Source organism: uncultured Ruminococcus sp. (assembly GCF_934476685.1).
Lineage (GTDB): Bacteria > Bacillota > Clostridia > Oscillospirales > Ruminococcaceae > Hominimerdicola.
Genome location: NZ_CAKSNX010000002.1, coordinates 1 through 57,671, shown reverse-complemented (window position 1 = coordinate 57,671; position 57,671 = coordinate 1). Strand labels below are relative to the sequence as shown.

The 57,671-nt window shown below is 43.0% G+C and carries 49 protein-coding genes and 2 tRNA genes (1 of these 51 running past the window's edge); 18 read left to right on the top strand and 33 right to left on the bottom strand.

The window, feature by feature from the left end; translation table 11 throughout:
• The 7 genes from purN to purD form a co-directional block, all read left to right on the top strand.
• Nucleotides 1-617: the 3' portion of a phosphoribosylglycinamide formyltransferase gene (purN, locus tag Q0E19_RS02815; protein WP_294407174.1), read on the top strand. The gene continues 16 nt to the left of window position 1, outside the view; only the last 617 of its 633 coding nucleotides appear in the window; the start codon falls outside the window, past its left edge; the stop codon is at nt 615-617.
• Entirely contained in the window at nt 607-1,374 is a 768-nt protein-coding gene (locus tag Q0E19_RS02810) for a class I SAM-dependent methyltransferase (protein ID WP_294407172.1), read from the top strand. The genes purN and Q0E19_RS02810 overlap by 11 nt, the downstream gene beginning before the upstream one ends.
• Before the next feature lie 26 nt (nt 1,375-1,400).
• The gene (locus Q0E19_RS02805) at nt 1,401-2,117 is read left to right on the top strand and encodes an IMP cyclohydrolase (RefSeq protein WP_294407170.1); all 717 of its coding nucleotides are present in this window, start codon (nt 1,401-1,403) and stop codon (nt 2,115-2,117) included.
• Between the two features lie 58 nt (nt 2,118-2,175).
• The gene (locus Q0E19_RS02800; RefSeq protein WP_294407168.1) at nt 2,176-3,357 is read left to right on the top strand and encodes a phosphoribosylaminoimidazolecarboxamide formyltransferase; all 1,182 of its coding nucleotides are present in this window, start codon (nt 2,176-2,178) and stop codon (nt 3,355-3,357) included.
• Between the two features lie 6 nt (nt 3,358-3,363).
• A complete protein-coding gene (locus Q0E19_RS02795) occupies nt 3,364-3,573 on the top strand; it encodes a hypothetical protein (RefSeq protein WP_294407165.1) in 210 nt (69 codons plus the stop codon).
• 189 nt (nt 3,574-3,762) lie between these two features.
• Nucleotides 3,763-4,458: a hypothetical protein gene (locus tag Q0E19_RS02790; RefSeq protein ID WP_294407163.1), complete on the top strand. Its 696-nt coding sequence runs from the start codon at nt 3,763-3,765 to the stop codon at nt 4,456-4,458.
• A 67-nt stretch (nt 4,459-4,525) separates the two neighbouring features.
• Nucleotides 4,526-5,881 carry a phosphoribosylamine--glycine ligase gene (purD, locus tag Q0E19_RS02785; protein WP_294407161.1) on the top strand — a complete coding sequence of 452 codons (1,356 nt, stop codon included), beginning with the start codon at nt 4,526-4,528 and terminating at the stop codon, nt 5,879-5,881.
• A gap of 42 nt (nt 5,882-5,923) precedes the next feature.
• On the opposite strand, the gene Q0E19_RS02780 is transcribed toward purD, so the two are convergent.
• The 3 genes from Q0E19_RS02780 to Q0E19_RS02770 are packed head-to-tail and all read right to left on the bottom strand — an operon-like array spanning nt 5,924 to nt 7,414.
• On the bottom strand, nt 5,924-6,301 hold the full coding sequence (locus Q0E19_RS02780; RefSeq protein ID WP_294407158.1) for a sulfite exporter TauE/SafE family protein: 378 nt from the start codon (nt 6,299-6,301) through the stop codon (nt 5,924-5,926).
• A 2-nt stretch (nt 6,302-6,303) separates the two neighbouring features.
• Nucleotides 6,304-6,669 carry a sulfite exporter TauE/SafE family protein gene (locus tag Q0E19_RS02775; RefSeq protein ID WP_294407156.1) on the bottom strand — a complete coding sequence of 122 codons (366 nt, stop codon included), beginning with the start codon at nt 6,667-6,669 and terminating at the stop codon, nt 6,304-6,306.
• A 55-nt stretch (nt 6,670-6,724) separates the two neighbouring features.
• Nucleotides 6,725-7,414, bottom strand: a complete 690-nt coding sequence (locus Q0E19_RS02770) for a DUF6198 family protein (protein WP_294407155.1) — start codon at nt 7,412-7,414, stop codon at nt 6,725-6,727.
• A gap of 199 nt (nt 7,415-7,613) precedes the next feature.
• On the opposite strand from Q0E19_RS02770, the gene Q0E19_RS02765 reads away from it, so the two are divergent.
• Nucleotides 7,614-8,147, top strand: coding sequence for a DUF3877 family protein (locus tag Q0E19_RS02765; protein ID WP_294407153.1), 534 nt, complete (start codon nt 7,614-7,616; stop codon nt 8,145-8,147).
• 88 nt (nt 8,148-8,235) lie between these two features.
• Here the strand turns inward: Q0E19_RS02765 and Q0E19_RS02760 are convergent, their stop codons facing one another.
• Genes Q0E19_RS02760 through Q0E19_RS02745 form a run of 4 tightly spaced genes read right to left on the bottom strand, consistent with a single transcriptional unit; the run spans nt 8,236 to nt 12,138 of the window.
• On the bottom strand, nt 8,236-8,502 hold the full coding sequence (locus Q0E19_RS02760) for an HPr family phosphocarrier protein (RefSeq protein WP_294407151.1): 267 nt from the start codon (nt 8,500-8,502) through the stop codon (nt 8,236-8,238).
• 43 nt (nt 8,503-8,545) lie between these two features.
• Nucleotides 8,546-10,459: a fructose-specific PTS transporter subunit EIIC gene (locus Q0E19_RS02755; RefSeq protein ID WP_294407149.1), complete on the bottom strand. Its 1,914-nt coding sequence runs from the start codon at nt 10,457-10,459 to the stop codon at nt 8,546-8,548.
• A gap of 29 nt (nt 10,460-10,488) precedes the next feature.
• Nucleotides 10,489-11,391, bottom strand: a complete 903-nt coding sequence (gene pfkB, locus Q0E19_RS02750) for a 1-phosphofructokinase (RefSeq protein WP_294407147.1) — start codon at nt 11,389-11,391, stop codon at nt 10,489-10,491.
• Complete coding sequence (locus tag Q0E19_RS02745) at nt 11,392-12,138, bottom strand: DeoR/GlpR family DNA-binding transcription regulator (RefSeq protein ID WP_294407145.1); 747 nt, start codon at nt 12,136-12,138, stop codon at nt 11,392-11,394. It lies immediately after the preceding gene.
• A gap of 611 nt (nt 12,139-12,749) precedes the next feature.
• Here Q0E19_RS02745 and Q0E19_RS02740 point away from each other — a divergent pair.
• Nucleotides 12,750-13,835 (top strand): GGDEF domain-containing protein, encoded by a 1,086-nt coding sequence (locus Q0E19_RS02740; RefSeq protein WP_294407141.1) that lies wholly within the window; start codon nt 12,750-12,752, stop codon nt 13,833-13,835.
• Nucleotides 13,836-13,971: 136 nt separating this feature from the next.
• Here the strand turns inward: Q0E19_RS02740 and Q0E19_RS02735 are convergent, their stop codons facing one another.
• On the bottom strand, nt 13,972-16,245 hold the full coding sequence (locus Q0E19_RS02735; protein ID WP_294407139.1) for an LTA synthase family protein: 2,274 nt from the start codon (nt 16,243-16,245) through the stop codon (nt 13,972-13,974).
• 545 nt (nt 16,246-16,790) lie between these two features.
• Here Q0E19_RS02735 and Q0E19_RS02730 point away from each other — a divergent pair.
• The gene (locus Q0E19_RS02730; RefSeq protein ID WP_294407136.1) at nt 16,791-17,576 is read left to right on the top strand and encodes an HAD family hydrolase; all 786 of its coding nucleotides are present in this window, start codon (nt 16,791-16,793) and stop codon (nt 17,574-17,576) included.
• 38 nt (nt 17,577-17,614) lie between these two features.
• On the opposite strand, the gene Q0E19_RS02725 is transcribed toward Q0E19_RS02730, so the two are convergent.
• The 7 genes from Q0E19_RS02725 to nrdG all read right to left on the bottom strand — a co-directional run bounded on the left by Q0E19_RS02725 (nt 17,615) and on the right by nrdG (nt 23,698).
• Nucleotides 17,615-18,277 (bottom strand): GntR family transcriptional regulator, encoded by a 663-nt coding sequence (locus Q0E19_RS02725; RefSeq protein WP_294407132.1) that lies wholly within the window; start codon nt 18,275-18,277, stop codon nt 17,615-17,617.
• Between the two features lie 23 nt (nt 18,278-18,300).
• A complete protein-coding gene (locus tag Q0E19_RS02720; RefSeq protein WP_294407130.1) occupies nt 18,301-18,993 on the bottom strand; it encodes an LrgB family protein in 693 nt (230 codons plus the stop codon).
• On the bottom strand, nt 18,986-19,369 hold the full coding sequence (locus Q0E19_RS02715; protein ID WP_294407127.1) for a CidA/LrgA family protein: 384 nt from the start codon (nt 19,367-19,369) through the stop codon (nt 18,986-18,988). The genes Q0E19_RS02720 and Q0E19_RS02715 overlap by 8 nt, the downstream gene beginning before the upstream one ends.
• A gap of 215 nt (nt 19,370-19,584) precedes the next feature.
• Nucleotides 19,585-20,535, bottom strand: a complete 951-nt coding sequence (locus Q0E19_RS02710) for a GTP-binding protein (protein WP_294407124.1) — start codon at nt 20,533-20,535, stop codon at nt 19,585-19,587.
• 20 nt (nt 20,536-20,555) lie between these two features.
• Entirely contained in the window at nt 20,556-21,551 is a 996-nt protein-coding gene (locus Q0E19_RS02705; RefSeq protein WP_294407122.1) for an aldo/keto reductase, read from the bottom strand.
• A 78-nt stretch (nt 21,552-21,629) separates the two neighbouring features.
• The gene (locus Q0E19_RS02700) at nt 21,630-22,949 is read right to left on the bottom strand and encodes an aspartate kinase (protein WP_294407119.1); all 1,320 of its coding nucleotides are present in this window, start codon (nt 22,947-22,949) and stop codon (nt 21,630-21,632) included.
• A 209-nt stretch (nt 22,950-23,158) separates the two neighbouring features.
• Complete coding sequence (gene nrdG / locus Q0E19_RS02695; protein WP_294407117.1) at nt 23,159-23,698, bottom strand: anaerobic ribonucleoside-triphosphate reductase activating protein; 540 nt, start codon at nt 23,696-23,698, stop codon at nt 23,159-23,161.
• 298 nt (nt 23,699-23,996) lie between these two features.
• Here nrdG and nrdR point away from each other — a divergent pair, with 298 nt between their 5' ends.
• Nucleotides 23,997-24,437: a transcriptional regulator NrdR gene (gene nrdR / locus Q0E19_RS02690; RefSeq protein ID WP_294407114.1), complete on the top strand. Its 441-nt coding sequence runs from the start codon at nt 23,997-23,999 to the stop codon at nt 24,435-24,437.
• A gap of 61 nt (nt 24,438-24,498) precedes the next feature.
• Here the strand turns inward: nrdR and Q0E19_RS02685 are convergent, their stop codons facing one another.
• Together Q0E19_RS02685 and Q0E19_RS02680 are read right to left on the bottom strand one after the other, a co-directional pair.
• Nucleotides 24,499-25,782, bottom strand: a complete 1,284-nt coding sequence (locus tag Q0E19_RS02685; protein ID WP_294407110.1) for an SGNH/GDSL hydrolase family protein — start codon at nt 25,780-25,782, stop codon at nt 24,499-24,501.
• A 156-nt stretch (nt 25,783-25,938) separates the two neighbouring features.
• Nucleotides 25,939-26,586 carry a Crp/Fnr family transcriptional regulator gene (locus tag Q0E19_RS02680; RefSeq protein ID WP_294407106.1) on the bottom strand — a complete coding sequence of 216 codons (648 nt, stop codon included), beginning with the start codon at nt 26,584-26,586 and terminating at the stop codon, nt 25,939-25,941.
• A gap of 273 nt (nt 26,587-26,859) precedes the next feature.
• On the opposite strand from Q0E19_RS02680, the gene nrdD reads away from it, so the two are divergent.
• On the top strand, nt 26,860-29,031 hold the full coding sequence (nrdD, locus tag Q0E19_RS02675; RefSeq protein WP_294407103.1) for an anaerobic ribonucleoside-triphosphate reductase: 2,172 nt from the start codon (nt 26,860-26,862) through the stop codon (nt 29,029-29,031).
• Between the two features lie 99 nt (nt 29,032-29,130).
• Here the strand turns inward: nrdD and Q0E19_RS02670 are convergent, their stop codons facing one another.
• The 9 genes from Q0E19_RS02670 to Q0E19_RS02630 all read right to left on the bottom strand — a co-directional run bounded on the left by Q0E19_RS02670 (nt 29,131) and on the right by Q0E19_RS02630 (nt 42,268).
• Nucleotides 29,131-29,391, bottom strand: a complete 261-nt coding sequence (locus tag Q0E19_RS02670; protein WP_294407101.1) for a stage V sporulation protein S — start codon at nt 29,389-29,391, stop codon at nt 29,131-29,133.
• A gap of 91 nt (nt 29,392-29,482) precedes the next feature.
• Entirely contained in the window at nt 29,483-30,250 is a 768-nt protein-coding gene (locus Q0E19_RS02665; protein WP_294407098.1) for a TIGR00282 family metallophosphoesterase, read from the bottom strand.
• Nucleotides 30,251-30,318: 68 nt separating this feature from the next.
• Nucleotides 30,319-32,265 (bottom strand): ATP-dependent zinc metalloprotease FtsH, encoded by a 1,947-nt coding sequence (gene ftsH / locus Q0E19_RS02660; RefSeq protein ID WP_294407096.1) that lies wholly within the window; start codon nt 32,263-32,265, stop codon nt 30,319-30,321.
• A gap of 149 nt (nt 32,266-32,414) precedes the next feature.
• Nucleotides 32,415-33,770, bottom strand: coding sequence for a tRNA lysidine(34) synthetase TilS (gene tilS / locus Q0E19_RS02655; protein WP_294407093.1), 1,356 nt, complete (start codon nt 33,768-33,770; stop codon nt 32,415-32,417).
• Nucleotides 33,760-35,130 (bottom strand): replicative DNA helicase, encoded by a 1,371-nt coding sequence (gene dnaB, locus Q0E19_RS02650; RefSeq protein WP_294407091.1) that lies wholly within the window; start codon nt 35,128-35,130, stop codon nt 33,760-33,762. Before dnaB ends, tilS begins: the two co-directional genes overlap by 11 nt.
• Nucleotides 35,131-35,132: 2 nt before the next feature.
• On the bottom strand, nt 35,133-35,579 hold the full coding sequence (gene rplI, locus Q0E19_RS02645; protein WP_294407087.1) for a 50S ribosomal protein L9: 447 nt from the start codon (nt 35,577-35,579) through the stop codon (nt 35,133-35,135).
• Between the two features lie 17 nt (nt 35,580-35,596).
• Nucleotides 35,597-37,624: a DHH family phosphoesterase gene (locus Q0E19_RS02640; RefSeq protein ID WP_294407085.1), complete on the bottom strand. Its 2,028-nt coding sequence runs from the start codon at nt 37,622-37,624 to the stop codon at nt 35,597-35,599.
• A gap of 46 nt (nt 37,625-37,670) precedes the next feature.
• Nucleotides 37,671-39,560, bottom strand: a complete 1,890-nt coding sequence (locus Q0E19_RS02635) for a ribonuclease J (RefSeq protein WP_294407083.1) — start codon at nt 39,558-39,560, stop codon at nt 37,671-37,673.
• Nucleotides 39,561-39,967: 407 nt separating this feature from the next.
• A complete protein-coding gene (locus Q0E19_RS02630; protein ID WP_294407080.1) occupies nt 39,968-42,268 on the bottom strand; it encodes a sugar phosphate nucleotidyltransferase in 2,301 nt (766 codons plus the stop codon).
• 174 nt (nt 42,269-42,442) lie between these two features.
• On the opposite strand from Q0E19_RS02630, the gene Q0E19_RS02625 reads away from it, so the two are divergent.
• Nucleotides 42,443-44,800, top strand: a complete 2,358-nt coding sequence (locus Q0E19_RS02625; protein WP_294407078.1) for a UvrD-helicase domain-containing protein — start codon at nt 42,443-42,445, stop codon at nt 44,798-44,800.
• A gap of 75 nt (nt 44,801-44,875) precedes the next feature.
• Here the strand turns inward: Q0E19_RS02625 and Q0E19_RS02620 are convergent, their stop codons facing one another.
• The 3 genes from Q0E19_RS02620 to Q0E19_RS02610 all read right to left on the bottom strand — a co-directional run bounded on the left by Q0E19_RS02620 (nt 44,876) and on the right by Q0E19_RS02610 (nt 48,686).
• Nucleotides 44,876-45,844, bottom strand: a complete 969-nt coding sequence (locus Q0E19_RS02620) for a hypothetical protein (RefSeq protein WP_294407075.1) — start codon at nt 45,842-45,844, stop codon at nt 44,876-44,878.
• 8 nt (nt 45,845-45,852) lie between these two features.
• A complete protein-coding gene (locus tag Q0E19_RS02615; RefSeq protein ID WP_294407073.1) occupies nt 45,853-46,677 on the bottom strand; it encodes a putative RNA methyltransferase in 825 nt (274 codons plus the stop codon).
• A gap of 62 nt (nt 46,678-46,739) precedes the next feature.
• Nucleotides 46,740-48,686 carry a beta-galactosidase gene (locus Q0E19_RS02610; RefSeq protein ID WP_294407071.1) on the bottom strand — a complete coding sequence of 649 codons (1,947 nt, stop codon included), beginning with the start codon at nt 48,684-48,686 and terminating at the stop codon, nt 46,740-46,742.
• Nucleotides 48,687-49,019: 333 nt separating this feature from the next.
• On the opposite strand from Q0E19_RS02610, the gene Q0E19_RS02605 reads away from it, so the two are divergent.
• From Q0E19_RS02605 to Q0E19_RS02595, 3 genes are all read left to right on the top strand, one after another.
• Nucleotides 49,020-50,882, top strand: coding sequence for a GGDEF domain-containing protein (locus tag Q0E19_RS02605; RefSeq protein ID WP_294407067.1), 1,863 nt, complete (start codon nt 49,020-49,022; stop codon nt 50,880-50,882).
• 132 nt (nt 50,883-51,014) lie between these two features.
• Nucleotides 51,015-52,226 (top strand): cofactor-independent phosphoglycerate mutase, encoded by a 1,212-nt coding sequence (locus tag Q0E19_RS02600; protein ID WP_294407065.1) that lies wholly within the window; start codon nt 51,015-51,017, stop codon nt 52,224-52,226.
• Nucleotides 52,227-52,363: 137 nt separating this feature from the next.
• On the top strand, nt 52,364-53,173 hold the full coding sequence (locus tag Q0E19_RS02595; protein WP_294407063.1) for an HAD family hydrolase: 810 nt from the start codon (nt 52,364-52,366) through the stop codon (nt 53,171-53,173).
• Nucleotides 53,174-53,280: 107 nt separating this feature from the next.
• Here the strand turns inward: Q0E19_RS02595 and ilvC are convergent, their stop codons facing one another.
• The 4 genes from ilvC to mscL all read right to left on the bottom strand — a co-directional run bounded on the left by ilvC (nt 53,281) and on the right by mscL (nt 57,190).
• Nucleotides 53,281-54,306 (bottom strand): ketol-acid reductoisomerase, encoded by a 1,026-nt coding sequence (gene ilvC / locus Q0E19_RS02590; protein ID WP_294407061.1) that lies wholly within the window; start codon nt 54,304-54,306, stop codon nt 53,281-53,283.
• Nucleotides 54,307-54,376: 70 nt separating this feature from the next.
• Nucleotides 54,377-54,874, bottom strand: coding sequence for an acetolactate synthase small subunit (ilvN, locus tag Q0E19_RS02585; protein WP_294407059.1), 498 nt, complete (start codon nt 54,872-54,874; stop codon nt 54,377-54,379).
• Nucleotides 54,875-54,964: 90 nt separating this feature from the next.
• Nucleotides 54,965-56,602 carry a biosynthetic-type acetolactate synthase large subunit gene (gene ilvB, locus Q0E19_RS02580; protein WP_294407056.1) on the bottom strand — a complete coding sequence of 546 codons (1,638 nt, stop codon included), beginning with the start codon at nt 56,600-56,602 and terminating at the stop codon, nt 54,965-54,967.
• Between the two features lie 129 nt (nt 56,603-56,731).
• A complete protein-coding gene (gene mscL, locus Q0E19_RS02575; RefSeq protein WP_294407054.1) occupies nt 56,732-57,190 on the bottom strand; it encodes a large conductance mechanosensitive channel protein MscL in 459 nt (152 codons plus the stop codon).
• 289 nt (nt 57,191-57,479) lie between these two features.
• On the opposite strand from mscL, the gene Q0E19_RS02570 reads away from it, so the two are divergent.
• Nucleotides 57,480-57,555: transfer RNA gene (locus Q0E19_RS02570), tRNA-Gln, on the top strand.
• Nucleotides 57,556-57,595: 40 nt separating this feature from the next.
• Nucleotides 57,596-57,671 (top strand) — tRNA-Gln (locus Q0E19_RS02565).

Here is a 57,671-nt window from a genome sequence, read left to right as displayed (position 1 = left end):
TTCTTGTTTCGGGCGGCGGAACAAACCTGCAGGCGCTTATCGACGCTGAAAAAAGCGGTGCAATAAAAAACGGTAAGATAACCTGCGTAATATCCTCAAAGGAGGGCGCTTACGCTCTTGAAAGAGCTAAAAATGCAGGCATAGATACTGTTGTTATCCCAAGAAAGGAATATGCAGACAGCAAGGTTTACAGCGAGGCTATACTTGCCGAGCTGAAAAAGCAGGAAGCTGACCTTATCGTTCTGGCAGGATTTATGATAATCCTTGACGAATGTGTTACAAAGGCTTATCCTTACAGGATAATAAACGTTCACCCTGCCCTTATCCCATCATTCTGCGGCGAAGGCTTTTACGGACTTAAAGTCCACGAAAAGGCGCTTGAATACGGAGTAAAGGTATCAGGTGCGACTATACATTTTGTAAACGAAGAGGCTGACGCAGGCGCTATCATTCTTCAGGGCGCAGTTGACGTTGCAAATGATGAAACTCCTGAAACCCTTCAGAAGAAGATAATGGAGAACGTTGAATGGAAGCTGCTGCCAAAGGCTGTTTCACTTTTCTGCGAGGACAGGATAACGATAAAAGACGGCAAAGCTTACGTTGACTATGAAGACTGATACAACCAGCACAGAAAAATTTTCGTGCAAGGCGGATATTTATGCCAAATACCGCCCTGCATATCCGAAAAAGATAACTGAATATATCAGCACTTTTATTACCGATCCACGCTCAACTATCGCAGACATCGGAGCAGGCACGGGGATATTTACAAAGTGCCTTTGCTATCTCGGCTGCAATATCATATGCGTTGAACCCAATACGGATATGCTGATGAAAGCGGCTGAAAATCTGTGCAATTATGAAAAAGTCACATTTGTAAGATCACCTGCGGAAGATACTATGCTTGCCGAAAACAGCGTTGATCTTGTTACGGCGGCGCAGGCTTTTCACTGGTTCGACGCTGAAAAGTTCAGGGACGAATGCAGACGTATTCTAAAGCCGGACGGCAAAGTAATGCTGCTGTGGAACACTATTGAAAACGGCTCTGAGCTTGTTTCACAGATCAATGATATCAGCAGCAGATACTGCGAGGATTTCCGTACAAGAAAAGGTCTTAACACTCCGCTTAACAAAAGCAGCGAGGTGCTGAGAAACTTTTTTACAGAGTTTGATACCATGATATTCAGAAATGACCTGCGGTATGATATGCAGGGATTTATAGGCAACAGGCTTTCACGCTCATACTCCCCTAAAGAGTCTGACGAAAACTATGAGCCGTATGTAAAAGAGCTTAAAATGCTTTTTGATAAACACTCCGCAGACGGTAAGATAACCGTCCCCAATGTGACCGAATGTTACATTGGCAGCGTATAAAGTATATTACACAGGAGGACAAATATATGAAAACACTTGATATCTATGAAGAGCTTAAAAGCAACTCTTATCCGGGCAGAGGCATTGTTATAGGCAAGTCTGCTGACGGAAAAAGCGCAGTTACAGCTTATTTCATTATGGGCAGAAGCGTGAACTCAAGAAACAGAGTTTTCACAGAAACTGAGGACGGCATAAAGACCGAGGCTGCAGATCCGAGCAAGCTTTCAGATCCGCACCTTATCATATACTCCCCTGTCCGTGTCCTTGGCAACAAGACTATCGTTACAAACGGCGATCAGACCGACACTATCTACGAGCTTATGGACAAGCAGCAGACTTTTGAACAGTCACTCAGAACAAGAGAGTATGAGGACGACGCTCCTAACTACACCCCTAGAATTTCAGGTATCATGCACGTTGAGAACGGCAAGTACAACTACGCTATGAGCATACTGAAATCAGCTGACGGCAACCCTGACTGCTGCGAAAGATTTACTTTCACATATACTGATCCTCTCGACGGTGTTGGTCACTTTATCCACACATATATGGGCGACGGAAACCCTCTGCCAAGCTTTGAAGGCGAGCCTAAGAAGATCAGTGTTCCGAATGACATTGATGAGTTTACCGCTAAGCTCTGGGACGCTCTTAACGAGGATAATAAGGTATCACTGTTCGTAAGATACATTGATATCGCAAGCGGCAAGGCTGTTTCAAAGATCGTAAACAAGTACAGCAAGTGATCTCATAAGCTGAACAAATAATAAAAATCAAAAAATAATTTTTCACGGAGGAAATAATATGGCAAATGAAATGCTTTTAAAGTATGGCTGCAACCCTAATCAGAAGCCTTCAAGAGTGTTTATGGAGGAGGGCAAGGATCTTCCTATCGAAGTTCTCAACGGCAAGCCCGGTTACATAAATCTTCTGGACGCTTTCAACGGCTGGCAGCTAGTAAGAGAGCTTAAAAGAGCAACAGGTATGTGCGCTGCAACTTCTTTCAAGCACGTTTCACCTGCCGGAGCTGCTATCGGCAGACCGCTCACAGAAACAGAAGCTAAGATCTACTTCGTTGATGATCTCGGCGAGCTTTCGCCTATGGCTTGCGCTTATGCAAGAGCAAGAGGTGCAGACAGAATGTCCTCATACGGTGACTTCATCGCACTTTCAGACGAGTGTGACGCTTGCACAGCAAAGATGATACAGAGAGAGGTTTCCGACGGTATCATCGCACCTTCTTACACAGACGAAGCTCTTGAGATACTCAAGTCAAAGAGAAAAGGCACATACAACATCATAAAGATCGACGAGAACTATGTTCCTGCCGAGATCGAAAGAAAGCAGGTTTTCGGCGTTACTTTCGAGCAGGGCAGAAATGAACTCAAGATCGACAATGATATGCTTGCAAATATCGTAACAGACAACAAGGATATCCCTGACGACAAGAAGGAAGACCTCGTTATCGCTCTTATCACACTTAAGTACACACAGTCCAACTCAGTATGCTATGTAAAGAACGGACAGGCTATCGGTATCGGTGCTGGTCAGCAGTCAAGAATACACTGCACAAGACTTGCAGGAAACAAGGCTGATACATGGTGGCTCAGACAGCATCCAAAGGTTCTCGGACTCCAGTTCGTTGACAACATCAGACGTCCTGACAGAGATAACACTATCGACGTTTATATTTCAGATGAATATATGGACGTTCTTGCTGAGGGCGAATGGCAGAAGATGTTCAAGATAAAGCCTGAGGTCCTTACTGCTGAGGAAAAGAAGGAATGGATCGCTAAGAACACAGACGTTTGCCTCGGTTCAGACGCTTTCTTCCCATTCGGCGACAATATCGAAAGAGCTAAGAAGAGCGGCGTAGCATACATTGCAGAGCCGGGCGGATCTATCCGTGACGATCATGTTATCATGACCTGCAACAAGTACAACATCGCAATGGCATTCACAGGCATCAGACTTTTCCACCACTGATAACATATGAAAATAGCTGAATTTTATCCGCAGCTTGAAGATTTTCTTATGTCCCATAACGGAGTTGAACAAGATCTCAAAAAAGAGTGGGGCTGGAAAAGATTTATGGTGCGTGGAAAGATGTTCTGCGCATTCTGCGGCGAGGATTCGGACAACACGCTTATAACCGTAAAGTCCGAACCTGATTTTAATATGCATATCCGTGAGCTTTATTAAGGCGATATAATCGAGGGGTACTATATGAACAAGATACATTGGAACTCAGTTTACCCAGACAGAAATGTACCTTATGAAGTGATACAGGATATGTGCGAACGTGGTTACAATTTGATACTGCACTCATTTTCCAAAAAGGTGCAGGCAGAAATAATTGAACAAAATAATAAAAATTAAGGAGAAGAGAATATGAAAAAGTTACTTATTGCTGCTGTAACAGCATCACTCGTTATGTCACTTTCAGCTTGCGGAGGTTCAGCTGATTCAAGTTCAGCTGCTGAGGAAGCAACAACAACCACTACAACAACTGCCGCTGAAACAACAACTACTACTGAAGCTGAAACAGAAGCTCCTGTTGAGAGCGCAGCTGATGATGAAAAGGCTGCTGACAGCGACATCGAGGCTGACATATCTGAGGCTGAAACTGATATCTCATCTGATTTCAGCGCCGGAAAATACTTCACACTTGAAGCTGACGAAACAAAGTGGAAAGTATCAGAGGACGCTCTCGGCAACACTACTGCGATCTATCAGGGTACAGATATCGAAAATGCAGCAAACACCTGCTCTATCATTATAAACAGTGAAGAGGCTGACGATCTTCCTGACTACACACTGGCTGAGCTTTCACCTACTTTCGTTCAGGCTATGGGACTTGGCGACGCTTTCACAGTAACAAATGAAGAGGAAACAACTTTCAACGGCTATGAGGCTTACGTTGTAACAGGTACTTATACACAGTCATCAGTAAACTTTGATCTGAAGATCATCCTTGCTAAGAAGGACACAAAGCTCCTTATCGTTTGCCCTATGTCTTATGATGCCTGCACAGAGGCTATGCAGGATGAGTTCAGCGCTGTTCTTGACACTATCAAGATCGTATAAAAACTGCTGACAGCATATTTTCCGACTGTCCCACAGACGGTCATATGTACAACAAGGAGGTAATTTTATGAACATATTAGTAGTTGGCGGAGGCGGAAGAGAACACGCTATCGTTATGAAGCTGGCTGAGTCCCCTAAGGTAGACAAGCTTTACTGCACTCCGGGAAACGGCGGTATCTCACGCTATGCGGAATGCTTTGACGTTGCCGCAACAGATATCGAGGGCGTTGTTGCTCTTGCAAAAAAGCTCAAAGTCGATATGGTAGCAGTCGCTCCTGACGATCCGCTCGTACTCGGTATGGTAGACGCTTTGCAGGCTGAGGGATTCAAGACTTTCGGACCTAAGAAGAATGCCGCAATTATCGAAGGCTCTAAGGTATTCTCCAAGGAGCTTATGAAAAAATACAACATTCCAACAGCTAAATATGAGGTTTTCACAAACAGTGATGACGCTATCGCTTATGTAAAGAGCGAAAATACCTACCCTGCTGTAATCAAGGCTGACGGACTTGCTCTCGGAAAGGGAGTTATCCTTGCTGAAAACGAGGAGGAGGCTGTAAAGGCTATCCACTCAATGATCGACGATCACCAGTTCGGCGAAAGCAGCTCAACTATCGTAGTTGAGGAATTCCTTACAGGTCCTGAGGTTTCTGTACTCTCATTCACAGACGGAAAAACTATCGTTCCTATGATCTCTTCAATGGATCACAAGAGAGCGCTTGACGGCGACAAGGGACTTAACACAGGCGGAATGGGAACTGTTGCGCCAAACCCATATTACACAGAGGATATCGCAAAGGAATGTATGGAGAAGATCTTCCTGCCGACAATGAACGCTATGAATGCAGAGGGAAGAACTTTTGAGGGCTGTCTGTATTTCGGACTTATGCTCACACCAAACGGTCCTAAGGTAATTGAATACAACTGCCGTTTTGGCGACCCTGAAACACAGGTAGTTCTGCCTATGCTGGACGGAGATCTCTGCGAGATATTCGAGGCTATTTATGACCACAGACTTGCTGACGTAAACATTGGCTGGAAGTCTGGCTACTGCACTTGTGTAGTAATGGCAAGCGGCGGATACCCACTCAGCTATAAAAAGGGCATTGAAATGAACGGTATGGACGACAAGGGACAGGTAGACGGCGCATTCGTTTACCATGCAGGAACAAAGTATGCAGACGGAAAGTTCTACACAAACGGCGGACGTGTACTCGGTGTTACCTGCAATGCATACACTCTCCAAGGCGCACTCGACAAGTCCTACGAGGCTGTATCAAAAATATCCTTTGAGGGAGCGCATTTCAGAAAGGATATCGGTCAGAGAGCTTTAAAGGCTGTTCCATCCGACCCACTGGAGCTTGAATATAAAGAGGATATGGAAGATTACATTGAGGAAAACGGAGTTTATCTCAGACAGTGATCTTAAAATAAGCAACAAAGGCTGTGCAGAAAATGCACAGCCTTATTTTTTTGTCTGCTTTGACGCAGCTTTTGAAAACATTTCTTTTGCGCCTGCCAGTATAAGAAATACGGCAAATCCTTTGCGTAGCAATGACGGATCAAGCTTATTTGCCGCAAAGCTGAATACAAGCACAGAAAACGCTCCTGCAAGTATGACCGAAAAAGCCTTTTTCCATTCCACAAGGCCATTTCTGCTGTGAAGAACAAGGCTCAGAACTGCTATGGGGACAAAAAAAACAAGGTTTATGCCCTGAGCCTGAAGCTGAGGCATTCCCGCAAAGATAGTAAGATACATTATCAGCACCATTCCTCCACCTAACCCCATTGATGCAAACACACCTGTGAGGAATGATACTACGCATATTGTTACCCAGCTCATAACTATCTGAGTACAAGCAGTCTGATGCCTGCGGCTATCATGACTGCGCCGAATATTCTTTTCAGCAGCTTGTTTGATATCTTTTTCATAAAAAATGCCCCTGCTGCCGCCCCTGCAAGTCCGCAAGGCACAAACTTCCATGCGCTTTGAATATCAAGACTTCCAAAGGAAAAGTAAGTAACACTGCTTATAAGCGAAAGTGCGAGGGTAATGGCTATGGAGGTAGCATGAGCGCTTTTTTCTTCCATGCCGCCCGACTGCAGCATAGGCACAGCGATCATTCCGCCTCCTGAGCCGAATAACCCGTTTGCAGCCCCTGTGATAATGCCTGTTACGGCAGAATGAGCTGAACCTTTAAGTTTCTTCATAAAAATACCTCCTGCAAAATACCATTAGCAGTATTATTTGCAGAAGGCAGAGGATTTATGCGTTTGCGGTTATTGCATTTTCTATTGGAGTTTTAAGTCTTCCGCAGAAGAATTTTACTACAACTCCTGTCAGCAGAGCGGATATTACTGTACCCTCTCTTGTGCCGACAATAGAAAAATCAAAGAATATAAGCGAAAGTGCCACCGACATGATAACGCAGGCAACGTCAAAAGCTATTTTTACATTTCCGAAATTTTTATTGATAACGTCCGACACAGCTTTTACAAAAGCTTCTCCTGAGTTCATTATCACGTTGGCAATGACGGAAAGTGCTACGCCGAAGCCGAGTATCACTATGCCGATAAGTATCATTGCTATTCTGACGGGATATCTTGTCACCGGGATAAAAGACGTACACCACATTCCGAAATCGGTAAAGTAACCGAAAAGGAATGACAGCGGTATTTGCAGCAGTTGTATAAGCTTGAAATTCTTACGCAGCAAAAGTATCTGTCCCAGTATCAATACACAGTTCCAGATTATGAGCCAGCTGCCGAGCGTCAATGACGAAAACTTGCTGCTCATTACATTTGCGACCGATGAGATAGGCGACACACCAAGCTCTCCACGCTTTGTGAACGCCACTCCAAGTGCTGAAAAGAAAAGGCTTATTACCAGCAGGATATATCTTTTCAGTATCTCGTTTTTTGAGGTTCTTCCCTTGATGACCTCTGTTTCTTTCATTTTAATACATCTCCGTCTAAATAATATTACCTTTTAATTATATCACTCGAAAAAACAAAAATCAATTATTTTTCCAGTTCATTACATATATTTGTGTAATGTAAAAGGCATAATGTACTTGAAATTTTCATAAAATTGTGTTATTATACTATCATACTAAGTATATCAAATTAGTATTATTTAAAGGAGGCTTGCTGGAATGCAGTATAATATAAAAAAGCTTGAAGAAAATATCACGGATATCATAGCCGAATCACAGCTTAAACTTGGGTACACAGATAATGCGCTTTCGCTTTATTACACACCGCAGTCTATGGCGCTTATCGTAGGCGGTGAAAATGATATCGGAAAGATAACCTCAGCTGTGAACGGATATGTTACGGACTATCTCGGCAGACTTGAATGCATATTTGAAGATGACAGATATGTTGTGACAATACCCGCTGAGGGAGTTGAGTATGTACACAACAACGTTCAGCCAAGTGATTTTCTGAAAGAGTTTATCGGAGCAGTAAATGATGGCTGCTCAATGGAAAAAGCTATTGATATTTTCCGCAAACATTCACAAAGTGCAGTTATTGAAAAGGCAGAGGACGATGAATTTGATGTTCTCGCATATTTCAGCAACGAAAAGCCTGACAAATTTCTCTACTGTTTAGCTGACGATCTGGGCGGCATAACCTATCACCGTTTTACCCGTCAGGATTATGAAAGCATTTTCCACGCAGAATGATCATTTATTTAATATACGCACAAAAGCGGCAGTCCGTAACGAACTGCCGCTTTTGCATTTATAGGGGATCAAATTTTATTTTTACTTTTTACTCGCCGAAACCGTCCTCGAACATTCCTGCGATCTCATCAAGAACTGCCTGCTCGTCTGCGCCGTCACACACGATCTCTACCTCGCAGCCTTTCTTCATGCAGGCTGACATTATCTGCATAGGAGCTTTTGCCTTTACAGTTTTGCCGTTTGCGTTAAGTGTTACTTCGCAGTCAGGGTGTGCCTTTACTGCCTTTGCGAGAATACCTGCCGGACGCATATGAAGTCCCTGCTCGTTGATCACTGTTACTACCTTTGATACCATAATATATCTCTCCTTTTAAATAATTTAGTTTTATTTGATTGATTTATGCTTCCTTTGAAACCTTCTTCTTGAGCAATGCAAGAAGCAACATTCCGATAAATGAACCTATGGCAAGTGACAAAATGTAAAGCGGCCAGTTTCCTACTACTGCGAAAACGAATATTCCGCCGTGAGGAGCCATAAGTGTGCAGTTAAAAGCCATTGAAAGTCCGCCAGCTGTTGCCGCACCGATAAGGCAGGCAGGGATAACTCTGAGCGGATCGGCTGCTGCGTATGGGATAGCGCCCTCTGTAATAAAGCTGAGTCCCATGATGTAGTTTACAGGACCGTTCTTGCGCTCTTCCTCTGTCCATCTGGACTTGAAGAATGTTGTTGAAAGTGCAATAGCGATCGGAGGAACCATTCCGCCTATCATTACTGCCGCCATAACGTCGTAGCTACCCGATGCGATAGCAGCCGTTCCGAAAACATACGCTGCCTTGTTGAATGGTCCGCCCATATCAATGGACATCATACCGCCGAGGATACAGCCGAGGACTATCTTGCTGGAGCTTCCCATGCTTTCGAGGAAGTTTGAAAGTCCTGTATTTATCATACCCATGAACGGGTTTACAGCGCACATTATAACAGCTATTATGCCAAGACCCGCAAGAGGATATATCAGAACAGGCTTGATGCCGTTAAGTGCCTTTGGCATTCTGTCGCAGAGTTTTTCAACTGCCAACATAAGAAATCCGCCGACAAATCCTGCAAGGAGCGCACCGAGAAATCCTGACGGCACATCACCTGTAAGCTTTCCAAAGGTCGAACCTGTTGACGCAAGATATCCGCCGACCAGACCTACCAGAAATCCCGGTCTGTCTGCAATGGAAAGCCCGATATAACCTGCAAGCACAGGTATCATAAAGTTGAATGCATATCCGCCTATGGTCTTGAAGAATGCAGCCGCTGCGGTATAAGTACCAAATTTATCGTTCTGCGGAGCGCCTGCGATAGTGTCGATGAGGAACGCAAGGGCAATAAATATACCGCCTGCTACCGTGAACGGCAGCATATTGGAAACACCGTTCATAAGGTGCTTATACATCTTTCTGCCAAAGCTTTCGCCGTCTGAGCCGCTGTCGGAGGCTTTCTCACCCGAATGATGATAGATAGGTGCGTCGCCTGCCTCGATGCGGTTTATAAGCCCTTCCGAAATCTTTATTCCGTCAGATACCTTTGTGCGGATTACCTTTTTGCCGTCAAAGCGTGACATTTCAACTGTCTTGTCTGCGGCAACGATTATTCCGTCGCACTCTGCGATCTCTTCCTTGGTAAGAACATTCTTTGCTCCGCCCGAACCATTGGTTTCGACCTTTATAGTTATGCCCAGCTTTTTACCTGCCTTTTCAAGAGCCTCGGCAGCCATATAGGTATGAGCTATACCGGTCGGACAAGCCGTTACTGCAAGCACCTTGATACGCTCGTCAGACTTTACCCCTTCCTTTGGTTCATCAGGGAATTTCTCATTTTCCATATCGTCGATTATTTTGAGAAACTCATCTTTATCCTTTGCATTTATAAGCTTTTCTCTGAAATCCTCGTCCATAAGGATAGTCATAAGCCTTGAAAGCACCTCAAGGTGAACATCTCCGTTATTTGGAGCAGCTATCATAAACAGAAGATTTGACGGCTCATCGTCCATAGCCTCATAATCTACGCCGTTTGGAACTGTCATTGCTGCAAGGGACGGAGCTTTTACAGCTGTGCTTTTTGCATGAGGGATAGCTATACCCTCACCGACAGCGGTAGAACTCATTTTCTCTCTTGCAAGTATTCCCTTTTTATATTCCTCTCGGTCTGCGATATTTCCGCCCTTGACCTGAAGGTCAACAAGCATTTCTATCGCTTCGGCTTTATTTTTCGGAGCAGCATCAAGCTGAATACTGTCCTTTTTCAGTAAATCAACAATTCGCATAAATATCCCTCCGTCAGTAATTTTTATTTTTAGTTCAGCTGTTCAAGCAGTCTGAAAATATCATCTTTCTGAGCAAGTCCGTCTGAAAAGGCTGTTGCACCGCCTGTGGCTGTGCCAAGCTTGAGAGCATATTCATAGTCGCCCTGCTGACAGCCTGCAATAAATCCTGCTACCATTGAGTCGCCTGCGCCTACTGAATTTTTTACTGTTCCCTTGCATACACCGCAAACGTGAACTTCTCCGTCCTCATCGATAAGGACTGCTCCGTCACCTGCCATTGAGATAAGAACATTTACTGCACCCATTTCTTTGAGCTTTTTAGCGTACATCACTATCTCCTCAACAGTTGTGAGCGTTACACCGAACATTTCGCCAAGCTCATGATTATTCGGCTTGATAAGGAAAGGCTTGTATTTAAGCACATTCAGCAGAAGATCCTTTGTTGCGTCAACCACCGCTCTGATATTTCTTCCTGAAAGATATTCAAGTATCTTTTCGTAAATATCTGACGGCAGCGTATTTGGTATACTTCCTGCAAGCACCAGCGTATCTCCGTCCTTAAGCTCGTCAAGCTTTTTATAAAGCTCTGCGATAGCCTCTTCCGTTATCACAGGACCTTGTCCGTTAAGCTCTGTTTCCTGTGATGCTTTTATCTTTACATTAATTCTTGAAAAGCCGCTGTGGAGCTGAACGAAATCAGTTTCAACGCCTTTTTCCTTTACGCCGTCCTCTATTGCCTTGCCTGTAAAGCCTGCCACAAATCCAAGTGCCTTTGACTTAATCCCAAGCTCTGAAAGGACTATGGAAACGTTTATTCCCTTTCCGCCGAAATAAATTTCCTCAGATCTTGAACGGTTTACTCCGCCCACGTTCATATCGTCTGTATGAACAACGTAGTCTATTGCCGGATTGAATGTTACTGTATATACCATTTATAAAACCTCCTTGATATCTGCCTCTTTAAGATACTTTTTATCTGTCAGCCTGTCTGTGATTATCTTCGCTCTGCTGAGTTCAGCAAACCTTACCGAAGTGACCTTATCGAACTTTGAATGATCTGCCAGCACGAAAACCTCTTTGCTGCGGTTTATTACCGCTCCCTTTACGACCGCCTCATTGTTGTCTGGTGTTGTAAAGCCTGCATAAACAGATATGCCGTTCACTCCCATAAAGCACTTTGAAAAGTTGTACCGCTGGAGTGAAATAACGCACTCTGCGCCGATTATAGCCTCTGTCGTAGGCTTTATCTCCCCTGCCGGTATATAAACTCTGAACCCTCGCTGTGCAAGCTTTTTGGCATTTATAAAGCCGTTTGTCACAAAGGTCACATTCTTCGCCTGAATAAATTCGATCATCTTTTCGGTAGTTGTGCCTGCGTCGATATAAACGAAATCGCCGTCGCTTATAAGATTCGCCGCATACTGTGCAACAGCAGTTTTTTCATCAACGAACAAAGCTGACTTTTCCTCAACGTTATGTTCAAACCTCAGAAAATTCTCGTTGACCTCAATAGCACCACCGTGAACTTTCGTGATAAGTCCCCTCTCAGCCAGCTGGTTAAGATCCCTGCGGACAGTTGATTCAGATGCGTCCAATATGACGCACAGGTCGCTCAGCTTTACGCTGTGCTGCTGTTTTATGGTTTCAAGAATAATTGAATGTCGTTCTTCAGTAAGCATTTTAAAACCTCTCAGAATGTTTTATATGTTTTGTTCTGTCATTATAATAGCACACCTTTTCATAGAAATCAAGCATTTTCATTCATTTTCTTTCAAAACATTTCATTTTTAGTCATATGCATAATTTCAAGACATCATTTTTGTGCATAATAAACACAAATTCAAATTAATTTATATATACGTTTGTAGTCAAGCTGAACGTTTGTGATTTTTATGATTTATTCAGTTTGAAATCAGTCATAATCATTCTTGTATTCAATCACAATGCGTCACACGATAAAAGCAAACTGACCGTCACAATATTATATCATGACGTTTTTTGAAAGATTTGTTGAGCGTTTTTTCACCCGCAGAAAAATTACGAAATATAATATACTTATAAGATTATTATGCCCTTGATATAAGTTTAAAACTTTTGATATTTTAACATATTGTGCCGTGAACCTAAAAATTTTAACGAAATCATTCTTGTTACAAAAAACGTTTTCGATATTTGTGTAAAATATGCATTGAAAAAAAGACGGATTTAGTTTATAATTAGAAAAGATTATTACAGATATTATAAATTTGTTTATGTGGTGAAATTATATAATATTGAATAAGGTGTTGCCATGAAAAAAACTAAAAAGCTTGATTTTACTTTTTCAACTTTTGATAAGGTCACCGAAAAGACCGTATATCAGATCGGTATGATCGGCTGTCTGGCAGGTCACATTATTTATCTGATAATGTTCAAAATGCTGGGTGTCACACCCATGGTGAAATATAATTATTTCAGCGTTACTTTCTATGTTACTATGTATCTTCTTGTAACGAAGTTTAAGCGGCGCAATCCTATCATACTTATTTCAATGCTGGAATTTGTGATCCATTCCTGTATGTGCATATACTATATGGGCTGGAATTTAGGATTTGCGATGTTCATGCTTTTCATCGTGCCGATACCATTCTTTATGCCGATGAAACGCCTGTCCGTCCCTTATGCCATATCTGTGGTTGACATAGTTATTTTCGTTGTCATGAAGCTGTATATGTCCAACAAGGAAGGTATCTATCTTTTCGATAATATCAGAATAAATAATACAATTTATCTGCTGAATATGTTCTTTGGCTTTCTTATTATCACCTACGTTTCCTCGATCTATATGGTAAACAGGGAAACTACTCATTATAAGCTCAAAGCCAAAAACGAAAGCCTTCAGAAGCTTGCCTCTGTCGATCCCCTTACTCAGCTTTTCAACAGACGTGCAATGATGGATTTTCTGCGAATGATACAGTATGCAAGTACGCAAAATCAGAATTCCTATATCATCGGACTTGGAGATATCGACGATTTCAAGCGTGTGAATGATACCTACGGTCACGATACCGGTGATGAAGTTCTTAGAGCAGTTTCAAAGATCATGACCGACTGCGTTCCTGCTGAGGGTTATGTGTGCCGCTGGGGCGGTGAGGAATTTCTTTTCGCTATCCCGTCTATCGGACTTGAAGAGGGCAAAAATATTGCGGAAGAGATAATCAGACGTATCCATAACTACGATTTCTGTGAAAACGGAAAACAGTTCAGGATATCAATGACCTTGGGCATATGTGAAGCAGGTGCCGGAGAGAACTTTGAAAAGTACATCACACTTGCAGATAACAGACTTTACAAGGGCAAGAAAAACGGTAAAAATCAGGTCATCAGTTCCGACTGATATTCTTGACCAAAAAGCAAAACAAAAGCTAAGCCGACGGATAAAATTTCCGCCGGCTTTTTTGCAGCATATATCACTATAAATATAAAAGGCAATGCCCGACTTTTGTCCGACATTGCCTTTGTTTTGTGCTTTATTATACGACCACTGTTGGCTTGCGTTTATCTGCCGACGGAGGTGCAAATATCACATCTGCTCCGCTGTCGTCCGAACCATTGGTATTGACCTGATTTTCAAAACCTTCCTCGGTCATATAGATCATATCGTAATAGATTATCGCATTTGATATATCTATACGCTCATCTGCGTAATTTGAGTAACCCGATATGTAATCATCATCTACCAGTCCGTCATTTATTCGTGCGTCACAGGCCGCCTGTCCGTAGGTTTCGTCCTCATAGACCTTGTATTCTCCGTCCTTTTGTTCATCGTAAACGGGGTTCGGACTATCCTTATAGACTTGATTGCACGGCACTGTTTTTACCACATTCTCGTAGTCAGTAAGATCAAAATATGTGTTCTTCTGGCTGTCATAGTAGATCGAATCAGTAATAAAGTTTCCGTTCGGGAAGATAACTACATTTTCCTCGTCCTCGCCGAATGAGAAAATGTCATGACCGAGAGCGTACTTGTTCTCAAAGCCGAACATATTTCCCAGAGTTGGCTGAACATCATACATACCCATTACCTTTGTGATCTCCTTTGGCTCATAGCCACCGTCCTTAGACCAGATAATGAAAGGTACTTTTCTGTTGATGTTGTAATAGAAATCATCTATCGGAACATATCCCTCGTCACCCTCAGAACGTACTGTCTTTGTGAACGGATCGTAGTTAAGATAATATTCATACTCAGATTCCTTTACCTTTGCGTCATGGTCGCCATAGATAACAACTACTGTATTGTCTAGCAGACCCTCTTCATCAAGCTGCTCCATAAACTGACCGATAGCCTCGTCAGCATAGTGAACTGATTTCAGATAAGAACCAAGCTTTTTGCCTTCAAGGAAAGGCGCTGAAACCTCTTCATAAAGACCTGTTTCCTCGTTATATTTCTTGTACTTGAAGTCAACGTCAAGGTCGCTTACACGCTCGATATCCGTAAAAGGTGTGTGGTTGGTCAGCATAAGGAATGCGCCGTACCATTTTTCGTGCTGTGAATTTATCTCCTTTACCTTAGGCACTGCCTGTCTGAAGAAAGATTTATCCGCAAGTCCAAGACCGATAGTTTCGTCAATATCGAAATCGGTAGTGTAATTGTAGAACTTATCATATCCGAGAGAATTGTGAAGATTAAGTCTGTTCCAGTATGAACCGTTGTTGCCGTGCATACTGAAAATGTAGTAGCCCTGATCTTTCAGCATCTTCTGAGTTGTTGTGTAATCTCTGTCCCAGTAGTTTATCGCAACTGTACCGCTTGACGCAGGCATAAGCGATGATGCGAAAGTAAATTCACTGTCTGAGCTTGTTCCAACGCTTTCCTGTGCGTAGAAGTTTGAGAAGTAAAGTCCCTCTTTAGCAAGCCTGTTAAGGTTCGGAGTAAGCTCCTCACCATTTATATAGGTATCAAGAGTGAACTGCTGAACGCTTTCTGCGTGGATAACAATGACATTCTTATCCTTGAAAATGTCTGAATATTCATTGTTCTTCTTTTTGGTTTCCTCGCTGTTCTCGTCCTTTTCGTCATAGAACTCATTGAAAGCGTCACGCTTTTCCTCATAGCCGAACATCATATTTATCTTTGAATATGTGCAGCTTACAACGTCGCTGAGCTGATATGTATACATACCGAATGTACCGAGAACATACTCTCTGTTCCACTGTTTTCTCAGACGTGAATAGTCAGTTCCCGTCAGAGTCGAACAGAAGATACCTGCAATAACAAGTGAAACGCAGAATGTTCCAACAGCATATTTTCTTCTCTTGCGCTTTTCCTTGTTCTGTGACTGATAATCCCTTGTGCGGCGCTTTAAAAGTATGTATGTTACTATAAGCGCAGGTATTGTCCAAAGGAATATCAGATCCTTTGGTTCAAGGATATTTTCAGTTACGGCATCCATAACTCCACCAAGCTGTGAGGCTGTGGAAATAAGTGAAACCGAGATGAACGATTTATAGTTCGTGTAGTAGATCGAATTTCCCGCACAGAGGACAGAGAAAATTATATCCACTATCATAAGGTATATGAACTGTCCTTTAGGCTTTTTAAATATGTATGAGATCATTGCGAATAAAAGCATTACCGCCACGTCAGCCATAAGCGGCTTTATCTGGCTGTAAGCGAAACGCACCGTAAACGCTCTCAGAAGAAATGCGTTTATAACAGACACAAGAACAAACGTCAGAAGTAAAATATTGTCTTTAAAATATCCGCCCATAAAGCTGCGGATCTTAGCAATAACCTTACTCATTCTTAATCTCCTTTTCAACAAAAAATTATATCTTTATCCTAATTCTAGTTTTTATATCTTCGGCATAAAGCCGTTATTCATTTTTGCACATAAGTAATATTCTAATACTTTTTGTGCGATATGTCAAGTAAAGCGCTGTTAAATTCAGCAATATTAATAAAAATTTAAGCTGTTCATACCATTTCGTCAATAAATGATACTGAGGCAGATATACTTAAATAATATACTTTCATCTTCGCATATACCGCCCCCTGTGGTCAGCCGCCATATTATATTTTAGCACTATTTTTTACAAAGTCAACAAAAAACGAGCAATTTTCAGAAAACTATCACAAGAAAATAGCGGCAGTCAAAACGTTGGTTTTCTTTGTAGGAAGAATATAATTTATTTAATGACTTTGATTAAAACTATTTAATTTGTCGAAATTTATGTAAGGTTTGTGAAAAAAATTGATTTTATTTTTGCAATGAGATATAATTTAATTGTATTAATTTTTACTTTGGCTGACTATTCAGCCATATGATAGGAAAGCGGAGGATTTACAATGATAAAACTCATTGCAACAGACCTTGACGGCACTATGCTGGACGACAGAAAGAATATTCCAAAGAATTTTGACGCTGTACTTAGCGACCTCAGCAAGAAGAAGATCCGCTTTGCCGTATCCAGCGGAAGAAGCTTCTGCACGCTGAAAAATCAGTTTCAGAAGTATCTTGACGATCTGATATTTATATGTGATAACGGCGCATATGTTTATGACAAAGGCGAGATCATCTCGACCTCTGTTCTCCCACATGACGCAGTTGTCAATATTATAAGATTTTGCGAAAAGCTTGGACTTACTGTCCTGCTCTGCGGCAAAAAAGCGACTTGGCATAACGCAGAAAAGGCATCACATTGTGCGGAGATAGCCAACTACTATGTAAATCAGGTCAAGCTTGATGATCTTACCGCTTTTGATGACGACATTTTCAAGATCGCCATTTTTGAAGAAAACGGAATCGAAGAAAGCGCTTACCCTCTTTTAAAGGATAAATACGGCAATTACTTCAATGTTCAGCTTTCAGGCAGATTTTGGGTAGATATAATGAACCTCGGAATAACTAAAGGAACGGCTCTTCACAACGTGCAGAACCGCCTTGGCGTAAATTATGAGGAAACTATGTCATTCGGCGATTACCTCAATGATATTGAAATGCTGGAAAATTCCTATTACAGCTTTTCTATGGAAAACTCCCACGCTCTCGTCAAAAAGGCTGCAAACTTCTCGACAGGCTCAAACAATGACAACAGCGTTATGACGGAGATAATAAAGCTTTGTCTTAACTGATATATGTTCACTGAAGCATCGGTAATACCGATGCTTTTTTATGCTCTTTTTCTTTCTCTGTCTATCATATCATAATGACGGTCTATCGCCCTGCGGCAGTCCTCGCTTTTACGATGAACGACCGCCTCGCATATATCCCTGTGCGACTGTCTGAGTTCAGCCTTTGTTTTTTCATCAGCACTGCGCAGCACATCGTCTATCCAACCTCTGTACACGTCGGATATCGCATCCATAAGTTCTATCCAGAAACGGTTCCCCGTTGCGTGTATTAGCATATAATGAAAGGCTCTGTCCGCATCGGCTTCGTCCTTTTCATCACTGTTTTCAAATGCCTCTGTAAATATATCGGGTATTTCATCACCGCTGTCTATTATCATCTGACAGACCGCTTTATCCATACTTCGCCTGAAATCACATATCTCTTCGGGACTTATCCTGTTCAGAAGTATAAGCATATTTATCATATCCGAAAGCGCCTTTGATATATTTCCCGAAAGATAGTTTCCCGAACCATGCCTGCTCTCCACCGCTCCCATATTTTCAAGGGTACGGAGAGCTTCTCTTGTGGAATTTCTGCTTATGCCCAAAGTCAGAGCGATAGCACGTTCGGTCGGTATCTTATCCCCGATATTCAGCTGACGGCTCTCCACAAGCCCGCATATATAATCTATTGCTTTTTTGTATTCCTTATTCTCATTCATTTTAGTTCTCCGAACGATACAGCTTAAAATAACTGTGCGAAGACTGACGCACCGACTACTGTCAGCAGTCCTGCAACAGCAATGGAAAGACTGCTCATTGCGCCCTCTGTTTCACCCATTTCCATAGCTCTTGAAGTTCCCACAGCGTGAGATGATGTGCCGATAGCTATTCCCTTTGCCACTGGTTCTGTTATCCTGAAAAGCCTGCATATCATCGGCGCAGCAACGTTGCCGAGAACGCCTGTGATAAGTATTATTGCGGTAGTTATGGTAACATATCCGTCAAGCTCCTCCGAAACGCCTATTCCTATTGCGGTGGTTATAGACTTCGGCAGGAATGTTACATACTCCTTATGATCCAGTCCGAGAACAGCAGCCATAACAAGTATACTGCAAAGGCTTGCCGCAACTCCCGAACATATGCCTATCATTATCGCCTTGATATTTTTCTTCAGCAGCTCAAGCTTTTCATAAAGAGGTATAGCAAGGCACACCGTTGCAGGCGTCAGCAGGTAGCTTATATACTTTGCCCCTGTATAATATGTATCATAATTTATGTCCGAAACAACAAGTATAACAATAACAAGTGCTATTGATATCAGCAGCGGATTAAGTATTCCGAACTTAAACTTTTTATTTATGACCATTCCGATACCATAGGCACATATACTCAATGCAACTCCGAAAAATACGGAGTTTTCAAAAAAATCAGCCATTTTCCACACTTCCTTCCGCTGTCTGAGCCTTTTTTCTGCGTCTGATAATAAGCTGCGTTACACAGCCGGAAACTGCCATAACTATAAACGTAGACAGGACAGTTATAGCCGCATATGACCATATGCTTGGTTTAATTATCTTCCACACGGTAATAAGACCGACAGCCGACGGGATAAACATTATCGGCATTATCTCAATAAGAAACATCGAGGTTTCTTTCACTGATTCGATCTTGATAACTCCGCTGCATAATCCTGACAGCATTATTACAAGTCCATATATGCTTGCCGGCACAGGGAGAGGGATAACTGCGTTAAGGATCTCGCCTATAAACGATATGATAAGTATTATCCCGAACTGTTTAAGATACTTCATAATATCACTCCATAAATAATTGGTACTACCAATTATTTTACCACATTACGCATAAAGTGTCAATAAATAAGAGGTCTGCATATTTCACTAATCTTGCTGTTGATTTACAGAAAAATGCGGTAATATTGACAACAGAATAATTTCAGTACACAGCTGGATTTAACAAAAAACATAAGCAGTACAAAAAAACGTACTGCTTATGTTAGATGATATGCTTATTTGCTTTCCCAGTAATCTTTTATAGCCTTTTCGTCAAGATCTTCCCCGATAACGATGAAAACCTCCTGTCCGTTCTCGATAGGCTTTACTGTAATATTTGTATGCCCGCTGCTCCTTACGGCATTAAGCTCTGCCCACTTACCGCCCTCCGCAGGCATAAAGCCTTTGATACGGAAGATATTGCCGAAGCTGCCGTCCTCTATAAGCTTTCTTGCCTTTTCCTCAAAAACATCTATCGGCATACGGATATTCATAAAGTAAAGTGAACTGAATGCTTTTCCCTCATCTATCCACTTCTTTTCATATGCCCCAAGTTCATAGCCGCTTTCGGCAATGCTTTCAATATCCTCATCGGTAAACTTGTCCCAATCCTTGCAGAGTATCTTGCCGTCGATATCACCGCTTATATTCAGCCTGTTCATAACACTTTTTATATGTGCAACTGTTTTTTCGACCTCCTGCTCATCAAAAAGCTGGCACTTGCTGAGAACTATCTTACCTGCATTGGCAAGCTGTGACGCAAAAAGAAAATCTGCCGTTTCCGACATATCTCTGTCAAGCCCTGCGTCAGCTATGCATATAACGCTGCCTATCTCAAACCACCTGTCGAGAGGTTCTTCCCTTATAACGTCGAAAAACTCATCAATATCATATATGCCCGACGGCTCGACTATTACTCTGTCAAAACCCTGCATACCCATTGAAATAAGCTTTGTTTTAAATCTTCTTTTGTGGCAGTCCTTATCGTATGCGGCAGATACCATTTCTATCTCGCAGTTATCCGACATAAGATCCTGCAAAAGCATTCTGTCAACATTTACTGCGCCGAAATCATTTTCCAGTATGCATATCTTTTTCCCTTTATCAAGAAAATGCTTTGCATACTTTCTTATAAACGTAGTTTTTCCCGAACCGAGAAAGCCTGTTATCAAGTCAATTTTAATCATTTATTATCAGTTTACTCCTGCTATTCTGCAAGCACTTTTTCGATCTCAGCTATCTCTTCATCTGAGAGATCAAGTTTATTCACGCAGGCAACATTATCTTTTATCTGTTCGGGGCGGCTTGCACCGATAAGAACTGTTGTGACAGCCTTGTTATGCAGCACCCATGAAAGTGCCATCTGCGAAAGTTTCTGTCCTCTTTTTGCGGCGATATCATTCAGCTTGTTAAGCTTTGTCAGCATTTTCTCATCAAGCTGATCCCCTATCCAAGTCGCACCCTTTCCTATTCTTGAATCTTCAGGAATGCCTTTCAGATATCTGTCAGTAAGAAATCCCTGATAAAGCGGTGAAAATACTGCAAGACCTATGCCGTTTTCAGCTGCGTAATCATCAAGCTTGTCGTCCTCTATCCAGCGATTGAGCATTGAATAGGACGGCTGATTGACAATAAACGGAGTTTTAAGCTCTCTGAATATCTCCTGCATCTCCTTAGTCTTTTCAGTTCCGTAATTGGATATTCCCACATACAGCGCCTTGCCCTGCCTTACTGCATTATCAAGGGCCAGTGCAGTTTCTTCAAGCGGTGTTTCCGGATCATAGACATGATGATAGAATATATCCACATAATCAAGTCCCATACGCTTTAAGCTCTGATCCAGCGAGGCGGTAAGATATTTTCTTGAACCGTTCCTGTCGCCGTAAGGCCCTGCCCACATCTCATAACCTGCCTTTGTGGAAATACAAAGTTCATCACGGAATTCTCTCATACCACGATCAAGTATTCTTCCGAAATTCTCCTCTGCGCTGCCGTTATAGGGATTTCCATAGTTATTTGCAAGGTCAAAATGATTTATGCCTGCGTCGAATGCAGTATGCACCATATTCTCCATATTGGCAAAATTGCCGTTATGACCAAAATTCTGCCAAAAGCCTAATGACACAGCAGGAAGCTTCAATCCGCTTTTGCCGCATCTGTTATATACCATTTTCTCATATCTTTTATCGTCGGGCATATACATAAAATTTCCCTCCTTATACTAATAATACCGCACAAGAAACAGTTTCTGCGTTTTTGTGCGGTATGTGGTTTATCTGAATTAAAGCTTTGTTTCTACGAAAATATCGTAAATAGCCTTGTTTGCAGTTTCAAAATCCTCTTCTGCAACGCCTACTATGATATTAAGCTCGCTTGAACCCTGATCTATCATCTTTACGTTTACATGAGCGTGTGCAAGTGCAGAGAAAATTCTTCCCGCTGTACCTCTGTTGGACTTCATTGCACGTCCAACGACTGCGATAAGAGCAAGGTCTGTTTCAATGTCGATAGTGTCAGGGTGGCAGTTTCTGTGGATACCTGCCATGATCTCCTGCTCCTTATCTGCGAACTCAGCCTGATGAACAACGATAGACATTGTATCTATACCTGAAGGCATATGCTCGAAACAGATACCGTTCTTCTCAAATACTTCAAGGACCTTTCTGCCGAAACCGATCTCAGCATTCATCATATCCTTTTCAATATTGATTACGGTAAAGCCCTTCTTTCCTGCGATACCTGTGATAGTGTAAGCAGGCTTCTGAGAAGTTGACTCAACGATCATTGTTCCAACGTCCTCAGGTCTGTTTGTGTTCTTTATATTTATCGGGATACCTGCTTTTCTAACCGGGAAGATAGCGTCCTCGTGGAGAACTGTCGCACCCATATATGAAAGCTCTCTGAGTTCCTTATATGTGATAGTTGTGATAGGTGCAGGATCATCGATGATCCTAGGATCACAGGTCAGGAAGCCTGAAACGTCTGTCCAGTTTTCATAAAGATCGGCATTTACAGCAGCTGCAACGATAGAACCTGTTACATCAGAACCGCCTCTTGAAAAAGTCTTGATAGTGTCGTTAGGCATAGAACCATAGAAACCAGGAACTACTGCGTTATCAAGCTCAGCAAGTCTTGCTGAAAGAGCCTTGTTTGTTCTCTTTGCGTCGAACTGACCCTGCTCATTGAAGTAGATAACATCTGCAGCGTCTACAAAATTATATCCGAGATAGTTTGCAAGCACGATACCATTGAGGTACTCTCCTCTTGACGCAGCATAATCTCTTCCTGCCTTACCGATAAAGCAAGCCTTTATCGTATCAAATTCGCTTTCGAGAGAAAGATCAAGTCCAAGCTCTGAAATGATGCCGTAATATCTTTCCTTGATCGCCTTGAACTCATCTGAAAAATCCTTGCCCTTAGCTGCGCTGTCATAGCAGCTGTAAAGCATATCTGTTACCTTGATGTCGCTGGCATATCTCTTACCAGGTGCAGACGGTACAACAAATCTTCTTGCACTCTCCGCAGTGATGATCTCCTTGACCTTCTTGAACTGCTCTGCGCTGGCAAGTGAGCTTCCGCCAAATTTTACAACTTTTGTCATTGTATTAACCCCCGAAAATAAATTATAGTATAGATATAATGAAACCGAATATCTTTTCAAATTTTCAAACATTTCACTTATCAAACAAGTACAATAACAAGTATACAAAATTGCGCAAAATAAGTCAATGTGCAAATAAGCGAAATTTTCGCATATTTTTAGTGTATCGTTGTGAAATACGCTTGTATTTCAGTGACGGACATCGCAAGTTACTTTAATTTGTCGCATTCAAGCAGCTTATAAACTATGCTGCCAGATGAAAGAGATGCTGGAAGGTCGATTATACGCTGATTATCCGAACCTCTGAACGCAAGGCTTATGTTTTTGCGTTCAAGAATGAATTTGCCGTCCACCAGAACGTCTATCATAGAAAGCAGTTCGTCTGTGACCTCACATCTTGCTCTGCTTTCTTTCAGAAGATCCTCTTCAAGAGTATATCCCGTATAGCACCATATGCTTTTATTCGGATACATCTCCCTTACCTTTTTAATAAAAGGCAGCAACGCCCGCTGATTTGACTGCTCCAAAGGCTCCCCGCCAAGCAGGGTAAGTCCGTCGATATAATCAGGAGCAAGCATTTCAAGTATCTCCTGCTGAGTCTGCTCTGTGAATGGCTTTCCGTAGTTGAAATCCCAAGTCATTTCATTAAAGCAGCCTTTGCAGTGATGAGTACAGCCCGAAACGAACAAGCTTACTCTTACGCCCTCGCCGTTAGCAATATCATAATTTTTGATCTCACCATAATTCATTATCCTCGCCCTTTCAAAACAAAATGTGTTTTATAGCGTAAATTTTATTATACCACTTTTGACTGAAAAAATCAAATGCCGTCCATAATATCTGTCCCCTCGCAGGCTCAGCAGGTACTTTAATTGTACAGTAATACTCAGCTGTACAATTAATTACTTGAATAAAACAGCAAAAAACTGTCTGAAAGTGCGAAAAACCTATTGCAATCGCAGGATCTATGTGTTATAATAAAAGAAGCAGCAATGCTTTATTTCGGGCTTTTGCAGTATTTTTTTATTATAGGAGGAGGCATTTATAATGAGATGTCCGTTCTGCAGCTATGAGGATACCCGTGTTATAGATTCAAGACCAAGCGAAGGCAAAAAAAGACGAAGAAGAGAATGCCCAAAGTGCGGCAGACGTTTCACTACATATGAAGTTGTTGAAAAGCCGCTGCTTATGGTTTATAAAAAGGACGGCTCTTTTGAACCTTTCGACAGACAGAAGCTTATAAAAGGACTTCAGAGTGCCATAAAAAAACGTCCTGTAAGCGTGGATCAGATAACCTCCCTTGTGGACGATATTGAAAATACCTATGCAAACAAAATGCAGACAGAAACCACCACAAGCGAGATCGGAGATATGGTCTTAAAGGGTCTGAAAAATCTTGACCACGTTGCTTATGTTCGTTTTGCGTCTGTTTACAAGGACTTCAATGACGTTGAATCTTTTATACAGATAATATCCGAGCTGAAATAATATTCAATAAGATACAGAAAAATCCGCCTGAACTTTCAGACGGATTTTATTTTTATTAGGATCATTCAAAAAGTGATGCGTACTTTTCCATAAAAGCGTCGGCAACTATCTTTCCGCCCTCGCCGTTCGGGTGTCCGCCGAATTTTGCAGCGGAAGGTGTTTCAGGATCACAAAGATATGAGGCAAAATCAAAATACTCTGCGCCGTACTTTTCAGCAGTTTCTTTCAGCATTTCGTTGTATTCTGTTCTTACTGCCTCTTTTTCCTCGTCAAAGTCCTCAGGAGGCGCATTGAAGATAATGATGTTCTTTACGTCTGCGGCTTTGAGCTGATCTAAAATAGGCTCTAAATACGCTATTATCTCCTCCGCTTTATTTCCGCCGTCGCCGTTGTATTCTCCCGAAGCAATGTCGTTCGTACCAAAAGCAACTATCGCAGTATCGCAGTTAAGTGATCTGCCGAGCCAGTTTCCGCAGGTCGAAAGGTCGCTTGTTCTCGCCCAGCCAAGTCCGCAGTTCCAGAAAGATGCGTTTTCTCCAAGCTGCTGTGCTATCTGAGCCGACCAGTATTCAAACTTCATAAATTCAGTCTGACAGCCCTGTGTAATGGAATCGCCTATTGCCATTACCCTGTTTGTAACATTTTCCCTCTTTGCACCGATAAATACAGGCAGCGGTATATCATCGCAGTATTCAAAATTGCCCTCGCCTGTTTTGTCAGCCGTCGCAGAAGTCAGATTTGACATCTTGTTGCATGGTATCTCTTTTCCTGTCAGTTTCCATTCCCACACAAGGTAATGATCCTGTGGAATATCTATCGTTACAGGGTCGCTCCAGTATGTTTCATTTGCGGCAACGGACTTTGAGGACTCACCGCCAAAAGTTACGTCCGATTTATTTGTCGGCTCTTCATCGGGAGAAGTTCCGCCGTCATATACTGCCGCATATTCGATAGTATATTCGCCGCCCTCTTTTCCCACATAAACAGGCTTACCTTTATTATATGTAGAATCCACCGTATTTGAAAAATAGAAACAATATTCAAGCTCGTCATACTGTTCAACAGGTATATACGCACGATAGGTTATCCCGTCAGCAGAACGCACAAAGCCGTTGTTTCCAGTTGAAAGATATGTATTTGAAGTATAGATATCAAACTGTGCGTCTGTTACCCTTATGCTTTCAACATTCTTTTCAGGTCCTTCACTTTCAGAGATATCAGAAGACGCTGTCTGTTCAGTCTGTGAACTTGCTGTGCTGCTTGCAGAGCTGTCGTCTGAACTTCCGCAGGCTGCAAGGGACATCACACAGGCAAGTGCAGACACTATTGCGATCAATTTTTTCATAGTCATTCTCCTTTATATATTCTCACAGTCCCACACTCTCGCCAAACATACGGCTTTTGCAGTGCAGGCTGTATAATCACATAACAAATCGCTATGTTAAAATTATAGCATAACACGTTCATTTCGTCAATGGTTTTAAAGCCTTGCTCCGACTTTTTATTGTTGGTTTTTCCCTGCCGCACCATTAAGAGTTATCCTTTTACCGTCAGCCGTTATAACTCCCTCACTGCTGAGGTTTTTCACCTCACGCATAAGAGCGCTGCGGTCTGCGGCAATATAGTCTGCAAGGTCGCTGTATGTCATAGGCAAAGTTATCTGAGTGCTTTTCTGCCTGCCCTTTAAATACTCAAAATAGCACAGCAGTTTTAAACGTATCGAACGCTGGCTGAGTATTTCGGTATGTATAAAATTTCTCCGCACCGATCTGCCGAGCAGAAAATCAAACAGCTTTCCGGCAGATCTAAGTTCTCCTGCCCTGCTCCGCAGCCTTGAATAGCTGACAAATTCCACTGTGCAGGAGGATTTTGCTATGATATAGCAAGCGTTAAGTCCGTCCGCAGGATAGTTTTCTCCGCAAAAACTGTCGCCACGTTCAAAACAGTCTATGATAGCTTTCTGACCGTCACCATTTATGCTGATAAGATATGCCCTGCCCGATTTTATGATCCCTAATTCGTCAGTTTCTTTGGTAAATCTTATAATTATTTCATTCTTTTTATACGCTTTTCTCGATGACTTCAGCAATACCGCAATTTCAGCCGATTCAGATTCTGTGAAGTTATTTTCAATTAACAATTCGTACATACATCACACCCCATAATGTGCCAAACTTTTTTATCGAACACTATATCTAGTATTATACCACGTTTTTGTTGCAAATGCAACAGACAGATGCGCTTTTTTATAGTACAATATATAAGCACTGTAAAAATGGAGTTAAATAGAGTGATAACAAAACTATCATTATAAAAATAAGAAAAGTACAGATAACAAAGAGAAAAAAGAGAAAAAAGAGAAAAAGAAAAGATAAGAAAAATAAAAAGATAGTTTTAAGCATCTACGGAGGATAAGAAGAAAATGAAAATCATCAAGAGAAACGGTTCGGAAGAAATTTTTGATATTGAAAAAATTATCAATGCGGTAAAAAAAGCTAACAGCGCCTGCGAAAAAGGCAGAATATCTGATGAAGAGATATGCGACGCTGCGGAGTATGTTGAGTACAAATGCAATAAGATGAACAGAGCCGTATCTGTTGAAGAAATTCAGGATATGGTGGAAAACCAGCTTATGTCAAAGGGCGCATTTGAGCTTGCAAGACGCTATGTAAGATACCGCTATACACGTTCGCTTATAAGAAAATCCAACACTACCGACAACAAGATCCTCAGCCTTATCGAATGTGCAAATGAGGAAGTAAAGCAGGAAAATTCCAATAAAAATCCTACTGTCAACAGTGTTCAGAGAGATTATATGGCGGGCGAAGTGAGCCGTGACATAACCAAAAGACTTCTTCTGCCTCAGGATATCGTAGAGGCTCATGAACAGGGACTTATACATTTCCACGATACAGACTATTTCGCTCAGCATATGCACAACTGCGACCTTGTAAACCTTGAGGATATGCTGCAGAACGGCACAGTTATCAGCGAAACACTCATCGAAAAGCCACACAGCTTTTCAACAGCCTGCAATATCGCAACACAGATAATCGCTCAGGTCGCATCTAATCAGTACGGCGGTCAGAGCATAAGCCTTGCGCACCTTGCTCCGTTCGTTCAGACTTCAAGAGAAAAGATAAGACGTGAACTGTTAGAAGAAGTGGCTGACCTCGGCTGCGATCCCGGCGAAGAAAAGCTTTCGCAGATCGTTGAGGAAAGACTCCGCAAGGAGATCACAAGAGGTGTTCAGACTATACAGTATCAGGTAGTTACCCTGCTGACCACAAACGGACAAGCTCCTTTCGTTACTGTATTTATGTACCTTAACGAGGCTAAGAGCGAGCGTGAAAAGGCTGACCTTGCAATGATAATCGAGGAGACTCTCAGACAGAGAACGCAGGGTGTAAAGAACGAATCGGGCGTATGGGTAACTCCTGCTTTTCCGAAACTTATATATGTTCTTGAAGAGGATAACGTTACACCTGACGGGAAATACTACTATCTTACAGAACTGGCTGCAAAATGCACAGCTAAGAGAATGGTTCCTGACTATATCTCTGAGAAGGTCATGCTTGAACTTAAAAAGGATAAAAACGGCGAAGGTCACTGCTATACCTGCATGGGCTGCAGAAGCTTCCTAACACCTTATGTTGATGAAAACGGTAAACCTAAGTATTACGGAAGATTTAATCAGGGCGTTGTTACGATCAACCTTGTGGACGTTGCACTTTCCTCAGGCGGAGATATGGGTAAGTTCTGGAAGATATTCGATCAGCGTCTTGACCTCTGCTACCGTGCTCTTATGTGCAGACATGAAAGACTTAAAGGTACGCTTTCTGACGTTGCTCCTATACTCTGGCAGTACGGCGCACTTGCAAGACTGAAAAAGGGCGAGCCTATCGACAAGCTGCTTTACGGCGGATATTCAACCATTTCCCTCGGTTACGCAGGTCTTTATGAATGTGTAAAATATATGACAGGCAAGAGCCATACCGATAAAGAGGCTACTCCTTTTGCACTTGAAGTTATGCAGCATATGAACGATGCCTGCGCTGAATGGAAAGCTAAGGAAAATATCGACTTCTCTATCTATGGAACTCCCCTTGAAAGCACAACTTATAAATTTGCAAAATGCCTGCAAAAGCGTTTCGGCGTTATCGAGGGCATAACGGACAGAAATTATATCACAAACAGCTATCATGTTCACGTTACAGAAAAGATCGACGCTTTCACTAAGCTTAAATTTGAATCCCAGTTCCAGCATCTTTCACCCGGAGGCGCTATCAGCTATATTGAAGTTCCGAATATGCAGAACAATATCCCTGCGGTACTCAATGTTATCAGATACATCTACGAAAATATAATGTACGCTGAGCTTAACACAAAGAGCGACTACTGTCAGGTCTGCGGATATGACGGAGAGATAAGCATTGTTGAGGACGACGGCAAGCTTGTATGGGAATGCCCGAACTGCGGAAACAGAAATCAGGATAAAATGAATGTTGCCAGAAGGACCTGCGGCTATATCGGCACACAGTTCTGGAATCAGGGCAGAACTCAGGAAATAAAGGAAAGAGTTCTTCATTTGTAATAAAATAATACAAACTTAAAACGGGACTTTGCAGAAATAAAATGCAAAGTCCCGTAATTTATTTAAGTGATTTAAAGGCTTGTCTGATCCTGCCTGTTATTATCTTTCCTCGCAGATCAGTTTGATAGCGGTGCGCTCCTCATTATCTATAAGTACATTGGCAAAAGCAGGAATACAGATCATATCGATACCGAGAGGAGCTAGATATCCTCTTGCGATAGCGATAGCCTTTATCGCCTGATTTGCAGCGCCTGCGCCAACAGCCTGAACCTCGACAGCGCCTTTCTCTCTGATAACACCCGAAATTGCACCTGCAACTGAGTTAGGCACAGATCTGGATGACACCTTTAAAATTTCCACAATATAACCTCCCAAAAAATTATAGCAAATTTATAAAATCATTATACTACAAAATAATTGAATTTGCAATACCCGAAGATCTTTTTAGGCATTAGTGCATAATAATTCTACTAATATTTGTAGCTTTTCCCGATTTTTCATCGAATGAAACCACCACGCCGTTGATGCTTGCAGGATTACTGCTTTCAACGAACTTCACAGGGGTATGATATTTCAGTTTTTTAATGATTATCTCACTCTCGACACCCAGCACAGAACGTTCAGGACCTGTCATTCCTGCATCGGTTATGTAAGCGGTATGACCGCCGAGAATAGTTTCGTCAGATGTCTGAACATGAGTATGTGTGCCGATAACGGCGGTAACTTTCTTTTCAAGATAAAATCCCATAGCCTTTTTTTCGGAAGTTGCCTCGGCATGAAAATCCACAAAGATATTAGGCGTATCTATCTGCTCCAGAATTTTGTCTATACAGAAAAACGGATTATCAAGGCTTTCAAGATACATCGTACCCATAAGATTGACTACCGCTATCTTCACAGGGCAAAGATCCACCACTGTAAATCCCCTGCCCTCCGCTCCATCGGGGTAGTTTGCAGGTCTTAACAGTATTTCATTTTCAGAATACATACCAACGGCTTCTTTTCTCTTGAAACAATGATTGCCCGTAGTGATAACGTCCGCACCCATGCGGATAAGCTTATCATACGACTGCGGTGTTATGCCGTTGCCCTGTGCGGAATTTTCACCATTGATTATAGTAAAATCAATGTCATATTCTTTTTTGATATTATACAGGCGCTTTGAAAGTATCTCACAGCCTGCGTTGCCGACAACGTCACCGATAAAAAGTAAATTCATATTTCTTCTCCGTATCTCTGATTGTTAAAAGGAGCTGCTGCAAAATGCAACAGCTCCTGCTCTTGTTTTTATATTTCAGAATCGTCAACTGCTGGAGTTTCAGGAATATTTATATCCGAAACCTGCTCAGCCTTTACTTCTTCTGCATTGTCTGAAAAGTCAAACTGTGTAAGCTCGCCCTTCATAAGCTTTTCAAAGTTTACACCGTCTATCTTTTCATTCTTCATCAGATATTTTGCAATGAGATGAAGCTTATCCATATGCTCCTTAAGGATCTTCTCAGCGTCATTGAACGCAGACTCAACAAGAGTTCTTATCTCATTGTCGATCTCAGCAGCAACATTGTCTGAGTAGCTTGGAGTATTGGTATAATCTCTGCCGAGGAAAACCTCATGCTCGCCCTGACCATAGACCACAGGACCGAGATTATCGCTGAAACCGTATCTTGTGACCATGTTTCGTGCTGTTGAAGTTGCTCTTTCAAGGTCGTTTGACGCACCTGTTGAGATGTCGTCAAGTATGAGCTTTTCAGCAACTCTTCCGCCCAACAGAACGATGATGTTGTCATACATTTCATTCTTGCTTACATATGACTTATCCTTTTCAGGCAAGCTCATTGTAAATCCGCCAGCCTGACCTCTTGGGATAATTGATACCTGATGCACCTTATCCTGAGTCTTGCAGTAATAGGTACAGATCGCATGACCGCCCTCGTGGTATGCTGTAAGACGCTTTTCAGCCTCGGTAACTACCTTCGACTTCTTTTCAGGACCGGCAACTACCTTGATAGAAGCCTCTTCCATATCCGCTCTTGTGATAGCTTTTCTGTTCTTTCTTGCAGCCAGCAGCGAAGCCTCATTAACAAGGTTTTCAAGGTCTGCACCAGTAAAACCGACTGTGCTTTTTGCAATAGTTTCAAGGCTCACGTCAGGAGCAAGCGGCTTGTTTCTTGTATGAACTTTGAGTATCTCTTCTCTGCCCTTAACGTCAGGGTAGCTTACGAGTATCTGTCTGTCAAATCTGCCCGGTCTTAACAGAGCAGGGTCAAGTATATCACGTCTGTTTGTGGCAGCCATAACGATAACTGACTCATTGTCAGCAAAACCGTCCATTTCTACCAGCAGCTGGTTAAGCGTCTGCTCACGCTCATCATGTCCGCCGCCAAGACCTGCGCCTCTCTGACGGCCGACAGCGTCGATCTCATCTATAAAGATGATAGACGGTGCATTTTTCTTAGCCTGTTCAAAAAGATCTCTTACTCTCGAAGCACCGACGCCGACGAACATCTCAACGAAGTCAGAACCCGAAATTGAGAAGAACGGAACGTTAGCCTCGCCTGCGACCGCTCTTGCAAGAAGAGTTTTACCTGTACCCGGAGGGCCTAAAAGCAGCACTCCTTTAGGTATTCTTGCGCCGATCTCGATATATTTCTTGTTATCTCTGAGGAAGTCAACGATCTCTTTAAGTTCTTCCTTTTCCTCGTCTGCGCCCGCAACATCGGCGAAAGTCGCTTTCTTGTTGCTCGGTGCAAGTCTTGCATTGGTCTTGCCGAAGGAAGTCATCTTGCCGCCGTTAGCGCTCTTCATCATAAACACAAAGAAGAAGATCATTACGCCCAGCATAAGCAGCGTCGGGATAAGATTGAGCCAGAAGCTGTTGTCCGAAACAGGTATGAGATCATACTCCAATGGATCGTCCGGATTAGCAGCGTCATAAAGCTTACGATAGTTAGTTGCGTCCTCACCGCCGAGTATCTCATTTGCAAAAAGCGATACGTTCGGAACAGTGTAGCTGTATTCCTTCTTATCATCGCCTTTGAGCTTATATGTCAGCTCGCCTGAGCCGAGATCAAGTTCAAAGTATGAAACGTTGAGGCTGTCGAATTCAGCCATGACCTTTGAATACTTTGTATCGCCATTTTTTGTACTCATGCCCATAAGCATATAAACCAGACCGGTGATTATAAAAATCGAAACTATCAAGTACACCAGCAAGGTTTTTCCGCCGTTTTTCAATCAATCACAACCTTTTGTTCTAATTTTATATAAAATGCATTTTTAATACATTGCTGCGCTATACATTATATTTACAGCTTAGAAGATTATATACCGTTTTTGTGACAGAAACGTGAAAATCATGTAATATAATAAGCAAAGATAGGTCATCAGAGCTTTTCAAAATCAAACGTCAGCACTCTTACAGTATCCCTGCCGACTCTGACACGATCCGCCGCACCGAAACCCTCAACGAACACCGCACCCTCGCTGTCAGCCAGCAGCAGCGCAGAATTACGCTTATCCACAGGAAAAGCCTCTTTCATAAGCTTTTTCACGTCTGAATTAAAGCTTCGGTTCACAAGCTGTATTTTCTCACCTATGATCCTTTGACGGATCACAATTTCACCTTTTATTTTATCATAATCAAGGCAGGAATTTGCAAACATTTTATTAACATTTTCAAATTTGCCGTCAATTTCAATTAATTTAAAGGTTATCGTCCTGCCGTGCCAAATCACTTCTCCGTTTTCGGGAACATTTACAGGCTCGCTCAGCGGCTGCGCAGTAAGCTGTTCATCGGTAAGAAAATACAAATATCCGTTTCTGCTGACAGTAAAAATCGACTCTTTAATATTTATCTTTCCGCCGTTGTGGGAAATGTCCTCGATTTCGCATATTTTGTCTGCTGACACCTCTGCACCGTTATCTCTGAGCATTCTCATTATAACACGTCTGCGCACAGCCTTGTCAAGTTCATTTACTTTACAGCAGTCATAACACGGTTTTCCGCTCTTCTTGTCAGCAGTTTTGCAGTCCTCATAAGCTTTGTCTGCGGTATCTTCAAGAAAGCTGCTGTCCGCTCTCAGATATTCCAGTGATTTCCCATAGGTTTTCAGCAGCATAGGGTTTATCTTTTCAAGTACAGGCAGGACATTGTGCCGTATCTTGTTTCTTGAATATTCGTCCTCAAGATTTGTGGAGTCAGTCACGAAAGTCTGACCCTCCTGAGCAAGAAAATCCTCTATTTCCGCCCTGCTGCACTCTATAAGGGGACGTATTATATTATCCCTTACAGGCGGGATAGAGCATATCCCTTTTAGTCCCGAACCTCTTGCAAGATTGAACACAGTCGTTTCAAGACAGTCATTAAGGTTATGTGCTGTGCATATTTTATCAGCCTTTATCTCAGAAAAAGCCTTGTACCTGAGTATCCTTGCCCCCTCCTCAGTGGAAAGGGAATTTTCTCTGCAATAGCCGGTTACGTCTATGCGTCTGACCTCTATGTAAATGTCATTTGCTTTACACAGCTGAACACAGAAATTCTCGTCCCTGTCGCTTTCCGCACCACGCAGACAATGATTTATATGGCAGGCGCAGATATCATATCCAAGCTTTTTTAAACACAAAAGGAGCGCAGCGCTGTCTGCTCCTCCCGAAAGACCAACAAGCAAGCGCTCGCTCTTATTTGCCATATTATATTTTCTTATGGTCGCTTCTGCCTTTTTCAGCAAATCAATTTTCATCTTTTCTGAATTCCAATCCTCTGAACAATGTATACTCGCCTATCCAGCTCAGCTTTACCGTTGCGGTCTGACCGTGACGGTTTTTGGCTACTATACATTCCGCCACAGACTGATCTTCCTTTGAGTCCGCATAATATGCATCTCTGTACAGGAACATAATGATATCTGCGTCCTGCTCGATAGAACCCGATTCACGCAGGTCTGAAAGCATAGGTCTTTTATCCTCACGCTTTTCCGAGCTACGGGACAGCTGCGAAAGTGCGATTATGGGAACATTCAGTTCCTTCGCCATAAGCTTTAGCTGACGTGTGATCTCAGAAACTTCGTTTACACGGCTCGTGTGCTTATTCGGCGACTGCATAAGCTGTATGTAGTCGATGACCACCAGACCGAGGTTTCTCATTCTTCTCAGCTTGGCTTTCATCTGCGGAACAGTAACTCCTGCTCCGTCGTCAAGATAGATCGGCATCTGTGACAGAACGTCCGCAGCCTCCGCTATCTTATCCCAGTCCTCGTCCTTCATTTCGCCTGAACGCAGGACTGTATTATTGACCTTTCCCTCCGAAGCAAGCATACGGGAAACAAGCTGCTCCTTACCCATTTCGAGAGAGAATATAACAACGTCACGCATAGTTGCCTTACAGCAGTTGACTGCAATATTCAGCGCAAAAGCAGATTTACCCATTGCAGGACGTGCCGCAAGTACGATAAGGTCGGTTTTGTTAAGTCCAGTAGTTATCTGGTCGAGCTGTGCAAATCCCGAACGTGCGCCGAGATGTTCCTCTGCTTCAGGACCTGATATCTCAGACAAATGCTGAAATGTTTCAACGATAACGTCGCTTATCCTTGTAAGGCCGTTAAGTTCTTTTCCTTGACGGATGTCGAATATCTTCTGCTCCGCAGAATCCAGCATAGCAGAAGGCTCTACACCGCCCTCGTTAGCCATTTCAATGATAGAATTAGCCACGTTTATAAGCGAACGCACCTGCGCCTTATCGGCGATTATCTTGCAGTAGCTTTCAATATTCGCCGTAGACGGAACGTTCTCCATAAGTCCCGAAAGGTAGGTTTTCGCCATTGAGGAGGTTTCAAATATCCCCTCGTTCACAGCCTCGTTAATGACCGTGATGATATCCTCCGCTCTTCCCGTGGAGAACATTCTCACTATTATCGAAAACAGCTGCTGATGCTGCGGTCTGTAAAAATTCTCAGGTTTCAGCAGTTCCACCACTTTAGGCAGACAGGCAGGGTCAAGAAGGACTCCGCCGAGAACAGCCTCCTCCGCCTCCTGAGAATAAGGCAGCTCACGTCCTAAAAGGGCGGAGCCGCTTATGCTGGAATAGTTTTCTAAGCCCGGCATGATTATTCTTCAACCACCTTGATCTTTACAGAGCATGATACGCCGTGTGTCAGCTTTATAGCAGCTGTGAAATCACCGAATGCCTTGATCTCTGTATTAAGATTGATCTTCTTCTTTTCAACATTAACGCCGTACTGAGCCTTGAGAGCGTCGGAAACTGCACTTGCAGTAACTGCACCGAAGAGCTTTCCGCCCTGTCCTGCCTTAGCCTTGATAACGACTTCCTTATCACCGATCTTTTCAGCGATCGCCTTGTTATCAGCTGTTTCAACGTCGATCTTGTGCTGCTGTGAAGCCTTTTTGCCTGCAAGGTCATTGATGTTCTTTGCAGTAGCCTCAACTGCAAGTCCCTTTCCGATGAGGAAATTTCTTGCATATCCGTCTGCTACATTGAGGGTGTCCCCTGCTTTACCTGAACCCTTAACATCTTTTAACAAAATTACTTTCATAATTTTCACTGCCTTTCTTATTTGGAATTATTTCTTATGTATTCATCAATAGCTTCATTTAGCTTTTTCTTAGCATTTTCAATGTCAGTTTTCATCTGCGTTGCAGCCATAGTAAGATGTCCGCCGCCGCCGAGAGCCTCCATAACTATCTGAACGTTGAATGCACCCATACTTCTTGCGGAAATATTTACTATGCCGTTCTGTTCATACATAACGAATGACGCATTTACGCCTGTTATGCCCAGCAGCTCGTCCGCAGCCTGTGATGAGGCGATACGGATATTGGAGAAATCCCCTTCTGCGCAGGCGATAGCGCACTTTCTGTAAATATGTGCAGAATTGATTATAGCAGACTTCTGATGATACGTTTCTATGGAGTTTGCAAACATCTTCTTTACGGCAATAGTATCTGCGCCCATTTTTTTCAGATATGCTGCCGTTTCAAATGTAGTAACACCGGTTTTCATTACAAAATTCTTAGTATCGAGCATTATACCCGACATAAGAGCCTCTGCCGCATAAACGTTTATGGACGTTCTGTCGCCCCAGTATTCGATTATCTCCGTCACAAGCTCTGCCGCCGATGACGCACCCGGTTCAAGACAGGAAGCTATAAGCGGCTCGATACCATTGACCATTCTTCTGTGGTGGTCAATGACAACGATATTCTTCGCCTTGCTGACTATCTCCTTAGACTCCACAAGTGCAGGATTGTGGGTATCCACCACGATAAGCAGCGTATCCCTGTCTATCCTGTCATATCCCTCTTCGGGAGTGATGTAATAATTTGCTATCTCGTTATCCTCTATGTACTTGATAAGCGACTTAGCAAGATTTTGTTCCTTATTTACAACAACGTAGCATTCACTTACTATCTTCCTCAGCGCACAGCACAGACCTGTTGCCGAACCGACGCTGTCCAGATCGCCGAAACGATGACCCATAATAAGTACACGTTTAAAGCCCTGATTATCTTCCTCGTCAGTGCGGTAATTTCTAAGGCTCTCCACACTGCCGGGGCGAACTATTTCAAGAAGCGTTTCCGCAAAAATACGGATCTTTACTCTGTTGTTGTTGTCCGCAGCATTTGAAACTCCGCCGAAAAATCTGAACTCGCCGTTTTCTCTTACAGCAGCCTGATCTCCGCCTCGTCCCTGACAAAGCTCCAAAGCCTGCTTTGCAAGCTTTTCACACTCTTCAAGTCCCTTACCCTCTCTGCCGACACCGATAGAAAGAGTAACGTTCGCTCTGCCGTTGACCTTTATCTCTCTTGCCTCCTGAAGTATCTTGAACCTGTTTTCGATCTTTCTTGACAGGTATCTTTCCTCCATAAAGACATAGAATTTATCGTTTGAGACCTTCTTTGCAATAGCCGTTGTGCCGTCGAGAAAACGCTCCATAAGCTTTTCTATCTCAACAACAACGTGAGCCTTTTCGCTCTCACGGATATTTGCCATAAGGTCGCTGAAATTATCTATAACGATGATAATTACAGAGTTATGTGACTGGTATGTATCATAACGCAGCTCGGTATAATCCGTCACGTCATTGAAATACACCATAGAAAGCTCATTTTTTGAATCGGTATGGACAGCTTTTGCCACATAGTATTTCTTGTAAATACACACCTGACAGCCGCTTGGCTTGAAAGCCTCGTTCATATCTATATTCATCAGCTCCAGCAAAGATATGCCGTAAGCCTCTTCCTCGTTATAGACATTTCGTTCAAACAGCTTGTTATACCAAACTATCGAACAGGTATTATCTATTATAACGCAGGGCGCAGGGAAAAAGAGCAGCGAATCCCGCTCCGTTTTGGATATTGCAGAGGAAAGCTTTGCTATATGCTTTTTATTCTGATTGCGGAATATAAAAGCCTCCAGCAGCAAAAGCATTATTGCCGTACAGGACACAAGTATAAGCACACTGCCTACATCGCTTTTCTCCTCTGTACCGTGGAGTGTGAACGCACCAATAAGTGCAGACAGCGCCACCACAGCCATTGTCATATCAAGCAGTATCTGAAAACCGTTATTCTTCTTCATAATGACCTGCCCCTTGACTATCCGTTTTTGGTTCTTCCTTCATTTTTTATATCTCCATTATGATTGGCAGTATCATAGGACTTCTCTTTGTCTTTCTGAAAATGAAATCAGAAAGGTTATCCTTCATTCTGCCCTTTATAGCATTCCATTCATGCATATGGTTATCAAGACAATTCTGGAGCGTATCTGTCAGCAGTTCCTTAGCCTCGTTCATAAGCTCCTCGCTTTCACGGACATACACAAAACCTCTTGAAACCACATCAGGACCTGCAAGTATCTCGCCCACAGTTCTGTCGATAGTGGCAACGGCAATTATAAGACCGTCCTCAGCAAGATGCTTTCTGTCACGGAGGACTATCGCTCCAACATCACCTACGCCCAGTCCGTCAACAAGCACTCTGCCTGCGGGAGCCTGACCTGTGATGCGCATATCCACTCCGTCCGTTTCGATAACGTCGCCTATGCCGCCGATTATGATATTCTCCTCCGGTATGCCCACCGACATTGCCGTTTCCTTATGCTTCATAAGGTGCTTGAACTCGCCGTGAACAGGGATAAAGAACTTAGGCTTTGTTATGGAAAGGATAAGCTTCTGCTCCTCCTGACAAGCGTGGCCTGAAACGTGTACCTCGTACATCTTTTCATAGACCACCTCAGCGCCCAGCTTCATAAGGTCATTGACAACTCTTGTAACAAGCTTTTCGTTTCCTGGGATAGGGTTAGCGGAAATGATGATAAAATCGTTAGGTGTTATAGACACCTTCCTATGCTCGTTCATTGACATTCTTGAAAGAGCGGACATAGGCTCGCCCTGACTTCCTGTGGTGACAAGAACTATCTGGTCGGGTGAATATCTTGATATCATATCTATATCAATAAGAACGCCGTCAGGCACTTTAAGATAGCCAAGCTCGATGCCGACGCTGATAACGTTCACCATGCTTCTGCCCGAAACCGCTACCTTACGGCCTGTATTCACAGCGTTGTTTATTATCTGCTGTATTCTGTGTACATTTGACGCAAAGGTCGCAATGATTATACGCTTGCCCTCAGCCTTGCTGAAAAGCATCTCAAAACTGTCGCCGACCTTGCGCTCGCTCATTGTATAGCCGGGTCTTTCAGAGTTGGTCGAATCGGACATAAGTGCAAGAACGCCCTTGTTGCCCAGCTCCGCCAATCTCGGCAGGTCTATTATACCGCCCTCGATAGGCGTATAATCCACCTTGAAATCTCCCGTATGGATAAGCACACCGGCAGGGGTATGGATAGCCATTCCCACAGCGTCAGGGATAGAGTGATTTACTCTTATAAACTCCACCGCCATACAGCCGAGCCTTACAGTCTGACGTGGAACGACAACATTTAGCTTTACGCTGCCCAGAAGTCCATGTTCCTTCAATTTACCCTCCACCAGTCCAAGGGTAAGTCTTGTTCCGTATACAGGGACATTGAACTTTTTAAGGAAATAAGGAAGTCCGCCGATATGATCCTCGTGACCATGTGTCAGAACGATTCCTCTTAACTTTTCAATATTCTTCTCAACATATGTGAAGTCAGGTAAAACGATATCTACACCCAGCATTTCGCTGTCAGGGAACGCAAGTCCGCAGTCTATGATGAACATATCGTTTGAACACTCGATAACTGTAAAATTCTTTCCGATCTCATTAAGTCCGCCGAGTGGGATTATCTTTACAGGTGTGCTGCGCTTAAGCTCTCTCTGTTTAGGCTGGCGGTTATCCTGATTTTTAGGACGCTGTACTCTCTTTTTCTGTATATATTCTCTGTTTTCCTTTTCTTTGCTGTTCTCTCTGCCGTCCTTGCCCTCTCTTTGCGGCTTGAGCATTTCAGCGTCAGCGGACGGCTTATTCTGTCTTGCCTTGGCAGTAAAACGTCTTGAAGTAAAATTTCTGCCTGAATTATTATTATTTTTCATAGATCAAAATGGCGTTATGATATAGTGACCCTTTTAGTCGGGGCAAACTACACAAACGCAGATACTCCTTTCTGAAACAGGCACAGCTGCGCCTCCTGCACAGGCTGAGCCATATAAAATATTTGATTTTTCCGTTAGATAAAATTCTACCGCAGCCATTGTCTGTTGGAAACTGCGATGATATAAAAAGCACGGCTTTGAGAAAAAAATATATGGTCAAAGACCATTCTCAGATAAGATCAAAGTGTTAAATTGAAGCCGCACATAGATCCCGACTAAAGCAACCCGTCGGAAAGACTATCCGAACAAAAATATCTGATTCTATTTTACTCCATTTCGTTCAGATTGTCAAGGGCAAATGCTCCCAGACTATTTCAAGTTATTTACAGAGCACACCTTTACGGTGCTTATCTGTGGCTTTCGAGCCGTTTTATTTTTTCGGCTATCTCATCGCATATAGCCGCCGCACATTCACAGTCTGTGCTTTCGGCATAAACCATTATACCGCCTGCCCTTTTAAGAGGTATTATATGCGCCCTTGCCTGAGAATTTTCAAAATACGCTCCATAAGTCCCATACCTTTCTCCATGGACTCCGCCGAACCTTTTCATTACCTCGTTTCTTGAACATGAGGAAGAAATATATCTTTCTGTGATGTACAGACGGTGTATGCCTTTCAGAGCCGCACCGAGTGTGATATGGTTTTCGCTCAGTATCCTGCATATCTCACAGCACAGCGCAAGTCCGTCACGGACAAACAGATTATCTGTACGCTGTGCCGTCTTAACAGCCTCTCCGCCCTGTTCGGAATTTCTCACATATCTGTACAGCCGTCCGCAATGATCCTCAGCTGAACTATCCGCAGACGCAGGGAAACATACAGGCAGCGAAACTGCTTTTCCCGCTTTGAAATGCTCTGCCGCCGCAATGCAGACAAGGTCCTCCCATGTGACATTTCCCGCCGACTCTGAAAATGCAGTACATTTTCGCCCGTCAGAGGATATATGAAAAACTATCCTTTCTCCGCTGATATCATTCAGCTTGTGTATGACTATATCGGAATAGACCGCCGTGAGCCTGTCATTTGCTCTTATCTGTGCGCTCACTCCGCAAAATTTATGCGGCACAAGCTTTTTAAGATGATCGAGATATATCATCTCGCCGTCAGACTTGACTGTTTTTCCAAAATTCACAGAGCCGTCCTCTTTGCAGCAGCGTATTTTCCTGTGTCTGTAATTTGTTTCAATAGCATCTTCCATTTTGCGGCTTATTCTAAGTCCTGCCGCAGACATTATATTTATACTGCAATGAGTGTTCAGCTCGGTAAAAATTCCAAGCTCTGCTCCGTAGAATTTTGCGGCATAGGCAAGCTGCGGCAGGGTGCATTCACCTATATCTATAACATTGCACCCAACAGCGGCAATGCCGCAGTTTACGGCTTTTGCATAAAGTGCTGAACCCTCTCTTGCGCTGTATCCCGAAACCACAGATGTTCCTGCCTGCAAAGCCGTACCGCAGGCTGAACCGAAACGCACTGCGTCAGACAGTGAGCAGGCTGTCCCCGACAAAGTGAACACGCCCTCATCATCTATATATTCGCAGCTTTCCCTGCCCGAACTCATATGATCCCTGACTATCGTTCCTGCACCGATACGGCTTTCAGCCTTGACGGAGGCATTCTTTTCTATCTCACAGCCGCTTTCTATAACAGCATAAGCGCCCACAGCAGAATTTATGCCTGCTTTTGTGTTTCTGCCAAGCTCTGCGCCGTCCGAGATGACCGCTGACATTACACCGCACATCTCCGATATCACCGCATTTTCTCCGACATATGAGTAGGTCACATTGCTTTTGCTCCCCACAGAACAGCCGTCATCAAGAACCGTTCCGCTGCCTATGACAGAACCTTTGGATATCGAAACATTCTTTCCTATATACACAGGAGGGATAATAGTAACTCCGCTGAAATTCCTGTCTGTATGAGAAATTATTTCCTTGTCAGACTTTTCAAGCATATGCCTTTGAAGATCAAGAAAATTTTCGGGATAAAGCATTCTTGTAAAATACCCCTCTGCTTTACAGGCGGTAAGCTTTCCGCCCTGCCTTGCAAGGTCTGTGAGGACATCTTCCACAAGATCTCTGCCGTCAGCAAAGGACTCCTCTCTGAAAATATCCCCGCTGACAACATATATCCCTGCCAACACTTCCGTATATCTTACATCAGCCGACGAGTCAGGTATCACAGCATTTATCTCTTTGTTTTCATCAGCAATAACGCATACCCTGTCCCTGTGATCTCCGCTTTCGCAGGTAAGGGCGGTACAGAGCGCAGCCCTGTCATTATGCATATCAACAAGCCTTTTAAAAGCAGAACTGCCACATTCAAAATAAGCGTTTGCCTCTGCAATAATAATGCACTTTTCATTATGGTCTGCGGCATATGCCACCGCAGGGGCAGTGCCGGTTTCATTGCTGCCTGCAAGATCAAGCGGTATCCCACGATAACTGCCGTCAGTGAAAAGCTCCTTTATCTGCTCTGCACCCCAGCCAACGGCTAAAGTTATCCTATCAGCACCCATATCCACAAGTTTGTCAAGGGTATAAAAGATCATCTCCCGTCCGCATATTCTAAGCATAGCCGACGGTCTTTTCATAGTCAGCGGCAGCAAGCGCTCACCTTTTCCTCCACATAATATAACAGCCTGCATACAAAGCACCTCCGAAAAAATTTAAAGTTTAACGTTCTTTTCAGAATTATTGGATAACTGCAAAAATTTATACAGTAAAAATGCAGAGCTTTTGCTGTTGAAAAATAAAAAGATCTGTGATATAATTATTAGACTGTAAACAACACAATATCTCAGGAGGAAAGTATATATATAATGAGTGAATATATTGAACTTAAAAGAAAAGCGCTTGAAAAATATTTTTCAAGAATGAACAGCGAACAGCGCAAGGCTGTTTTTAAGATAAAAGGCCCTCTGCTCATACTTGCGGGAGCAGGCAGCGGAAAGACCACTGTACTTGTAAACCGAATTGCAAATATGATCTATTTCGGCAACGCATACAATAGTGAATACTGCCCTGCGGCGATAACGGAAGATGATATGCAGTTTCTTCGTGATTTTGCGGAGGGAAAAACATCTGACAGCGCAGCTCTTGCAGATATCGTTGCTGAGGACTGCGTAAAGCCCTGGAGCATACTGGCTATCACATTCACAAACAAAGCCGCAAATGAATTAAAGCAAAGAATAACCGATATGCTGGGTGAGGCCGGCGAAGGTCTTACCGCAGCCACTTTCCACTCAGCCTGTGTAAGGATACTCCGCCGAGAGGGAGATAAGCTTGGGTTTTCAAGCAGATTTACCATATACGATTCAGACGATTCACGCAGGACTATAAAAAGTATCCTCAGCGACCTTGACATTTCAGAAAAGATGTTCCCTCCTAAGATGATACTTTCTGAAATATCCCACGCAAAGGATTCGATGATATCAGCCGAAGATTATCTTTCCGACGCTCAGGGCGATTACAGACTGCTGACTATCGGCAAGGTATACAAGAGGTATCAGCAGGTGCTTGCTGCCTCAAACGCAATGGATTTTGACGATATAATCTGCCATACGGTAAAGCTTTTTGAGGAAAATCCCGATGTTCTCGACCACTATCAGAACCTCTACAAATACATAATGGTCGATGAGTATCAGGACACGAACAAGGTACAGTTCAAGCTTGTTTCCCTGCTTTCAAAGAAGTTCAACAACCTCTGCGTTGTGGGTGATGACGATCAGAGTATTTACAAGTTCAGAGGAGCAACTATTGAAAATATCCTTAACTTTGAAAATGAGTTTTCCTGTGATACTGAAACCGACGTTATAAAGCTTGAGCAGAATTACCGCTCTACTCAGAACATATTGACCTGCGCAAACGTACTTATACAGAACAATCAGGGCAGAAAGGGCAAGAACCTGTGGACTGCCGCAGGCGACGGCGACAAGGTAGAGATATTCAGCGCAGCAAACGAGCGAAGCGAGGCAAAATTCATTGCCGATACTATTCTTGACGATATACAGAACGGAGAAAAATACGGTGACCACGCTGTTCTTTACAGAATGAACGCACAGTCGAACTCTGTTGAGCAGGCTATGATACAGTCAGGCATACCTTACAGGATATTCGGCGGTCCGAAATTCTACGACCGAAAAGAAATAAAGGATATGCTGGCATATCTTGATGTTATAAACAACAATGCGGATATGCTGAGATTAAGACGTATCATAAACGAACCTAAAAGGGGTATCGGCGATGCTACCGTCAGCATTATAGAACAGATATCCTCTGATCTTGGCGAAACCCCAGTCGAAGTAATGCGCCGTGCGGAGGAGTATGCTCCACTTGTGAGAAAAGCTAAGGTGCTTACTGCGGCGGCGGAAATGTTCGATGATCTTATGGACGCAGCCGACCTTGTTACTCTCCCAGAACTGCTTGATCTTATAGTTGACAGAACAGGCTACGGCGACTATCTGAAAATGCAGGGTGTTGAGGGCGAAGGCAGACTCGAAAATATCGAAGAGCTTAAATCCACCATGGCGAAATATGAAGAGGACGCTGACGAGCCGAGCCTTTCGGGATTTCTTGAGGAGATCGCACTCTACACAGATATAGACAACATGGACGAAAACGGCGACTACGTTGTGCTTATGACTATGCACGCCGCAAAGGGACTGGAGTTCCCTGTTGTATTCGTTGCAGGAATGGAGGATAACATCTTCCCGTCGGCAAGAAGTATGGAAAGCGATGCTGACCTTGAAGAGGAACGCAGACTTGCCTATGTTGCCATAACCCGTGCAAAGCGCAAGCTTTACCTAACCTGCGCTCAGCAGAGAATGCTTTACGGACGCACCGAAAGAAACCGCATATCACGCTTTATAAAGGAACTGCCTGCTGAAAATATCGAGAAAAAACGTCAGGCAGGGCTTTCCGAAACTCAGAAAGGTTTTGAATCGCCTAAAAATGTTTCTCTCAGACAGCAGATGGCTATGTACAACAGATCGTCAGCGGAAAGTTTCTCAGAAAGCACTGTTTACAGCGCAGGCGAAAGGATAAAGCACAAGGTGTTCGGCGAAGGCACTATACTCAAAGCCACACCTATGGCGAACGATACTCTTCTTGAAATAGCTTTCGACACCAAGGGTACTAAAAAGATAATGGCGAATTTCGCAAAAATAATAAAGCTTTAAAAGCTTAAAAAGCTAAAAAATTACACCGCATATGAAGATCATATCTTCCGTATGCGGTGTATTATTTTTACTGTATTACTTTTCGGTGTACCATTTTTTCAGCGTTTTTTCGGCAAGCTTTCCGTAGATAGTGAAATCACGGTTTTCCTTTGCCTTTTCCTCCGGCGGAAGAGTAGCCTTCCAATCCCACCAGAAATATCCGCAGAACCAGTCCTTATCCCAAGTTGCAGCCATTGCGGACTCATAGAAATCCGACTGCTCCTGCTCATCTATCGGCAGTTCGGGACGGTCGTGGAAATCCCAAGGATACATTGTACAGCCCTGTTCGTTTCTTACGCCTATCTCAGCGAACATAACAGGTCTGCCGTAATGCTCGTGGCATTTTTCAAGATTTTCAACAATGCCCTTCCATTTCTCGTTCATTGCCTCTATGCCCTTATGTTCCTTATCTGTAACAGGGTAATATCCGCTTATTCCGATAACGTCAACGTCCGACAGCCACTCAAATCTGAACTCATCACCGTGGTTGATGTTATGCATAACTATTCCGCTGTAAACCTTTCTTACCTTTGCGATCATATCCTTACAGAACGCTGTCTGCTTGTCCATTCCTGCCATTTCGCAGCCTGTGCAGAGCATTTCACAGCCGTACTTTTCTGCAAGCTTTGCATAGTGGAGCATAAATCTGTTATAGGAATCGAACCACTTTTCCCAGTAGCCGCACTCCTCTGTTGGAAAATCTATCCTTGCTCTCCATGCTCGGTCAAGGCAGTTTACCATAGGTTTAAGGCAAACTTTCAGTCCAAGCGACTTTGCCATTTTTATTGCGTGTATGATCTCCTCATCGGTCTGTGTAAGTCCGTAAAGGGAGAACACAGTTGTTGACGCAAAGGTTTCCTGCCAGCCGTTTACTGTTATGCATATCCAGTTAAGACCGTTTGAGGCAAGCCTTTTCATAGACTTTTCAGCCTCTTCCGTGAGCATTTCACCCTCTCTGGAGAAAAATCCCCATGTATAGCCTTTGCAAAAAATATCCTTATTCATCTAATACCTCATTTCTTCTCATAGGTCTGTATCACAAAGCCGCAGGTCACATCAAGCTCCTGTACGCTTTTGAGCTTTTCGGACGCTTCCTTTGACGTTTTGTAGAAATACGGAGTCATGGTGAAAAGGTTCCATATATCCTCCGCCGATGACAAATGCTTTGTGTATTCAAACACAGTTTCGTCCGCAAGCCTGAACTTGTTCAGACCATAAACGTTCGGCTTGTTTTCATACGGCTTTTCGTAAAGCAGGCTTTTCAGCTCAAACAGATGTCTTGGTGACGGCGAAACCACCACAAGCTTTCCGCCCTTTTTCAGTTTCAGAGCATACTCATCATTCGCCACAGGAGCAAATGTGCAGACGATACAGTCAGCAAACCCTTTTCTGAACGGCAGCTCAAATGATGAGGCTACCGCAAACTCGCAGTTGTGTATGCCGCCCATATGCACCCTCGTCATACAATGCGCCACAGCGTTTTTTGATATATCAATACCGCAGAACTGCGCCTGAGGTATCTTTTCTGCATAAACGCAGGTATAAAATCCCTCTCCGCAGCCGCTGTCGATTATCACAGGCTTTTCTATGCCTTTGACAAGACCGCTCATTATTTCCGCAGTTTTTTCAGCAAGCGGAAGATAATATCCCTTATCGAGGAACTCTGTTCTCGCCTTTACCATTTCGGGATTATCTCCTGCATTTTTAGGATTTCGCCCTGCGGTAGTCAGCAGATTCACATATCCTTTTTTAGCTATATCAAAGCAATGCCCGTTGCGGCAATGCAGAGTATTGTTCAGTTTTTTCAGTTTTTCCTTACAAACAGGACACAGATACATTTTTATCACCTGAAATATTATAGCACAGCCGCAGATTTATTTCAATAACAAACCAATTTTATTTAAAGAACATTCTGCATCTCTTCATCAATAATTTTCATTTCAAAAGCTTTCATGTTCATATTTTTGCCTTTGAAATCAAAGCTCACATCTTCCTTGCTGTTGTTGAAGCAGAAATACCAGCGCTTGCTGCCGTTCTCTCTTGATGTTATTTCCACTCTTTCAGGGATATCCTTAAAGAATTCTATGCCTTTTTCCGCAAGCACATCAGCGGCAAATTTTCTCAGATACATTTTGAAAAGGACTGTTCCGATATAGTAGCATCTGCCCTTGCCGAAGTCATTTACTGCCGCAGCTGCGCTGTTTTTATAGTAATTTCCGTCATATGTGAGCAATGGCTTTGCGCTGTCGCATTCAATGATATCGCTCCAGCTTGTGCTTTGCCAGCTTTCTCCGCTTACGTCCTTTACATTCACTCTGTCATAACCCATAGGGTCATATTCAGCTACGGCACAACCTGAAACGTCAGTAAATCCTGTCGGCATCTGCGACATAACGCAGGCATTATCCTTATCCTTTACCATACTGCGGCAGGTCAAAATCAGAGTACCGCCCTGAGCCACATACTCCCTCAGACGCAGTTTCATCTCCTCAGAGCATACATAAAGCGACGGAGCACAGACGATATCATACTTTGAAACATCATCGGTATCTGAAATTATATCAACGTTCACGCCATGTGATGAAAATGCGTCATGGTATGCCTTGAGCTGATTATAGTAGTAAAATCCCTCTGTCTGCGGCTGGAGCTTGAGCGCAAGGTCGCTGTCATAGGAATAGATAACTGCCACTTTTGAATTTATGCGGCTGTCGGTAATCTCGGAAAGCTTTTCTGCGTCGCTGCAAAGCTCTGCAAACTCATTGAATCTTCTTCCGGGAACATTGCTGTGATCTATAAGACCATGCCAATGCATCTCTGCACCCTTGCAGGCAGTTCTCCAACGGAAATGCAGGATAGTATCTGCGCCGTGTGCAATAGCCTGAAGTGAATATCCTTTTATCATACCGGGATATGAAGTATGTCCCATAGGCATCCAACAGCCCATTCCTCCGCTCAGCTGCTCCATTATCCAGAAGTTTTCGTTCTTTACGCCACGCATAAAATCAAGGTGGAATGAATGTGAATAATACTCCTCATTATTCTGAGGTATGTTAAGAGGAGGATAATTGTCATAAGAAACAAAGTCAAGTCCCTCAAAAGTCTTATGGAGGTCAGGCATTGCCTCGCAGAACCAGCTGTTTGTGGTTATAGTCACATCTGGGCAGTTCTTTCTTATGATATCAGCCTGACGCTTTACATATTCTATCATATCATCAGAAGCAAATCTGTAATAATCAAGCATATATGCAGGGTTGAGCCATGCGTGATTATACTTGTCGGTAGGTGCTTTTATCTGTGACCAATCAGAGAAATTACCGCTCCATACAACATCACCGTAGCGCTCGTTCATCTCATCAAGGCTCGAATATTTATTTTTCAGCCATCTGCGGTATCTGTCCATACAAACGTTGCAGGCGCAGATATTAGATTCAAGCTCGTTGTCTATCTGCCATGCGATAACCGACTTTCTGCCCGAAAAATGCTTTGTCATCTCTTCAACTATCCTGCTGCTTAGTCTTACAAACTCAGGATCGTTATAGCATCTGTGACCTCTTATGCCCGTTGCGATATGTCCCCCGTCGGGTGATATCCTTACTGCGCTGGGATATTTCTCATAAAGCCACATCGGCGGACAGTTTGTCGGTGTACACAGAACTACCTCTATGCCATATTTTTCAAAGAGATCTATTGCCTCATCAAACATGGAAAAATCAAATATTCCCTCAGACGGCTCCATTATGCCCCATGCAAACTCCGCAAGTCTTACTATTTTTACACCTGTTTTCTGCATAAGACGTGCATCATCTTCCCACAGCTTTCTGTCCCAGTGTTCTGGATAATAGTCCACTCCGATCCTCATATATATATTCCTTTCTGTAATCGTATAATAAAAGCTGAAATAAAATTTGTATTATTATTTTAATCTCACTGAGGCAGTCCGTCAATAGCAAAACCACAAAATTTACAATTTTATAACACAAGAAATTGCTTTTCTGTATCTTTGATGTTATCATACAAAATTCAAGTTATTTTTTAATATCAAACTATCAAAACTACATAATAAATTTATGGCTACGTCTTGAAATTGCACATATTATATGGTATAATGTTTTAAAGTATAAAATAAGCGGATATTATGCAAAACTGACCTATATCCGTAATTTTCAGGGACGTGAATGTTTTGACAAAAAAATATAAACTTTTAGCTCTTTGTATTTCAAAGGTTTTTGATGACGGAAACCGGGAGTTTATAGAAACGCTTAACAAAGAAATGATACCCCACGGCTGGCGGCTTATTGTTTTTAACACCTGCTCAGACCTTTACTGGAACTCGCCGTCAGACAAAGGTGAAGAATCTATTTTCTCTCTTATTGATTACAATTATATAGATGCATTGGCTATACATTATGAAAGGATAAATAATGAAAGAATACGCCGAAATCTTGTTGACAACGCTGTAAATCACGGCAAGCCCGTTTTTATAATCAATGGTCACTATCCAGGCTGTATAAATGTTAATTTTGACAGCTATAATGGATTTAAAAATGTGGTACTCCACGTTCTGGAGGATCACGGACTTACTGACCTGCATTTTATGGCAGGAATAAGAAATAACAGCGTATCTGACGAACGCATGAGTATTTTCCGTGACGTACTTGCTTCTAAGGGCATAGGTTTTAACAACGATATGGTAAGCTACGGTGACTTTTGGTCTGTACCTGCTAAAGAGGCAACAGAAAAGCTGTTGGAACGTTCTAAACTTCCGCAGGCTATAATCTGTGCAAACGATAGTATGGCTATCGCAGTATGCTCTACCCTTAAAAGGCATGGCATAAGAGTGCCTGAGGATATATGCGTTACTGGCTTTGACGGCGTAGCAGAAACTCAGCTGAGCCAGCCAAAGATAACGACCTGTGCCTGCAATTATTCAGATATGGGCAGGCTCATTGCAGATTGTCTTGCGAAGAATGATTTTAAAGCAAGCGACCGCCTTATACCAACTACACTGATAAGTGCCGAATCCTGCGGTTGTCATTCAATAGATAATTCCATTGCTGTCGATCTTATGATAAAGACTAACAACTGCTTCTATCGTTACAGAGAGGAAGAGCGCAGCCTTAATGAAATGTCCTCAAAGATACAGCACTCGGCTAACATCAAAACGGCATCTGCCGAAATAAAGCGTCATATAATCTACGACTGTGCAATAATGCTCAACGAGGATTGTATAAATCCTTCAATAAACCCGCAGCATATAAATCCACAGCCGTACACAGAAAAGCTTTGTCAGTTTTTCTGTGAAAATGATGATGAACCGCAAAATCCAAGACTTGTAGATAAAGATTATTTTTACAATAAATTAGCAGCTCTGCTTGATCTTAAATATCCGATAATCTTTTCACCGCTCAACTTTCTCGATATCCCGCTGGGATTTATATATTTTCATTTCTTTGATTATAATATTGAAAATTACTGTAAAATACCACAGACAGTAGGTGCGCTGAACACCGCCATTTCCGGTTACAAGAACAATCAGTATCAGCGGTATCTCACAAGCAAGTTTGAACATATGTATCAGACTGACGTTATGACGGGTTTATATAACCGTGTGGGCTGCATGAAAGAATTCACCATACTTTCCGACTCACTCAGACCGCTGAACGGCAGCATAACCTTTGTTATGGCAGATATGAACAAGCTTAAATACATCAACGATACTTTCGGACATAATGAGGGCGACAGCGCAATATGCGCCGTTGCGGACTGCATAGTCAGTGCTCTCCCCGACAACGCTGTCTGCGGCAGGATAGGCGGAGATGAATTTATCGCTTTCTTTGGCACTCAGTGCGACAACTCCGCAATAGCCGAAAAGATAAAAGAAAGTATGGCTAAATACAATCGCACATCGGGCAAGCCTTACGAGATATCCGCAAGCATCGGTGTTATAAGCAAAGTTGTTGACAACACCTGCGATATGGAGGATTTCGTAAGCGAGTCGGACAAGCTTATGTATATCGAAAAGAACAAAACTCATAGCAATTGACCGTAATATCAGAGCAGCATATTAAAGTGCTGCTCTTTTATATTGTGTATTGATTTTTTCAGACATATATGTTATAATCAATATAGGTATCCGACACATTTCGGAAAATTTTTAGAAAAGGGAGATACGATAATGACTAAATATCTTGTAATGCTCTGTGACGGTATGGCTGACTACCCTATCGAACAGTTCGGCGGCAAAACTCCGCTGGAAGCAGCATATACCCCTAATATGGACAAAATGGCTGAAAAAGGCGTTGTCGGTCTGGTAAAGACTGTTGCTGACAACCTTAAACCTGGTTCTGACGTTGCTAACCTTTCTGTGCTTGGCTATGACCCGCAGGTATATTATACAGGACGTTCACCGCTGGAGGCTGGATCTATCGGAATTGATATGAAGCCTACTGATGTTTCATTCAGATGCAACCTTGTTACACTTTCTGATGAGCCTGAATATGCCGACAAGACTATTCTCGATTACTGTGCAGACGATATTTCTACTGACGAGGCAAAGATACTTATTGACTATCTTGCCGAGCATTTCAATAATGACGAATTCCAGCTTTATTCAGGCGTAAGCTACCGCCACTGCCTTATCTGGAACAATGGTACACTTGATGTCGGAACGCTTACACCTCCTCATGACATCACAGGTAAGTCTATAAAAGATCATCTTCCTGACCCTGAAAAGGTAGGAAAGCTTTACGATATGATGGTAAAGAGCTATGATCTTCTTAAAGATCACCCTGTAAACAAGGCAAGAGTTGCAAGGGGCAAGCGTCCTGCAAACTCGATGTGGTTCTGGGGCGAGGGCAAGAGAGCAAGCCTTACTCCGTTCCTTGAAAAGTATGGTCTTAAGGGTTCGATGATCTCTGCCGTTGACCTGCTCAAAGGCATAGGCAAGTTCAGCGAGATGAATGTTGTGAACGTTGAAGGCGCAACAGGTTACATAGACACAAACTTTGAGGGCAAGGCTCAGGCTGCTATCGACGAGTTTGCAAAGGGACAGGATTTTGTATACATTCACGTTGAAGCTCCTGACGAGTGCGGTCACAGAGCTGAGGTGGAGAACAAGAAGAGAGCTATCGAGATAATTGACGAAAAGATACTCACTCCTGTACTCAAAGCTCTTGACGGATATGAGGATTATAAGGTACTTGTTTGCCCCGACCACCCTACTCCGCTGTCACTCAAAACTCACACAAACGATCCTATCCCGTTCCTTATGTATCATAAGAAGGGCGAGATCGAAGGACCCGGAAAATATGATGAGAATACTGCAAAAGCATCAGGAATTTTCATTGAAAACGGTCCTGATATGATGCAGAAATTTATTGATATGTAAAAAATCAAGCTGCCGTGCAAAACTGTACGGCAGCTTTTTCGTCTATACACATTTAACAAATTACACATATAAACTTTGTTGAAATCGACCTAAAAAGTGATTATAATGTAGATATAAACTTGAGCGGAGGTATTTCAATGGAAAATACAAACAAGAAATATGTTTTTCTCGATATAGACGGAACTCTTATTGACACAGGCGAAGTGCTGCACGAATCAACAGCGAAAGCGCTCAGACTGGCAATGGAAAACGGTCACAAACTTTTTATCTGCACAGGACGTGAAAAGCATTTTGTTTCAAAAATACTTTTTGACGCAGGACTTTCTGACGGCGTTTTCAGTGCAGGCGCAAATGTTTTCTGCGGAGGGGAAAATATTTTCCACAGCTCATTCCCTGCTGAACTGTACAACAGAATGGTAAAGGTGCTTGTAAAACACAAGGCGGTAGTAACGCTGGAAACTATCAAGGAAGAGATCTTCCTCGATCAGACTATGAAAAAGGGTTATGAAGGTTTTACCGCTTGGCTCAATGTACTGGGTGCAGTTTTCAGCAAAGATATACCACAGGACCTTGATAACGTTGACAAGATCGTTTTTGTCGGCAGCGAATCTCCTGTTTCTCTTATACAGAATGAGATCGGCAGCGACTGCAACATCGTTACAATGTCATATCAGAGCGGCGATAACGGCGGCGAGATAATGCAGAAAGGCATTACAAAGGCCACAGGCATACAGAAAGTTCTGAATTTTTACGGTGCTGACGTCAAGGACGCTATCGGCATCGGCGATGGCGCAAATGACATTGAAATGCTTCAGTTCTGCGGCACAGGCATAGCAATGGGCAACGCAGACGAACGTGCAAAGGCAGCAGCTGATATCATCACAGATGACATCGACAAAGATGGACTTTACAACGCTTTCAAACGAATGGGACTTATAAAAATTTAATACATACACAGCTCCGAAAGGTCATAACGATACTTTCGGAGTTTTTTTGCACACAAAAAAGCGGTCTGCTTTTGCAAACCGCTTTAATATCAAATATTAAAAGATGATTAGTTGTTAACCAGCTTATCCTCTTCGTTGTTCCAGCTGTAAAGCTTTCTGATCTCCTTACCAACCTTCTCAGATGGGTGCTCAGCGTGAAGCTTTCTCATAGCCTTGAAGTGAACCTGTGATCCAGCAGAAGACATATCGAGGAGGAAGTCCTTAGCGAATGTACCGTCCTGAATGTCAGAAAGAACCTTCTTCATAGCCTTCTTTGTATCCTCAGTTACGATCTTTGGACCTGTGATGTAGTCGCCGTACTCAGCTGTGTTAGAGATAGAATATCTCATGCCCTCGAAACCTGACTGATAGATAAGGTCAACGATAAGCTTCATCTCGTGAATGCACTCGAAGTAAGCATTTCTTGGGTCATAACCAGCCTCGCAAAGTGTTTCAAAACCAGCCTGCATAAGTGCGCAAACACCGCCGCAGAGAACTGCCTGCTCACCGAAGAGGTCAGTTTCTGTTTCTGTTCTGAATGTTGTTTCAAGAACGCCTGCTCTTGCGCCGCCGATACCGAGAGCGTATGCAAGACCGATCTCAGTTGCGTTGCCTGTTGCATCCTGCTCAACTGCGATAAGGCAAGGTGTACCCTTACCAGCCTGATACTCTGAACGTACTGTGTGACCAGGAGCCTTAGGAGCGATCATGATTACGTTAACGTTCTTTGGCGGTACGATGCAGCCGAAGTGAATATTGAAACCGTGTGCGAATGCAAGTGTCTTGCCCTCTGTGAGGTAAGGCTCGATCTTGCTCTTGTAAAGAGCAGCCTGCTTTTCGTCAGGGATAAGAATCATAATGATGTCGGCAGCCTTTGCAGCTTCCTCAGTTGTCATAACTGTAAGGCCCTGCTTTTCAGCCTTTTCCCAGCTCTTTGAACCTTCATAAAGACCAACGACTACGTCTACGCCGCTTTCCTTAAGGTTGAGCGCATGAGCGTGACCCTGTGAACCATAGCCGATAATAGCAACTTTCTTGCCCTTAAGTACGTTAAGGTCGCAATCCTGCTGATAATAAATCTTTGCCTGTGCCATTTTAAATTCCTCCAAAAATAGAATATAAAATTCTTTATTTTATGTAGCCGGAAGGCTATATAATCTTAAATTATTTCTTGGCGTTGAACGTATCTGAACCCTTTTCGATAGCGATAGTTCCCGTTCTTACCATTTCAATGATACCGTAAGGCTCGATGACCTCTTCAAATCTGCACAAATGTGCGTATGTATCGCAAAGCTCAAGAGTCATGGTAGTCAGCGTGATATCCATTACCTTTGCGCCTGTGATATCAGCGATAGTCATTACCTCGCTGCGCTTGTCTGCGCCTACTGAGATCTTGACGATCATAAGCTCTCTTGCAAGATATTCATCTCTGCCGAAAGTCTTGACCTTGATAACTTCTATAAGCTTGTTAAGCTGTTTTTCGATCTGTTCAACGGTATGCTCATCACCGTCTGCAACGATAGTGATCCTTGATATTGCAGGGTCATGTGTCGGACCTACTGCAAGGCTCTCAATATTGAATCCTCTTCTTGAAAACAGTCCAGAGATCCTTGAAAGCACTCCGCTGTGATTTTCCACAAGAACAGAAATTGTATGCTTCATAAATTAACCTCCAATGGGGATACTCTCCCCAACATTTTTCATTATATCACCGCAATGTTAAGATTTCCTGAATATATTTCGTGAAAGATATTAAAGGGTAGGAAAATTCTTATCCACTACTACCTCGACAAGATAGATGCCCTTATGCTCAGCAAGAGTCTGAACAGCTTTATCCATAGAATCGCTGTCCGTAACACGCATGGCTGGTATTCCATACGCCTCTGCAAGCTTTATAAAATCAGGTGATCCGTCGAGGAAAACTGCGGTCTGACGATCGTTATATCCGTTGGTCTGAAGTTCTCTTACCATTCCCAATCGGGTATTTGTGAACACAACTACCTTTACGTCTACTCCGAACTGAACGGCTGTGGCAAGCTCCATAAAATTCATCTGGAAACCGCCGTCGCCGCATACAGCAACTGTCGGACGTGATTCATCAGCCATTTTCGCACCTATTGCGGCAGGAAGCGAGTAACCCATTGTACCCATTCCGCCTGAGGTAAGAAAACGTCCGCCTTTTTTGAACTTATATCTTGAAGTCCATATCTGATTCTGACCTACGTCAGCCACGATATTGACATTTGCAGGCATTTTTTCTGAAAGTCTGCTTATAAACTCCTTCGGATTGACAGTACCGCTGACAGGCTTTACAAACTCATCGGGAGTTCTCTTTGCGTCAAGCTCGCTTATCCAACTGTCATGCTTTGAAACAGCATTCTCATCATTCTTTACGATATCAAGGATCTGCTCCAAAACTACTGCTGCGTCACCGACCAGCGGATAATCAGCACCGATATTCTTTCCTATCTCAGCAGGGTCGATATCGATATGCAGTATCTTTGTGGTCTGTGCAAGCTTGAGAGGAGTTTTAACAGCTCTGTCGCCAACCCTCGCACCCACAAGGAAGAGCGTATCGCAGGCATTCACCGCATAATTTGCAAGCTTTGTTCCGTGAGTACCTATCATTCCGTAGTAAAGCGGATCATCGTCCGCAAAAACTGAAATTCCCATCATAGTGGTTATAACTGGGATATTCATTATCTTTGAAAGTTCAGCTACCTTATCCTGTGCCTTAGCCGCAAAAACTCCTCCACCGATGCAGATAAGAGGTTTTTCAGCCTTTTCAAGAGCCTCAGCCACACGCTTTACCTGAAGGTAATTTCCCTTTGAGGTAGGACGATAGCTGCGTATCTCACACTTGTCAGGATATTCAAAATCGATGGTTTCCTTCTGAACGTCCATAGGTATATCAATGAGTACAGGACCAGGTCTGCCTGTACCTGCTATGTAAAAAGCTTCTTTAAAGGTTTTCGCAAGCTCCTGCGGGTCTTTCAGCAGATAGCTGTGCTTTACAAAAGGTTCAGCCGAACCGGTTATGTCAGCCTCCTGAAAAACGTCAGAGCCGATCTGATCCGTATTGACCTGACCTGTGATGCATACCACAGGGATAGAATCTGCATAAGCCGTAGCGATAGCAGTTATAAGGTTGGTCGCACCGGGACCGGAAGTTGCGATACAAACCGCAGGCTTTCCGGAGATTCTTGCAAAGCCGTTTGCCGCATGACCGCCGTTAGCCTCATGACGAACGAGAACATTCTTTATCTCATCACTGCTGTCCAGCAATGCGTCATAGAAAGGGCATATAGCAGCGCCGGGGTAACCATAGACGACCTTAATATTCTCAGCTTTCAAACATTCTACAATAGCCTGACTTACAGTCATCTTCATACAAAGTCGCCTCCTGTTAAAATAATAACCGCACAAAGATTTTTGCGGTATACTTTTTTTAGTATATCACATTTCCTTTATCAAGTCAACACCTTCGGCGACAAATTTAAGGACGTATCTGTCCGATTATTACTCGTCCTTATTTTCAGGCAGTTCAGAAACAGCCTCCTGAACGGAATTATTCTGCTGAGCCAGCAGATCTCTGATCTCTGTGAGCAGAGCAACGTCGGCAGGAACTTCTGCAGGAGCAGGCTCTTCTTCCTTTTTGCCGAGAAACATAAGCTTGTTAACGACCTTCATCATAAGGAATATAACAAGCGCCATTATAATAAAGTTGATAACAGCCGTGAGGAACGCACCGTAATTTATGTACTGATTTCCGAGGAGATGTATCTTTCCCTCGACCTCAGCGCCGCCGATACAGCCGATTATCGGATTGATAAAGTTCTCTGTAAATGACGTTACGATACCCTGAAAAGCAGCACCGATGATAACGCCGACTGCAAGATCCATAACGTTGCCTTTAAGAGCAAAATCCTTGAACTCGCTGACAAACTTCTTTAAAAATCCTTTTTTGTTTTTTGACATGATTCTACGATCCTTTCTTAAAAACATTAAAATACTATAATATTATACTATATTGCACTTCTTTAGTCAAGACAATTCTTTTAACTTTTTACCCTCGTGAGCAGTACAATGCAGCACATTATATTAATAAAATGTAATGAATATGTAAATAAACAGTTGTGACTATTGCAATGTAAAAAGCAATGTGATATAATAATAAAGCTGTCAGGCGAGATAATTCGTTACTGTGATGTATGTGCAGTTGCGAGATGGATTTCATATTGATTGGCTGACTCGTTAAGTGAAATGATGGGATATAGCCAAGAGGTAAGGCAACGGACTTTGACTCCGTCATTCCGATGGTTCGAATCCATCTATCCCAACCAATGACAACCATCCGACTGTTATGCAGTTGGTTTTATATACTGGGGTGTCGCCAAGTGGTAAGGCAACGGACTCTGACTCCGTCATTCCAAAGGTTCGAATCCTTTCACCCCAACCA

What these genes read in the sequence shown, in the direction of transcription:
- nrdG (WP_294407117.1), bottom strand. Translation starts at nt 23,698, where the DNA reads ATGAATTATGGTGAGATCAAAAATTATGATATTGCTAACGGCGAGGGC.
- Q0E19_RS02755 (WP_294407149.1), bottom strand. Translation starts at nt 10,459, where the DNA reads ATGCGAATTGTTGATTTACTGAAAAAGGACAGTATTCAGCTTGATGCT.
- Q0E19_RS02700 (WP_294407119.1), bottom strand. Translation starts at nt 22,949, where the DNA reads ATGACAAAAGTTGTAAAATTTGGCGGAAGCTCACTTGCCAGCGCAGAG.
- Q0E19_RS02685 (WP_294407110.1), bottom strand. Translation starts at nt 25,782, where the DNA reads ATGAAAAAATTGATCGCAATAGTGTCTGCACTTGCCTGTGTGATGTCC.
- nrdR (WP_294407114.1), top strand. Translation starts at nt 23,997, where the DNA reads ATGAGATGTCCGTTCTGCAGCTATGAGGATACCCGTGTTATAGATTCA.
- Q0E19_RS02725 (WP_294407132.1), bottom strand. Translation starts at nt 18,277, where the DNA reads ATGAATGAGAATAAGGAATACAAAAAAGCAATAGATTATATATGCGGG.
- Q0E19_RS02595 (WP_294407063.1), top strand. Translation starts at nt 52,364, where the DNA reads ATGGAAAATACAAACAAGAAATATGTTTTTCTCGATATAGACGGAACT.
- Q0E19_RS02775 (WP_294407156.1), bottom strand. Translation starts at nt 6,669, where the DNA reads ATGAAGAAACTTAAAGGTTCAGCTCATTCTGCCGTAACAGGCATTATC.
- purD (WP_294407161.1), top strand. Translation starts at nt 4,526, where the DNA reads ATGAACATATTAGTAGTTGGCGGAGGCGGAAGAGAACACGCTATCGTT.
- rplI (WP_294407087.1), bottom strand. Translation starts at nt 35,579, where the DNA reads ATGAAAGTAATTTTGTTAAAAGATGTTAAGGGTTCAGGTAAAGCAGGG.
- Q0E19_RS02715 (WP_294407127.1), bottom strand. Translation starts at nt 19,369, where the DNA reads ATGAAGTATCTTAAACAGTTCGGGATAATACTTATCATATCGTTTATA.
- Q0E19_RS02735 (WP_294407139.1), bottom strand. Translation starts at nt 16,245, where the DNA reads ATGAGTAAGGTTATTGCTAAGATCCGCAGCTTTATGGGCGGATATTTT.
- ilvB (WP_294407056.1), bottom strand. Translation starts at nt 56,602, where the DNA reads ATGAAGATGACTGTAAGTCAGGCTATTGTAGAATGTTTGAAAGCTGAG.
- mscL (WP_294407054.1), bottom strand. Translation starts at nt 57,190, where the DNA reads ATGTCAAAAAACAAAAAAGGATTTTTAAAGAAGTTTGTCAGCGAGTTC.
- Q0E19_RS02635 (WP_294407083.1), bottom strand. Translation starts at nt 39,560, where the DNA reads ATGAAAAATAATAATAATTCAGGCAGAAATTTTACTTCAAGACGTTTT.
- Q0E19_RS02615 (WP_294407073.1), bottom strand. Translation starts at nt 46,677, where the DNA reads ATGTATCTGTGTCCTGTTTGTAAGGAAAAACTGAAAAAACTGAACAAT.
- Q0E19_RS02620 (WP_294407075.1), bottom strand. Translation starts at nt 45,844, where the DNA reads ATGAATAAGGATATTTTTTGCAAAGGCTATACATGGGGATTTTTCTCC.
- dnaB (WP_294407091.1), bottom strand. Translation starts at nt 35,130, where the DNA reads ATGCCGGGCTTAGAAAACTATTCCAGCATAAGCGGCTCCGCCCTTTTA.
- tilS (WP_294407093.1), bottom strand. Translation starts at nt 33,770, where the DNA reads ATGAAAATTGATTTGCTGAAAAAGGCAGAAGCGACCATAAGAAAATAT.
- Q0E19_RS02805 (WP_294407170.1), top strand. Translation starts at nt 1,401, where the DNA reads ATGAAAACACTTGATATCTATGAAGAGCTTAAAAGCAACTCTTATCCG.
- pfkB (WP_294407147.1), bottom strand. Translation starts at nt 11,391, where the DNA reads ATGGTATATACAGTAACATTCAATCCGGCAATAGACTACGTTGTTCAT.
- Q0E19_RS02625 (WP_294407078.1), top strand. Translation starts at nt 42,443, where the DNA reads ATGAGTGAATATATTGAACTTAAAAGAAAAGCGCTTGAAAAATATTTT.
- Q0E19_RS02720 (WP_294407130.1), bottom strand. Translation starts at nt 18,993, where the DNA reads ATGGCTGATTTTTTTGAAAACTCCGTATTTTTCGGAGTTGCATTGAGT.
- Q0E19_RS02790 (WP_294407163.1), top strand. Translation starts at nt 3,763, where the DNA reads ATGAAAAAGTTACTTATTGCTGCTGTAACAGCATCACTCGTTATGTCA.
- ilvN (WP_294407059.1), bottom strand. Translation starts at nt 54,874, where the DNA reads ATGAAGCATACAATTTCTGTTCTTGTGGAAAATCACAGCGGAGTGCTT.
- Q0E19_RS02765 (WP_294407153.1), top strand. Translation starts at nt 7,614, where the DNA reads ATGCAGTATAATATAAAAAAGCTTGAAGAAAATATCACGGATATCATA.
- Q0E19_RS02730 (WP_294407136.1), top strand. Translation starts at nt 16,791, where the DNA reads ATGATAAAACTCATTGCAACAGACCTTGACGGCACTATGCTGGACGAC.
- Q0E19_RS02810 (WP_294407172.1), top strand. Translation starts at nt 607, where the DNA reads ATGAAGACTGATACAACCAGCACAGAAAAATTTTCGTGCAAGGCGGAT.
- Q0E19_RS02795 (WP_294407165.1), top strand. Translation starts at nt 3,364, where the DNA reads ATGAAAATAGCTGAATTTTATCCGCAGCTTGAAGATTTTCTTATGTCC.
- Q0E19_RS02600 (WP_294407065.1), top strand. Translation starts at nt 51,015, where the DNA reads ATGACTAAATATCTTGTAATGCTCTGTGACGGTATGGCTGACTACCCT.
- Q0E19_RS02705 (WP_294407122.1), bottom strand. Translation starts at nt 21,551, where the DNA reads ATGTATATGCCCGACGATAAAAGATATGAGAAAATGGTATATAACAGA.
- Q0E19_RS02630 (WP_294407080.1), bottom strand. Translation starts at nt 42,268, where the DNA reads ATGCAGGCTGTTATATTATGTGGAGGAAAAGGTGAGCGCTTGCTGCCG.
- Q0E19_RS02760 (WP_294407151.1), bottom strand. Translation starts at nt 8,502, where the DNA reads ATGGTATCAAAGGTAGTAACAGTGATCAACGAGCAGGGACTTCATATG.
- Q0E19_RS02640 (WP_294407085.1), bottom strand. Translation starts at nt 37,624, where the DNA reads ATGAAGAAGAATAACGGTTTTCAGATACTGCTTGATATGACAATGGCT.
- Q0E19_RS02710 (WP_294407124.1), bottom strand. Translation starts at nt 20,535, where the DNA reads ATGATTAAAATTGACTTGATAACAGGCTTTCTCGGTTCGGGAAAAACT.
- Q0E19_RS02740 (WP_294407141.1), top strand. Translation starts at nt 12,750, where the DNA reads ATGAAAAAAACTAAAAAGCTTGATTTTACTTTTTCAACTTTTGATAAG.
- ilvC (WP_294407061.1), bottom strand. Translation starts at nt 54,306, where the DNA reads ATGGCACAGGCAAAGATTTATTATCAGCAGGATTGCGACCTTAACGTA.
- Q0E19_RS02665 (WP_294407098.1), bottom strand. Translation starts at nt 30,250, where the DNA reads ATGAATTTACTTTTTATCGGTGACGTTGTCGGCAACGCAGGCTGTGAG.
- Q0E19_RS02770 (WP_294407155.1), bottom strand. Translation starts at nt 7,414, where the DNA reads ATGAAAGAAACAGAGGTCATCAAGGGAAGAACCTCAAAAAACGAGATA.
- nrdD (WP_294407103.1), top strand. Translation starts at nt 26,860, where the DNA reads ATGAAAATCATCAAGAGAAACGGTTCGGAAGAAATTTTTGATATTGAA.
- Q0E19_RS02680 (WP_294407106.1), bottom strand. Translation starts at nt 26,586, where the DNA reads ATGTACGAATTGTTAATTGAAAATAACTTCACAGAATCTGAATCGGCT.
- Q0E19_RS02745 (WP_294407145.1), bottom strand. Translation starts at nt 12,138, where the DNA reads ATGCTTACTGAAGAACGACATTCAATTATTCTTGAAACCATAAAACAG.
- Q0E19_RS02780 (WP_294407158.1), bottom strand. Translation starts at nt 6,301, where the DNA reads ATGAGCTGGGTAACAATATGCGTAGTATCATTCCTCACAGGTGTGTTT.
- Q0E19_RS02800 (WP_294407168.1), top strand. Translation starts at nt 2,176, where the DNA reads ATGGCAAATGAAATGCTTTTAAAGTATGGCTGCAACCCTAATCAGAAG.